63 protein-coding genes, 1 tRNA gene and 1 pseudogene are annotated in these 53,537 nt (G+C 69.9%); 47 read left to right on the top strand and 18 right to left on the bottom strand.

Translation table 11 applies throughout. The features are described 5' to 3' along the window. The first annotated feature begins 980 nt into the window (after positions 1-980). Entirely contained in the window at positions 981-1,721 is a 741-nt protein-coding gene (locus tag AC1U7O_RS07835) for a metal-dependent hydrolase (RefSeq protein WP_479894161.1), read from the top strand. 45 nt (positions 1,722-1,766) lie between these two features. On the opposite strand, the gene AC1U7O_RS07830 is transcribed toward AC1U7O_RS07835, so the two are convergent. The 6 genes from AC1U7O_RS07830 to AC1U7O_RS07805 form a co-directional block, all read right to left on the bottom strand. After that, positions 1,767-3,224: a di-heme oxidoredictase family protein gene (locus tag AC1U7O_RS07830; RefSeq protein WP_479894160.1), complete on the bottom strand. Its 1,458-nt coding sequence runs from the start codon at positions 3,222-3,224 to the stop codon at positions 1,767-1,769. Between the two features lie 184 nt (positions 3,225-3,408). After that, a complete protein-coding gene (locus AC1U7O_RS07825) occupies positions 3,409-3,903 on the bottom strand; it encodes a hypothetical protein (RefSeq protein ID WP_479894159.1) in 495 nt (164 codons plus the stop codon). 159 nt (positions 3,904-4,062) lie between these two features. Then, on the bottom strand, positions 4,063-4,749 hold the full coding sequence (locus AC1U7O_RS07820; protein ID WP_479894158.1) for a response regulator transcription factor: 687 nt from the start codon (positions 4,747-4,749) through the stop codon (positions 4,063-4,065). Then, the gene (locus AC1U7O_RS07815) at positions 4,736-6,298 is read right to left on the bottom strand and encodes a PAS domain-containing sensor histidine kinase (RefSeq protein WP_479894157.1); all 1,563 of its coding nucleotides are present in this window, start codon (positions 6,296-6,298) and stop codon (positions 4,736-4,738) included. Before AC1U7O_RS07815 ends, AC1U7O_RS07820 begins: the two co-directional genes overlap by 14 nt. Before the next feature lie 222 nt (positions 6,299-6,520). Beyond that, a complete protein-coding gene (locus tag AC1U7O_RS07810; RefSeq protein WP_479894156.1) occupies positions 6,521-7,087 on the bottom strand; it encodes a hypothetical protein in 567 nt (188 codons plus the stop codon). A 41-nt stretch (positions 7,088-7,128) separates the two neighbouring features. After that, entirely contained in the window at positions 7,129-7,578 is a 450-nt protein-coding gene (locus tag AC1U7O_RS07805) for a GatB/YqeY domain-containing protein (RefSeq protein ID WP_479894155.1), read from the bottom strand. A 194-nt stretch (positions 7,579-7,772) separates the two neighbouring features. Between AC1U7O_RS07805 and AC1U7O_RS07800 the strand changes: the two genes are divergently transcribed. After that, positions 7,773-8,420 (top strand): hypothetical protein, encoded by a 648-nt coding sequence (locus AC1U7O_RS07800; protein ID WP_479894154.1) that lies wholly within the window; start codon positions 7,773-7,775, stop codon positions 8,418-8,420. A 36-nt stretch (positions 8,421-8,456) separates the two neighbouring features. Then, positions 8,457-8,708: a hypothetical protein gene (locus AC1U7O_RS07795; RefSeq protein WP_479894153.1), complete on the top strand. Its 252-nt coding sequence runs from the start codon at positions 8,457-8,459 to the stop codon at positions 8,706-8,708. Here AC1U7O_RS07795 and AC1U7O_RS07790 read toward each other — a convergent pair. After that, on the bottom strand, positions 8,705-10,081 hold the full coding sequence (locus AC1U7O_RS07790) for an MFS transporter (RefSeq protein WP_479894152.1): 1,377 nt from the start codon (positions 10,079-10,081) through the stop codon (positions 8,705-8,707). The genes AC1U7O_RS07795 and AC1U7O_RS07790 overlap by 4 nt on opposite strands. Positions 10,082-10,225: 144 nt before the next feature. Here AC1U7O_RS07790 and AC1U7O_RS07785 point away from each other — a divergent pair, with 144 nt between their 5' ends. The 3 genes from AC1U7O_RS07785 to AC1U7O_RS07775 are packed head-to-tail and all read left to right on the top strand — an operon-like array spanning position 10,226 to position 11,485. After that, positions 10,226-10,879 carry a hypothetical protein gene (locus AC1U7O_RS07785; RefSeq protein WP_479894151.1) on the top strand — a complete coding sequence of 218 codons (654 nt, stop codon included), beginning with the start codon at positions 10,226-10,228 and terminating at the stop codon, positions 10,877-10,879. 45 nt (positions 10,880-10,924) lie between these two features. Continuing rightward, complete coding sequence (locus AC1U7O_RS07780) at positions 10,925-11,200, top strand: FmdB family zinc ribbon protein (RefSeq protein ID WP_479894150.1); 276 nt, start codon at positions 10,925-10,927, stop codon at positions 11,198-11,200. Between the two features lie 12 nt (positions 11,201-11,212). Further along, on the top strand, positions 11,213-11,485 hold the full coding sequence (locus AC1U7O_RS07775; protein ID WP_479894149.1) for a hypothetical protein: 273 nt from the start codon (positions 11,213-11,215) through the stop codon (positions 11,483-11,485). A 61-nt stretch (positions 11,486-11,546) separates the two neighbouring features. Here the strand turns inward: AC1U7O_RS07775 and htpX are convergent, their stop codons facing one another. Continuing rightward, a complete protein-coding gene (gene htpX, locus AC1U7O_RS07770; RefSeq protein WP_479894148.1) occupies positions 11,547-12,431 on the bottom strand; it encodes a protease HtpX in 885 nt (294 codons plus the stop codon). A gap of 224 nt (positions 12,432-12,655) precedes the next feature. Here htpX and AC1U7O_RS07765 point away from each other — a divergent pair, with 224 nt between their 5' ends. Further along, complete coding sequence (locus tag AC1U7O_RS07765; RefSeq protein ID WP_479894147.1) at positions 12,656-13,075, top strand: cupredoxin domain-containing protein; 420 nt, start codon at positions 12,656-12,658, stop codon at positions 13,073-13,075. Beyond that, the gene (locus tag AC1U7O_RS07760; protein ID WP_479894146.1) at positions 13,072-14,139 is read left to right on the top strand and encodes a phytoene/squalene synthase family protein; all 1,068 of its coding nucleotides are present in this window, start codon (positions 13,072-13,074) and stop codon (positions 14,137-14,139) included. The genes AC1U7O_RS07765 and AC1U7O_RS07760 overlap by 4 nt, the downstream gene beginning before the upstream one ends. Here the strand turns inward: AC1U7O_RS07760 and AC1U7O_RS07755 are convergent. From AC1U7O_RS07755 to AC1U7O_RS07740, 4 genes are all read right to left on the bottom strand, one after another. Beyond that, positions 14,136-14,366, bottom strand: coding sequence for an ATP-binding protein (locus AC1U7O_RS07755; protein WP_479894145.1), 231 nt, complete (start codon positions 14,364-14,366; stop codon positions 14,136-14,138). The two genes, AC1U7O_RS07760 and AC1U7O_RS07755, sit on opposite strands and share 4 nt — an antisense overlap. Positions 14,367-14,435: 69 nt before the next feature. Beyond that, positions 14,436-14,849, bottom strand: a complete 414-nt coding sequence (locus tag AC1U7O_RS07750) for a hypothetical protein (RefSeq protein WP_479894144.1) — start codon at positions 14,847-14,849, stop codon at positions 14,436-14,438. Positions 14,850-14,876: 27 nt separating this feature from the next. Next, complete coding sequence (locus tag AC1U7O_RS07745) at positions 14,877-15,233, bottom strand: (2Fe-2S) ferredoxin domain-containing protein (protein ID WP_479894143.1); 357 nt, start codon at positions 15,231-15,233, stop codon at positions 14,877-14,879. A gap of 5 nt (positions 15,234-15,238) precedes the next feature. Then, entirely contained in the window at positions 15,239-15,646 is a 408-nt protein-coding gene (locus tag AC1U7O_RS07740) for a hypothetical protein (RefSeq protein ID WP_479894142.1), read from the bottom strand. Positions 15,647-15,807: 161 nt separating this feature from the next. On the opposite strand from AC1U7O_RS07740, the gene ald reads away from it, so the two are divergent. The 9 genes from ald (at position 15,808) to AC1U7O_RS07695 (ending at position 20,859) form a co-directional block, all read left to right on the top strand. Further along, positions 15,808-16,911 carry an alanine dehydrogenase gene (ald, locus tag AC1U7O_RS07735; RefSeq protein WP_479894163.1) on the top strand — a complete coding sequence of 368 codons (1,104 nt, stop codon included), beginning with the start codon at positions 15,808-15,810 and terminating at the stop codon, positions 16,909-16,911. A gap of 16 nt (positions 16,912-16,927) precedes the next feature. After that, positions 16,928-17,004, top strand: a tRNA-Pro gene (locus AC1U7O_RS07730). Between the two features lie 144 nt (positions 17,005-17,148). Then, positions 17,149-17,451, top strand: a complete 303-nt coding sequence (locus AC1U7O_RS07725; protein ID WP_479894141.1) for an acylphosphatase — start codon at positions 17,149-17,151, stop codon at positions 17,449-17,451. A gap of 35 nt (positions 17,452-17,486) precedes the next feature. After that, positions 17,487-18,002, top strand: a complete 516-nt coding sequence (locus AC1U7O_RS07720; protein ID WP_479894162.1) for an adenine phosphoribosyltransferase — start codon at positions 17,487-17,489, stop codon at positions 18,000-18,002. Between the two features lie 115 nt (positions 18,003-18,117). Continuing rightward, positions 18,118-18,585 (top strand): TraR/DksA family transcriptional regulator, encoded by a 468-nt coding sequence (locus AC1U7O_RS07715; protein WP_479894140.1) that lies wholly within the window; start codon positions 18,118-18,120, stop codon positions 18,583-18,585. A gap of 66 nt (positions 18,586-18,651) precedes the next feature. Beyond that, positions 18,652-19,347 (top strand): 7-cyano-7-deazaguanine synthase QueC, encoded by a 696-nt coding sequence (queC, locus tag AC1U7O_RS07710; RefSeq protein ID WP_479894139.1) that lies wholly within the window; start codon positions 18,652-18,654, stop codon positions 19,345-19,347. A gap of 2 nt (positions 19,348-19,349) precedes the next feature. Beyond that, a complete protein-coding gene (locus tag AC1U7O_RS07705) occupies positions 19,350-19,529 on the top strand; it encodes a hypothetical protein (protein ID WP_479894138.1) in 180 nt (59 codons plus the stop codon). Positions 19,530-19,534: 5 nt separating this feature from the next. Further along, the gene (locus AC1U7O_RS07700) at positions 19,535-19,945 is read left to right on the top strand and encodes a c-type cytochrome (protein WP_479894137.1); all 411 of its coding nucleotides are present in this window, start codon (positions 19,535-19,537) and stop codon (positions 19,943-19,945) included. Between the two features lie 74 nt (positions 19,946-20,019). Continuing rightward, entirely contained in the window at positions 20,020-20,859 is an 840-nt protein-coding gene (locus AC1U7O_RS07695) for an SPFH domain-containing protein (RefSeq protein ID WP_479894136.1), read from the top strand. Here the strand turns inward: AC1U7O_RS07695 and AC1U7O_RS07690 are convergent. Together AC1U7O_RS07690 and AC1U7O_RS07685 are read right to left on the bottom strand one after the other, a co-directional pair. Then, entirely contained in the window at positions 20,822-21,370 is a 549-nt protein-coding gene (locus AC1U7O_RS07690; protein WP_479894135.1) for a hypothetical protein, read from the bottom strand. The two genes, AC1U7O_RS07695 and AC1U7O_RS07690, sit on opposite strands and share 38 nt — an antisense overlap. A gap of 77 nt (positions 21,371-21,447) precedes the next feature. Then, entirely contained in the window at positions 21,448-21,804 is a 357-nt protein-coding gene (locus AC1U7O_RS07685; protein WP_479894134.1) for a hypothetical protein, read from the bottom strand. Positions 21,805-21,881: 77 nt separating this feature from the next. Between AC1U7O_RS07685 and malQ the strand changes: the two genes are divergently transcribed. From malQ to AC1U7O_RS07670, 3 genes are read left to right on the top strand one after another with little or no spacing between them, the layout of a single operon-like run. Beyond that, complete coding sequence (gene malQ, locus AC1U7O_RS07680) at positions 21,882-24,143, top strand: 4-alpha-glucanotransferase (RefSeq protein ID WP_479894133.1); 2,262 nt, start codon at positions 21,882-21,884, stop codon at positions 24,141-24,143. Next, complete coding sequence (locus tag AC1U7O_RS07675) at positions 24,140-25,366, top strand: sensor histidine kinase (protein ID WP_479894132.1); 1,227 nt, start codon at positions 24,140-24,142, stop codon at positions 25,364-25,366. Before malQ ends, AC1U7O_RS07675 begins: the two co-directional genes overlap by 4 nt. Positions 25,367-25,370: 4 nt before the next feature. After that, entirely contained in the window at positions 25,371-26,780 is a 1,410-nt protein-coding gene (locus AC1U7O_RS07670) for a sigma-54-dependent transcriptional regulator (protein ID WP_479894131.1), read from the top strand. On the opposite strand, the gene AC1U7O_RS07665 is transcribed toward AC1U7O_RS07670, so the two are convergent. Continuing rightward, a complete protein-coding gene (locus tag AC1U7O_RS07665) occupies positions 26,755-27,213 on the bottom strand; it encodes an SRPBCC family protein (protein ID WP_479894130.1) in 459 nt (152 codons plus the stop codon). The genes AC1U7O_RS07670 and AC1U7O_RS07665 overlap by 26 nt on opposite strands. A 147-nt stretch (positions 27,214-27,360) precedes the next feature. Here AC1U7O_RS07665 and AC1U7O_RS07660 point away from each other — a divergent pair, with 147 nt between their 5' ends. The 4 genes from AC1U7O_RS07660 to AC1U7O_RS07645 all read left to right on the top strand — a co-directional run bounded on the left by AC1U7O_RS07660 (position 27,361) and on the right by AC1U7O_RS07645 (position 29,966). Beyond that, positions 27,361-28,113, top strand: coding sequence for an HhH-GPD family protein (locus tag AC1U7O_RS07660; RefSeq protein ID WP_479894129.1), 753 nt, complete (start codon positions 27,361-27,363; stop codon positions 28,111-28,113). A gap of 87 nt (positions 28,114-28,200) precedes the next feature. Further along, a complete protein-coding gene (mutT, locus tag AC1U7O_RS07655; protein ID WP_479894128.1) occupies positions 28,201-28,608 on the top strand; it encodes an 8-oxo-dGTP diphosphatase MutT in 408 nt (135 codons plus the stop codon). Continuing rightward, positions 28,592-29,131 carry an N-acetyltransferase family protein gene (locus tag AC1U7O_RS07650; protein ID WP_479894127.1) on the top strand — a complete coding sequence of 180 codons (540 nt, stop codon included), beginning with the start codon at positions 28,592-28,594 and terminating at the stop codon, positions 29,129-29,131. The genes mutT and AC1U7O_RS07650 overlap by 17 nt, the downstream gene beginning before the upstream one ends. 127 nt (positions 29,132-29,258) lie before the next feature. Continuing rightward, positions 29,259-29,966 carry a 3'-5' exonuclease gene (locus AC1U7O_RS07645; protein WP_479894126.1) on the top strand — a complete coding sequence of 236 codons (708 nt, stop codon included), beginning with the start codon at positions 29,259-29,261 and terminating at the stop codon, positions 29,964-29,966. Between the two features lie 24 nt (positions 29,967-29,990). Here AC1U7O_RS07645 and AC1U7O_RS07640 read toward each other — a convergent pair whose 3' ends face one another. After that, positions 29,991-30,812, bottom strand: a complete 822-nt coding sequence (locus AC1U7O_RS07640) for a hypothetical protein (protein WP_479894125.1) — start codon at positions 30,810-30,812, stop codon at positions 29,991-29,993. Positions 30,813-30,880: 68 nt separating this feature from the next. On the opposite strand from AC1U7O_RS07640, the gene AC1U7O_RS07635 reads away from it, so the two are divergent. From AC1U7O_RS07635 to AC1U7O_RS07625, 3 genes are all read left to right on the top strand, one after another. After that, positions 30,881-31,561, top strand: coding sequence for an urease accessory protein UreF (locus AC1U7O_RS07635; RefSeq protein ID WP_479894124.1), 681 nt, complete (start codon positions 30,881-30,883; stop codon positions 31,559-31,561). A 53-nt stretch (positions 31,562-31,614) separates the two neighbouring features. Beyond that, a complete protein-coding gene (locus tag AC1U7O_RS07630; protein WP_479894123.1) occupies positions 31,615-32,442 on the top strand; it encodes an urease accessory protein UreD in 828 nt (275 codons plus the stop codon). Between the two features lie 149 nt (positions 32,443-32,591). Further along, positions 32,592-32,894 (top strand): heavy-metal-associated domain-containing protein, encoded by a 303-nt coding sequence (locus AC1U7O_RS07625; protein ID WP_479894122.1) that lies wholly within the window; start codon positions 32,592-32,594, stop codon positions 32,892-32,894. 7 nt (positions 32,895-32,901) lie between these two features. On the opposite strand, the gene AC1U7O_RS07620 is transcribed toward AC1U7O_RS07625, so the two are convergent. Further along, positions 32,902-33,693 carry a Stp1/IreP family PP2C-type Ser/Thr phosphatase gene (locus AC1U7O_RS07620; RefSeq protein WP_479894121.1) on the bottom strand — a complete coding sequence of 264 codons (792 nt, stop codon included), beginning with the start codon at positions 33,691-33,693 and terminating at the stop codon, positions 32,902-32,904. Between the two features lie 4 nt (positions 33,694-33,697). Beyond that, positions 33,698-34,501: a ribonuclease H-like domain-containing protein gene (locus AC1U7O_RS07615; protein WP_479894120.1), complete on the bottom strand. Its 804-nt coding sequence runs from the start codon at positions 34,499-34,501 to the stop codon at positions 33,698-33,700. Positions 34,502-34,603: 102 nt separating this feature from the next. On the opposite strand from AC1U7O_RS07615, the gene AC1U7O_RS07610 reads away from it, so the two are divergent. From AC1U7O_RS07610 to AC1U7O_RS07515, 20 genes and pseudogenes are all read left to right on the top strand, one after another. Then, positions 34,604-34,987: a cyclophilin-like fold protein gene (locus tag AC1U7O_RS07610; RefSeq protein WP_479894119.1), complete on the top strand. Its 384-nt coding sequence runs from the start codon at positions 34,604-34,606 to the stop codon at positions 34,985-34,987. Continuing rightward, positions 34,987-35,679, top strand: a pseudogene (locus AC1U7O_RS07605) (DUF507 family protein). The gene AC1U7O_RS07610 and the pseudogene AC1U7O_RS07605 overlap by 1 nt, the downstream one beginning before the upstream one ends. A 21-nt stretch (positions 35,680-35,700) precedes the next feature. Beyond that, positions 35,701-36,153 (top strand): tetratricopeptide repeat protein, encoded by a 453-nt coding sequence (locus AC1U7O_RS07600; protein ID WP_479894118.1) that lies wholly within the window; start codon positions 35,701-35,703, stop codon positions 36,151-36,153. 54 nt (positions 36,154-36,207) lie between these two features. Then, complete coding sequence (locus tag AC1U7O_RS07595) at positions 36,208-37,353, top strand: Glu/Leu/Phe/Val dehydrogenase dimerization domain-containing protein (protein ID WP_479894117.1); 1,146 nt, start codon at positions 36,208-36,210, stop codon at positions 37,351-37,353. A 19-nt stretch (positions 37,354-37,372) separates the two neighbouring features. Next, a complete protein-coding gene (gene bcp, locus AC1U7O_RS07590; protein ID WP_479894116.1) occupies positions 37,373-37,840 on the top strand; it encodes a thioredoxin-dependent thiol peroxidase in 468 nt (155 codons plus the stop codon). 22 nt (positions 37,841-37,862) lie between these two features. Further along, the gene (locus AC1U7O_RS07585; RefSeq protein WP_479894115.1) at positions 37,863-38,102 is read left to right on the top strand and encodes a hypothetical protein; all 240 of its coding nucleotides are present in this window, start codon (positions 37,863-37,865) and stop codon (positions 38,100-38,102) included. Positions 38,103-38,131: 29 nt separating this feature from the next. After that, entirely contained in the window at positions 38,132-38,986 is an 855-nt protein-coding gene (locus AC1U7O_RS07580; RefSeq protein ID WP_479894114.1) for a hypothetical protein, read from the top strand. Between the two features lie 96 nt (positions 38,987-39,082). Beyond that, positions 39,083-40,447, top strand: coding sequence for a DNA repair protein RadA (gene radA / locus AC1U7O_RS07575; protein WP_479894113.1), 1,365 nt, complete (start codon positions 39,083-39,085; stop codon positions 40,445-40,447). A gap of 3 nt (positions 40,448-40,450) precedes the next feature. Continuing rightward, complete coding sequence (locus AC1U7O_RS07570; RefSeq protein ID WP_479894112.1) at positions 40,451-41,308, top strand: LolA-like protein; 858 nt, start codon at positions 40,451-40,453, stop codon at positions 41,306-41,308. After that, positions 41,305-42,027, top strand: a complete 723-nt coding sequence (gene tsaB / locus AC1U7O_RS07565; protein ID WP_479894111.1) for a tRNA (adenosine(37)-N6)-threonylcarbamoyltransferase complex dimerization subunit type 1 TsaB — start codon at positions 41,305-41,307, stop codon at positions 42,025-42,027. The genes AC1U7O_RS07570 and tsaB overlap by 4 nt, the downstream gene beginning before the upstream one ends. Further along, the gene (gene rimI / locus AC1U7O_RS07560; RefSeq protein ID WP_479894110.1) at positions 42,024-42,614 is read left to right on the top strand and encodes a ribosomal protein S18-alanine N-acetyltransferase; all 591 of its coding nucleotides are present in this window, start codon (positions 42,024-42,026) and stop codon (positions 42,612-42,614) included. Before tsaB ends, rimI begins: the two co-directional genes overlap by 4 nt. Positions 42,615-42,764: 150 nt before the next feature. Next, positions 42,765-43,007: a DUF465 domain-containing protein gene (locus AC1U7O_RS07555; RefSeq protein ID WP_479894109.1), complete on the top strand. Its 243-nt coding sequence runs from the start codon at positions 42,765-42,767 to the stop codon at positions 43,005-43,007. A gap of 37 nt (positions 43,008-43,044) precedes the next feature. Further along, entirely contained in the window at positions 43,045-43,818 is a 774-nt protein-coding gene (tatC, locus tag AC1U7O_RS07550) for a twin-arginine translocase subunit TatC (RefSeq protein ID WP_479894108.1), read from the top strand. Between the two features lie 32 nt (positions 43,819-43,850). After that, on the top strand, positions 43,851-44,924 hold the full coding sequence (locus tag AC1U7O_RS07545) for a ligand-binding sensor domain-containing protein (RefSeq protein WP_479894107.1): 1,074 nt from the start codon (positions 43,851-43,853) through the stop codon (positions 44,922-44,924). A gap of 33 nt (positions 44,925-44,957) precedes the next feature. After that, on the top strand, positions 44,958-45,494 hold the full coding sequence (locus tag AC1U7O_RS07540; protein ID WP_479894106.1) for an O-methyltransferase: 537 nt from the start codon (positions 44,958-44,960) through the stop codon (positions 45,492-45,494). Between the two features lie 63 nt (positions 45,495-45,557). After that, entirely contained in the window at positions 45,558-46,076 is a 519-nt protein-coding gene (locus tag AC1U7O_RS07535) for a peptidylprolyl isomerase (protein ID WP_479894105.1), read from the top strand. 66 nt (positions 46,077-46,142) lie between these two features. Then, the gene (locus tag AC1U7O_RS07530) at positions 46,143-46,859 is read left to right on the top strand and encodes a hypothetical protein (protein ID WP_479894104.1); all 717 of its coding nucleotides are present in this window, start codon (positions 46,143-46,145) and stop codon (positions 46,857-46,859) included. A 21-nt stretch (positions 46,860-46,880) separates the two neighbouring features. Beyond that, entirely contained in the window at positions 46,881-48,899 is a 2,019-nt protein-coding gene (locus AC1U7O_RS07525; RefSeq protein ID WP_479894103.1) for an ATP-binding protein, read from the top strand. 8 nt (positions 48,900-48,907) lie between these two features. Continuing rightward, positions 48,908-50,329 (top strand): sigma-54-dependent transcriptional regulator, encoded by a 1,422-nt coding sequence (locus AC1U7O_RS07520; protein WP_479894102.1) that lies wholly within the window; start codon positions 48,908-48,910, stop codon positions 50,327-50,329. A gap of 465 nt (positions 50,330-50,794) precedes the next feature. Beyond that, positions 50,795-53,537 (top strand): molybdopterin-dependent oxidoreductase (locus AC1U7O_RS07515; RefSeq protein ID WP_479894101.1); only part of this gene is annotated, 2,743 nt, incomplete at its 3' end.

The raw sequence follows: 53,537 nt of genomic DNA, 5'->3' as shown, positions 1-53,537 counted from the left end.
GGAGAGGGGTCAATTTCACATGATGACAGGGGTCAATTTGGCATGATTACTGACAAGGCGTGGCCCGGCCGAGGGCCACACCACGCCGCGACCGATCCTTCGACAAGCTTGGGACAGGCTCTTCAGGAGGGAGCGGTCGGAGCAAGCAGCATGACAGCCGCCGGGGGCGGCTGGCGGGCTGCTTGCTCAAGGAGCAGGGGGAGGCCGCACGGTGGCCGAGCCTGCGACTACAGGCGTTCAAAATAGGTTCGAACTTGGGCCAAGAGGGGCCACCAATCTTTCCTCGCGCAACTGCCGTGCCAAGGATCCGCTCAGCGGTTGCGCGTTTCCGGCGATCACGAGCCGGCCTCCCCAGCCTCTTCACGGTTTCACGCCTGCCCGGGCCGCCGGCCGCAGCCGTTTAGCAGGATGCTGAACGGGTCCGCCAGCGGCGTGCTCGCGTCGCTCGGAGGCTCACCCGACGGCAAAGAGTACGCCTCTCCGCTCGCCGCCGGCCTGTCGGCAGACCGGCGGCCTTGGCCGGGACAACGGCGCGTCTTGGCGTGCCCGTGGCGAGCGGCTGAGAAGGGCCTTGTCGAGCATCCTGCGAGGTGTCCTGGCATCGTCGGTCACACCGTCTCCTCGGGCATTCCATGCGGCCCCAAACGGGTTTTCCGCAACCTAGCCCGCATGATTCATGAACGCTTCTGCGTCCTGTTTCAAATACGCCTCGGGTCTTCTCGGCTCCACGCGCCCGTCTCGCGACGCGACTCCACGGTTTCGCGACGAACCGTCATGAATCATGCGGGCTAGTAGGCCTCCTCGACCGCCATCTGACGCCCCGGTCCTCTCGTTACTCCCCCGCGCGTCGCGTCTCTTGCGTCGTCCCGCCTGAAGTTCTTGACTCCTTCGTAGGTGAATAATACAGTAGGGCACTTCATCTAGGTGTGGTTGGGCGGAGAGGGCGCCCATGGATTCGACCCGTCTCGCTCATGGTCGGAATGGCCGTCCGTGTTTCCCTGGACCGTGGGCACGGGCAGGCTGCCGCCGTCCACAGCCGGGTACCCGCCGGCTATGTCTCCACCGGTGTCCCCGTGACCGTCGGCATCGGCTCGGCCCCCACGCTCGATGAGTGGCGCGTACACGCCCACCACTGCCGTCGCGACCGGCCGGACGTGAGCGAGGTCAACGACTACCTCGCCTTCCTGGAGAATCCTATGCATCCGACGACTCACCTGATCGTGTCCTGGGTCGTGGCGCATCGGCTGCCGGAGCGCCGCGACCGCCGGCTGGTGACCTGGGCGGGCGTCGCTCCTGACCTGGACGGCCTGAGCCTGCTGGGCAGGGTCGAGAGCTACGGCACCTGGCATCACGTGCTCGGCCACGGCATCGTCGCGGCGCTCCTCGTGGCGGGCGTGACGGCGGCCTGGGCTCGGCATCGGCTGCGTGTGGCGACCCTGGCCCTTCTGACCTTCCACCTCCACCTCCTCTGCGACTTCGTCGGGAGCGGCGTGAGCTGGGGCATCGTCTACTGGTACCCCTTCAGCGACCGCGAATACCTCTCGCCCGTCCGCTGGGACCTGAACTCCTGGCAGAACGTGGCGGTGACGGTGGCGGCGCTCCTGGCGGCCGGGCGGATCGCGCTGGTCCATGGGCGGACCTTCGTTGAAGCGTTGGCGCCGGCCCGCTGGGACGAACGGGTCGCAGAGACGTTGCGACGGCGTCTGGGCCGGCGGACGTGACGGGCGCTCCGCTCGCGAGCGCCGGCCGGCGGCGGCGCCGACCGGTCACGGCCTGATCTGCTGGATCGGCGAGCCGTCCGGGACGATCTGCAGAGTCTTCAGAAACTCCACGATCTCCGCCTGCTCTTCCGGGGACAGGGCCGCGAACCGGTCCCGCGCCGCGCGTCCTTCCGCGCCGTGAGCCAGGATCGCCTCGGTGATCGTGCTCAGGTCTCCGCGGTGGCCGTAGGGGGCCGAGTTCCCCACGTCCCAGAGCTTCCTCGTGATGAACTGGTCCAGCGGGATGCCGGCCTGCACCACCTTCTCGTTGCAGTAGTGCGGGAGGTCGGCGTCGCAGATCCTGTGGCGTTTGAGGTCGGTGTAGGCGCGCACGACCGCGCGGCCGTCGCTCAGCTTGTCCAGTCGCGGCTTCTCGCCGGTCTTGGTCAGGTCGAAGCAGAAGGAGCGGGAGGTGTCGGAGAAGGTGCCCTTCGTGTTGAGGCCGTAGGGCTCGCAGAAGTCTGGACTGTCGAGCGGGAGCGCGGGGACGTGGCAGCCGGCGCAGCCGATCCCCGCGAAGCGCTCCTCGCCCCGTGCGATCGCCCGCCGGACGTCCGGGTCGGCGGGGAAGACCCGTCCGGGCGTGTTCAGCGCCGCCTGGAAGATCGTGGCCGCGGTGATGTCGCCGAGCGACAACTCGTCCTCCACCCCGTCCCGGTCGAAGTCCCTGGTGCCCGTCTCCGCCAGCCCGAAGCGCTCCACGGCCTGCATGCCGTGGTGGTGGTTCATGGCGTTGACCGTGAATTCCCGGATGGAGCGCACGGCGCCCTTCTGGTGGAAGGGCTTGACGATCAGGTCGGCGTCCACGCCCTCGACGGCCGAGGTGTCCAGGGTGCCGTCGGGCCGCGCGGTGATGGCGCCGAAGCTCACGCCCTTGGTCGTCAGCGGCAGGGTTTCGTTGTGATGGGTGGCGGCGGCCCGGAGCTTCGCCGCCGCGGCGATGGCGAGGAGGTCCCGCGTCATCTCGCGTCCGAGCAGCTCGATCGGCCCGGCCCCCATCATCCCCAGCGTGTTGCGTTCGTTGCTGAAGTCCCGCGCCACCGAAAGGGTGACGGGATCGAGGACCTGCGCGAGGACGAACACGTTGGCGACGAAGTCCCCCGCGCCGCCGGAGCGGGGCTGGATGTGGCAGCCGGCGCAGGCGTTGGCGTCGGGGGCGGAGGTGCGCAGCATGGCCAGCTCGGGGTCCGTCACCGGGGCGCGGGAGGTGGGCGTGCCGTTGCCGGTGGCTTCCGGGCGTCCCTGACCGTCCAGCTTGTTGAAGGGAGCGTCGAAGAGCCGCTTGCCCGCCGCGAAGATCTGGGCGAAGGTGAGCCGGCCGGCCACGATGTCGTCGTGGCTCAGATGGCCGGACAGGACCGGGCGGTCCCCGATGGGCTGCGTCAGATGCGGCTCGTGGGCGAGGGCGGCGAACACGAGAAACAGGCAGGCGATCGCGGCGATCAGCGCGGTGGCGAGCTTCATGGTCGGGCTCCTCTGCGCGGGGGGCGCCGCGGGCGACGCCCCCCGCCCGTCGTTGTGCCATGCTCCTTCGAGAGGGCGGTCAGAACGGCGTGTTGCTGTTCACGACGATGTCCTCGGCGATTGCGACCTAGTCGTGGGGGCGGGGCGAGGCCGGTGCCGCCGGCGTGCTCGCCTCGCTAGCCGGCTAGGGGGTGATCGTGATCCGTCCGGTCTTGAGCGGCGCGGGGCCGAAGACGAGGCCGAGGATCTCCATCTGGTGGGTGGCCACGCCCGCGCCGCCGGCGGTGTGGGTGGTGACGTAGTCAGCGTCGGTGAAGACCGCCTTCAGGATCTTGCCGGAGGAATCTCTCCCCACCACTTGGACCCTGGCCTTGCCGGAAAACGTGGCGCTCCCGTCGGGGTTGATCGTCAGCGATCCCGGGGTCACGCTGCCGTGGACCTGCATCTGGGTCACCTGGGCCCAGGGGCCGAAGGGGAAGCCGCCGGAGCGTCCCGCCATGACGCACTCGAAGCTGCCGCCTTCATCCGTGGCCCCGAAGCCCAGTTGGGAGGTCAGCCCCAGGTGGCCGTCCACGATGCCGCCGCCGACCGCCGAGGCGGCCCAGGCGGAGGGAAGACCGGCGGTCAGGGCCAGACAGAGCATGAGCGCGGCGAGGGGCAACGGGCGTGAAATAGGCATGGCAAACCTCCTTGGTCGGGCATGAAGAATGGTGTGGCCGCGCGGCTAGAGATACGGGATATGGGGCAAGGCCGGTAGGGCCATCTGCCCCCTCGACGAAAGAATGATGTCCCCACCACATCGGTCGGATGACTTCGGTGGGGCCGGTATCGAGGGGCGTCAGTCGTTCCGGCGGCGCAGGGTCGGCCGGCGGGACACGATGCCGGTGTAATGGGAGGCGGCCTCGGAGCGGCGGGTGACGTGCAGTTTCTGGAAAATGGTGCTCAGGTAGTTCCGCACGGTCTTGGGGCTGAGGCTCACGGCCGCGCCGATCTCCTTGTTGGTCTGGCCCTTGGCGACGAGTGCGAGGATGCGCCACTCCTGCGGCGTGAGGGGCGGCTCCGACGCGGCCGGCTCCGGCAGCGCGCTCTGCTGCGCCCGCTCGCGGACGCGCTCGCGGACGGCGGAGGCGATGATGGACTGGCCGCGGGCCACCATCTCGATGGAGCCGATCAGCACGTCCTCGCTGATCTCCTTCAGCAGGTAGCCGTCGCCGCCGGCGATGGCCGTCTCCATCACGGCCTCGTCGTCGAGGAAGGAGGAGAGGAAGACGACCCTCGTGCCCGGACTGGCCAGGCGGATCTCCCGACAGGCCGTCACTCCGCTGCCGTCGGGGAGGCTGATGTCCATCAGCACCACGTCGGGCCGAAGCCGGACGGCCTCCGGCACCGCGGCCTGCACGGTGCCGGCTTCGCCGACGACCGTGATGCCGCCGCTCCGGTCGAGGAGCATGCGCAGGCCCCGGCGGACGATCTCGTGGTCATCCACCAGGAGCACGCGGATCGGCTCGTCCCTACCCGTGGCCACAGCCGCCTCCGGGCGGGAGGACCAGCGAGATGCGGGTTCCGCCCCCGGACGAAGAGCTGATCTCCAGCCGGGCGCCGAGCTTGGCCGCACGGGCCTGCATGTTGCGCAGGCCCTGGCCGCGCTCCTGACTGGCGGTCCGGTCGAATCCCACGCCGTCGTCCCGCACTTCCAGCCGGATGCCGTCGCCGTCCCGTTGCAGGGACACGAGGCCGCAAGAGGCGCGGGAGTGCCGCAGGCTGTTGCTCATGGCTTCCCGCACGATGTGCAGCAGGTGCTGTCCCTGCTCGGCGGTCACGCGGGCGGCGGCCCGCTCCTCGATCTCCGAGGTGAACCGGAGTCCCGGCGTCCCGTTCATGGTCTTGAGCAATCTGGCCAGGCCGGTGCGGAAGTCCGTCGCGGCGGTCCGCTTCGGCGTCAAGCCGGGCAGGTAGGACCGGACGTCGCGGATCACCCCGTTCAGGTCGGCCACGACGGCGTCGAGCATGGCCTGGGCCCGCTGAGGGGCTTCGACCACCAGGCGCCGGCTCTCCACCAGGGTGAGTCCGATGGCGTAGATGGATTGGATGATGCCGTCGTGCAGGTCGCGGGCCAGCCGCTCGCGCTCCTCGCCGATGCGGCGCAGCTCGCGCTCGCGCCGGCGCAGCGAGGCCTCGGCGAGCTTGCGTTGGGTGATGTCGCGGATGATGCCGGTGAAGAACAACCGTCCGCCCGCGGTCCAGGTCCCGAGGGACAGCTCGATCGGGAATTCCCGGCCGTCCTTCCGCAGGCCGGAGAGGTCGAGGATCCTGCCGATGACGCGGGAGGCGCCGGTCTCGTGCAGGCGCGCGAGCCCCTCCTCGTGCGGCCGCCGGTAGCGCTCCGGCATCAGGCGTGTGAGGGGCCGGCCGAGGATCTCGTCCTCCTTGTACCCGAACATCCGCTCCGCGCCGGGATTCCAGCAGATGATGTTGCCGTCGCCGTCCGCGAGGACGACGGCGTCGATGGCGGAGAGCAGGACGGAGCGGAAGCGCAGATCGGTTTCCCGCAGGGCGGTCTCCTCCCGCTTCCGTTCCGTGATGTCGCTGAACCGGAGAAGGAGCCGGGTCTGGCCGACGGCGTCCTCCAGCCGCCGGCTCCCGCACTCGGCCAGGAACAGGCTGCCGTCCAGCCGTCGCAGGTAGCGTTCCGTCCGCCTGGATGCCGGTCCGCCGCCCGCGTCGGCCTCCCTCGGCTCCTCCGCCTCGGGCGCGGCCAGGAGGTCGTGCATGGGACGGCCGAGCATCTCCCGGGGGGTGCCGCCGAGCAGCCGCGCGCCGGCGGGGTTGATGTAGAGGCAGCAGCGGTCTGCGTCCAAGAGGAGAAGCCCATGGTCCACGGCGTCCGGCACGAGACGGTCGGCGCGGGCCTCGGATACCGCTTCCTCAAGCCGTGCGGTGAGGCGTCGCCGCGCCCGCCGGCCGGCGAGCCAGACGAGAATCAGAAGGACCGTCAGGCCGGCCGACGCCGCCAGCGCGGGGATCGCGCCGGCCGGCGCGGCTGGTTCGAAGATCGGCTGCAAGCTGCCCGTCATGGATTCGTCCGCGGGCTGAGGGGCCTGGACGACCGAGCGTGGGCTGTCGGGGAGGACGGTGGCGCCCGGGCGTCGATGGTCGAATACACCAACTTAGAGAGACGTACGCAGATCTACAACGCCTCAAAGTTGGGGGCTGGCTTGGAGGGGGCCGGTCCCCACGCCGCGCGGCCGGGGCCGCGGCGCGTGCCGAGCCGAGAAGGAAGGCGGGGATGCGACCGGTCAGCGGGAGGGCTTGGCCGGCTGGGAGGGGTGCGCGGCCTCGTTCCACTCCTCCTCGGTCAGCAGGCCCTTCTTGATCAGGAGATCGATCAGGGTGTGCAGGGCGTCGGCGGCTCTCCGTCCCGGGTCCGGCGCGGCCGTGCCGCGGATGCGGAAGGAGGGCGTCCAGAGGGCGACATAATCGCTGTTGCGGAGGCGGATCGTCAGGGCGTCGCTCTCGCCGTAGGGGGGGAGGGCGGGACCGGGCACGCGGTAGTAGGGCTTGCCGTCCTTCGTCTCGCCGTCCCGGCCGATCGCCTCGACCCGATCGAGGGTGCTTTTGCCCCCGACGTCGGTCACGTGGTCCAGGACCAGTACCAGACTGCCGGCCTCGATGCCGGTGGCCATGTGGTTGCGGACGCGGACGTCGAAGGTGTACTCGTTGGCGAAATTGTCGTGCTCCTTGAGGGTCACGACCGCGGTGGCCCGGCCGGTGAGGTCGGGGAGCTCGTCCACCGGGGGACCGGCGAGGGCCGGGCTCATGCCCCAACCCACGGCGAGGGACAGGACCGCCGCGCCCCTCCGCATGCCGCTTCCTCCGGTGCGCGTGCGGTCCCGGGCGTCGCGCGTCATGGCTGCAGCCGCGCCCGGACCATGTCGCTTGCCAGGCGGCCGTCCACCGCCCGGCCCGCGAAGGCGGCCATGACCTGTTTCATCACCGCGCCCAGGTCCTTGAGCGAACTGGCGCCGGCGGCCTGCACGGCTCGCTCGACCGCCGCGCGGACCTCCTCCGCGGAGGGGACGCCGGGCAGATAGCCCTCGAGGATCGTGATCTCCCGCAATTCCCGCTCGGCGAGGTCGGTGCGGTTGGCGCGCCGGTACTGCTCGGCCGCTTCCCGCCGCTGCGTGAGGAGGGCGGTCATGACACGGCTCATCTCCGCGTCGTCGAGTTGTTTCTTGAGCTCCAACTCCTTGTTCAGGATCGCCGCCTTGATCATGCGGATCACGTCCATGCGGAGCTGGTCCCTGGCCTTCATGGCGGTCTTCAGGTCGTCGGACAGGCGGTCGTGGAGCGACATGGCGTCTCCTCTCGGCGGCAGGGAAGGTGGGGGAGCGTCCAGCTTAGACAGCGGCGAACGCGCGAGTCAAGGGCCGCGCCGGCGCGTCGGCACGGTGCCGGAGGGCCGAGGATCGCGATGGTTTTCGGTCCTGCACTGGGGTAGGATACGTCCACGGGCGACGACAACCGGCGGACGGCGTGGAGCGCAGAGGCATGGCTCGGCTGAAGGGAGTGATCGTGGCCGCCGCACTGGCCTGCGCGGTGGCCGGCTGCGGCGGGCGGGCCTCGGAGGACGGTCCTTCGGCCATGGTACGGAGCAGCGTCGCCTCCACCGCGCGCGTCCCCGCCCACCTGGCCAGGCTCGCGGTGCTCTATCCGCGCACGTCCGACCGGGACATGGCGGCGGCCTACCAGCGCTTGGCCGGCGCGACCTTTCAGTTGAAAGCCCAGCGTCGGTCGCTGCAGATCGTGGAGCGGGCCGACCTCCAGGCCATCCTCGACGAGCAGGGGTTGCAGGCCGGCGGGACGGTGTCCGACCAGACGGCGGTCCACGTCGGACGGATGTTGGGTGTGGACGGGGTGGTGCTCTATCGGATCGACGGGCCGAACTTACGGGATCGGGTCTTCGCCAAATATTCCGGGGACCTGCCGCCGTTCCTCCTCACCAGCAAGGTCATCCTGGTCGAGAGCGCGGAGGTGGTCTATCATAACGTGGTGGTGACGCCGGTCGCGGGGCTCGACGCGGGGCACGGTTCCGCCTTCGCCGAGTCCCGCATCCAGCCCCTGGTCAGGGCCGCCCTGGACCGGGGGATCGACCGCACCGCGGCCGACTTGGCGCGCGCCTTTCAGTCGTCATGGTGATCGGGCAGGAGTCACGAACCGAGAAGGAGGATGGTGATGCGCAGCGGCCGGGTGTGGAAGGGACGGAGCGTGGGGGGCGGGCTGGCGGCGGTCTTTGCCGCGACCTGGGGGATGTTCGGAATCGTCGGCTGCGCCTCGGAGCCCAAGGAGCCCCCGCCGCGCTCCGTCGACCAAATCAGGGGCGACTCGGACCGCTTCTTCGACCGTGCTCTGAAGCAAGAGGAGCGTGAGCGGAGCAAGGGACCGGCCGCCCCCGCCGACCCGCCCGTGTCCCAGGGCGGCCGCTAACGCCGCCGGTCTCCGACGTCGAGCGCGTCTCCGAGGGGCTTGATGAGGGGCATCTCGCGCAGGAGGCTCCGGTGGGAAATCGGCTCGACGGGCCGGTGTTCCCTCAGTGTTCGGAGCAGCGCCGCCGAGACGACGAGGCGGAGCAGGCCGGACGTGAAGAAGACCAGCGGCAGGTTGGATGCGAAGCGAAGCTCCGCGCCGGCCAGCGAGACGGCCGCGGGCAGCCGTGAGGCGAGCCAGCCTCCCGCGAGGGCTCCCAGGAGCCATCCCGCCGCGTTGGCGGAATTCCAGAGGGCGATGCCCTTCGCCCGGTCCTCCGGCGCCACCGCGTCGAAGACGTAGTTCTGCAGCCCCAGCAGCAATCCCGCCCAGACCACGCCGCCCATGAAGTTGACGGCGACCAGGAACGCATAGTCGGTGCCCAGGAGGTAGAGCATCGGCAGGAAGGGGACGAGGCCGGCCGTCGCCACGAGCAGCTTCTTGTTGCCGTACCGGTCGCTGATGCGCCCCCAGGGGGGCAGGGCGGCGAACTGGCCGACCGCGCCGGCGGCCACCCATCCCGAGTACTGCAGGTAGGAGAGGTGCAGGTCCCTGAGCAGGTAGATCACGAAGAAGGGCCCGGCGATCAGGACCGCGAAGTACATCAGGCCGGAAAAGAGCAGAAACCGGCGGAAGTCCGCACTGCCCGCCCGGCGGAGGAACTCGACGACGCGGATCTCCGACTCGCGGGACGCGGGGAGCGCCGCCTCGTCGAGGCGGGCGAACAGGCCGGCCGAGGCCGCGCGGGCGGCGGCCGCGATCAGGAAGATCGCGGCGAAACCGGCCCAGGGGACGTCCCGGGCCTTGGCCCAGTGGAGCGCCAGCCCCGCGCCGCCGATGGCGCAGAAGCTCACGACCGACATCACCCGCGCCTGTCTGGCGAAGTAGGCTCCGCGCCCATCCGCGCCGACCAGGTCGGTCAGCAGCCGGGAAAGCGCCGGCACGCCGGCCTGGCCGATCGTCGTGTACAGGAGGGCGCAGACGATCAGCAGCCAGGGGCCGACCGATGGAAAGGTCAGGGGCAGGAGGAGCAGGAGCAGCCAGGCCGCGGCCTGGCCGCGCGTGGCGGTCAGGATGAGCTGGTGGGGGCGCGGGCGTCGCGCCAGGATCTTGGCGGAGAGGACCTGAGCCCAGATGCCGGCGACCTGGGGGAGGGCCGAGAGCAGCCCGACCTGGAGGGGCGTGGCGTGGAGCAGGAGGGCGAAGGCGGAGAGGTAACTCTCCCCGGCGCCCTGCGAGACGGCCTGCAGCGCCCCGTCACGGATACCGTAGCGGCGGCCGCGCTCGTGCTGGTCTTCCGCGGTCGAGGCGCCGCCGTCCTGCGATGTCGACACTGGTTCCGCTCCGGTCCTTCCTTGACGCTGCGGTCGCATTATAGCATCGAAGCGGCCTGGTTGAATTGGGCCGGACCTTGGAGTAGGCTGTCGGCAGCGGCGGCACGGCCGAAGGGCCCTGTCGCGTCAGCCGGGAGGTGAGCGATGCGCCACCGCACCGAACATTGCGCCGGGCGCCCCGGGGACCTGGGCGTCGTGATCCTGTTGGCCGCAGCCCTCTGCCTGCCGGTCGTCGCTGGGCCGTCTCTCGCCAAGGAGTTGCTGGCGCCGAAAGAGCAGAGCGTCACCGAGTTCGAGCCGTTCAAGGCCCCCTCCTTCGACGAGCAGCGCCGGGGCGTGCCGCAGGCGATCTTCGTCTGGATCAAGGCGGCCAAGGGCTATGAGGTCGAATGGGACAGCTTCGGGCGGAAGGGCTGGTATACCCAGGACCCGCGGCTCAAGCCGGTCGAGCCGACGACGGTGTTCCCGCTGGACGTCCCCGCCGTCTACATCGTTTTCGAAGTGGCGCCCCTGGAGGATCCGGCGCAGTTCAGCGCCCAGTGGTTCCTGGAGGACCAGCAGGGCAACATCTCCGACAAGCCCGTGGGGCGGGACACGCTGGAGGTCCCGGGCCACGAGCGGTACGGCTTCCTGGAGCTCAAGAGGCCCGCGGACGGTTGGAAGCCCGGAGCCTACCAGGTGCACCTCTACATCACGCCCCTGGGCCAGCAGCCGTTCCATGCGGTGAACCGGGTGGGCACCATGCGGTTCCACATCACGGACCAGGCGGCGCCGGCCGGCACGGCCGTGCAGAAGTAGCTTCCCGCCCGCCGGGCCGCCTCCCGATCATCCGACGGAGGACCCATGCCGATCTATGAATATGTCGCGGACCAGTGCCGGCGGACGCCCCCCTGCTCCCGGCGGAGGGAATACCTGCAGGCCATGGCCGAGCCGGCCCTGACCGCCTGCCGGGACTGCGGTGCGCCGATCCGGCGGGTCATGTCCGCGTTCGCCGCCAGGTCCGGCGCGGTCGGCGTCTCCTCGCCGGACCCGACGCCGTTGAACATCACGGGCATCCCGGCCCCCTCGACCATGCCGGGGTCCGAGGGCGGCGGCTGCGGCCACGACCACGGACATTGAGGAGTCGCGGACATGCAGGAGACCGATCCCGAGAAGCTGAAGCTGCTCTATGAGCGTTTTCGCGATGTCTGCCTGGTGGAGAAGGAGGTCTGGTACGAGATCTTCATGCCGCGGGACGTCCAGAAGGGCGCGGTCCTCACGAACGTCCAGGACCGCTACGAGGTGATCATCGAGGACCAAGACCTCGTGGAGGTGTTGGAGGCGAACATCCCGCTCGGGGCCCGGGCGCTGGGGGCGGTGATCGAGGAGCGGAAGGACCGGATCAGGTTTGTCAAGAAGACCTGATTGATCGGGGATGCGCCCTCCGGCCGCCGCCGGCGGCCGGAGGGCGTTCGGATGGGATGGGTCAGAGCCGCTCAAGCGCGGCGATCCTCACCTCGATCGGCGGGTGCGTCGCGAAGAGGTGCAGGAAGCCGCTCGACTTGCCGGAAATCTTCATCGTCGCCAGGGCGTCCTGCGTGGAGTATTCCATCTGGGCCCGATTGACCCACCGATCAATGGCCCGCAGCGCACCGATCATCGCCTCCCGCCCGTAGACCTTGGCCGCAAAGGCGTCCGCCGCGAACTCCCGCCGGCGGGAGAACCAGGCGATCGGAATCATGGCCAGGAACGAGAGCAGCGTCTGGAGGAGGAAGTACACGGCGAAGGCCATGGCCTCGCTCCGCTCGGCGAGCTGCCGGTACACCCACCGGCTGATGAAATACACGAAGGTGTTCATCAGGCCGGCGAGGACGGTCGTGGTGAACATGTCTCCGTTGTAGACGTGGCCCATCTCATGCGCGAGCACCGCCCGCACCTCCTGCTCGTTCAGGTTGTTCAGGAGCCCGGTCGAGACGGCGACCATCGAGTTGTTCTTGGACGGGCCGGTCGCGAAGGCGTTGGGGTCCGGCGAGTCGTAGACCCAGACCTCCGGCATGGTGATGCGCAGGCGCTGGGCGATCTCCTGCACGGCTCCGTAGATCACCTGCTCGGCGTGCGTTCGGGGCTGGACGATCTGGTAGCAGTCCAGCCAAGAGCGGGCCAGTTGCTTGGAGAAGGCCAGGCTGATGAAGGCCCCGCCGAATCCGATGACCATCGCCCAGACTAAATCCTGTTGATTCACCGCCCCGCGCACGTCGATGCCGACGGCCGGGAGGACGACGTTCACCAGGACATGGAAGGTGAGGGAGAGGGTGACGAAGATCAGGACGTTGGCAACGAGCAATAGCACGATGCCCTTCAACCACTTCATGGAGGTCCTCCTTGGCAGCTCGGTCGTTCGGCTCGGGATCCGGTGCTCGCTCCCGCGGAGCCGGTGGCGTCATTATACAGACGGCCGGGCGCAAAATCACGGGATGGCTGGTCGTGGAATATGAGCGGGAAAAAGATAACGCGCCGGCCGCGCCGGTCAAGGCCGGGCGCGCCGCGCCGGGCGGCGGATTGACGGGTCGGGGCCCATCTGCTAGAAGGGCGTGCGTGGCGCGCACTCTTCTCAGACGCGGAGCGGGGGCGCTGGTGCTGGCGGCGCTCACGGCCTGGGCGGACGCCCGCGCCGCCGATCCCGCACCGCAGCCGGCCTCGGCCGGCCCCATCCAGCGCGTGACGGTCCTCCTCGACAACTATTCCTTCAATCCGGACCGCGTGGTCGTCCAGGTCGGCGTGCCGGTGGAGCTCACGCTGGCCAGCGTGACCACCTTCACGCCGCACAACTTCGTCCTCAAGGAGCCGTCGGCCGGCCTCGTGTTCGAGCAGGAGGTCGGCGCCGGCGCGACGGTGGTCCTGCGGTTCATCCCCGCCAAGGCCGGGACGTACCCCTTCTACTGCGACAAGCAACTGCTCTTCTTCAAGAGCCACAGGGAGCGGGGTATGGCAGGCCGGCTGGAAGTCCGCGAGTGAGCGGCGCGCCGACCGAAGAGCGCCTGCGGGCCCGGTTGCTCGGCGACCTCCTCCGCCGCGTTTCGCGATCCTTTTACCTGACGCTCGCCGTCGTGCCGGCCCCGGTGCGGGATCAGATCGGCCTGGCCTATCTCTTCGCCCGAGCCGCCGACACGATCGCCGACACGGACCTGATCGAGCCCTCCCGCCGGCTCGACCTGCTGCGCCGCTTCCGCGCGCAGTTCGATTGCCCGAGCGCGGACCGGGACGCGCTCCGCGCCATCCAGGCCGCGTTGATCCCCGGCCGGGCGGACTCCTCCGAGCGCGCGCTGCTGGAGCGGCTGGAGGACTGTTTCCACCTGGCCGAGCGGCTGACCCGCGCCGACCGCGACCGCATCGCCCGCGTGCTGCGCACCCTGACCCAGGGCATGGAGATGGACCTCACGCGGTTCGTTCCGGACCGGCCCGGCGGCCTCGCGGCGCTGGAGACCGAAGAGGACCTCGATCGCTACACCTATTACGTGGCGGGCTGCGTGGGAGAATTCTGGACGGAGATGACCTGCGCGCACCTGCCGGCGCTCGCGCAGTGGGACGTGCCCGTCATGGCGGCGGAGGGAGTGCGGTTTGGCAAGGGGTTGCAGCTCACGAACGTACTCAAGGACGTGGCCAAGGACCTCGCGCGGGGACGCTGCTACCTCCCCAAGAGCCTCTTGAAGGAGGCGGGGCTGGCGCCGGCCGACCTGCTCCGGAGGGAATCGCTGCCGGCGCTGAGGCCGGTGCTGAACCGGCTGATCGCCGCGGCCGTGGGGCACTTGGACCGGGGCTGGCTCTACACGATGGCGATCCCCCGTCGCGAAGTGCGGCTGCGCCTGGCCTGCATGTGGCCGATCCTCATCGGTGGGCGCACCCTCGAGCGGATCTCCGGCTCGCCGGACCTGCTCGACCCTCGCGCCGCAGTGAAGATTCCGAAGGGGCAGGTCTACCGCATCATGGCGATGACGACGCTCACCGGCGGCTGCGGGCTGGTGGGCACGGCCTACTGGGGGCGCATCCGGAAGGCGGTGGGGGCGGTGTCGGCCCTCTAGCCCGGCTTCTTCGGCTCGATCAGCTTGTTCCCCTTGCGGAAGACCGCGTAGATCGCCTGGGAGGGACAGGCGTCCAGGCAGAGCCGGCAGGTCTCCAGGCAGCGGGACGCATCGAACTTGAACGGCGGGGTGGAGAGCCAGGCTCCGGTGGGACAGACGGGGATGCAGACGCCGTTGTGCGTGCAGCGGTCGGGATGGCGGACCAGGTAGTCTCTGACGACCATCATCGGTGTGACCCCCTCAAACAGGGCGGATGAGAACATTTCCAACATGTTCATGGCGGGATGTTCCAGCGATCACTTCCAGCCGTCCACCAGGCGACGCAGGCGGTCCTTGAGCTCCGGGATCTGCTCCAGGTTGTTCTCGATCGCGCCCAGGATCTTCTCCAGCCGCGCGGCCCGCAGCGCCTCCTTGTCCCGACGCACCAACCGGTCGTACTCCGCGAAGGCCTCGGCGTGCCGCGACTCCAGGAGCGGACGCGCGACGTCGAGGCCCTCCGTCAGCTCCCAGGGTTCCGGCGCCAGTGGCGGCGCGACCGCGAAGGAGCCGTCGTCGAACACCAGGACCGCCGAACCGGCCTTGGTGCGCATCGGCGCGGCGGCCGCGAGGGTCTTGCCGGTCGCCTGGTCCCAGGCCGCCAGCAGGCCGGGAAAGCGCTTCATGAAGGCGACCTTCTCCAGGTTGGCCTTCCATTTCTCCTCGACCGCCATGGTGCGCCCCCTCTCCAGGCCGATGCGTCAGGTCCCGGACCGCGCTCCGCCGGCCTTGCGCGGCGGCTCGTGGCCCGGCATGAGGAGTCGCTCGACGATCTCCCCCCGGACGACGTGCCGCTCCATGATCTCGGTCACGTCCGCCTCGCTGCCGACCCAGTACCAGACGCCTTCGGGATAGATGACCACGCTCGGGCCGTACTCGCAGTGGTCGAGGCAGCCGGCCTTGTTCGCGCGGACCGTGCCCTTGAGTCCCAGCCGCTCGACTTCCTTCTTGAAGAAGGCCTGCAGGCGCTCCGAGCCCTGGTTCGCGCAGCAGCCGCGCGGGTCGTCCTTGGGACGCTGGTTAATGCAGACGAAGATATGGTGCGTGTAGGTGGACACGAAGGTCAGCGCGGGGATGCGGCGGACTCGGCGCGGGCCTGGACCCGACCGAGCAGAGCGGCGACCTCGGCGGGGTCGAGGAGACGGCACGCCTCCCGGCTTCCCTCCAGGATCGCTCGGATCTCGCGCAGTCGCAGTTGCGCGCGCTGGACTTGGTCGGCCGCTTCCAGCACCGAGGGTTGGGCCGAGGCCAGCTTGTCGAATTCCCCCAGGATGTCCCGGAAGTCGCGTTGCAGGTTCTTGTGCATCGAGCAGCTTTCGCAGTACCACTTGGGGCTCTGGTCCGCCGAGGGAGAGAGCCGGTCGTACGCGCGGCCGAAAAAATCCTTGCCGAGCGAGAGCTTCATCAGGGGCCCGCGGTCCGTGCCGCAGGCGTCGCACCGGATGACGGAGCCGGCCTGACCACTGTCCATCGCATCCTCCCTCCGCACGGAGGGCCGATCTTACACCAGGAGTTCGCCGACTGTCCACCGGGCCGCGTCGCGTCGGAGCCTCCAGGAGAGACGGCGCGGGGAAGGGTATAATGGCCCGTTCGCACGCGGGCCGCCGCCGGGGCGAGCGCAAGGGAGGCGCCATGGTCATCGGAGTACCGAAGGAGATCAAGGACCAGGAGTATCGCGTCAGCCTGACGCCGGAAGGCGTGCAGGTTCTGGTCGCGGCCGGCCACCGGGTGCTGGTCGAAACGGGAGCGGGCGAGGGGAGTGGGTTCGCCGACGACGATTATCGCCGGGCCGGCGCGCAGGCCGCCTGCTCGAAGGAACAGGTCTTCAAGGAGGCGGAGCTGATCGTCAAGGTCAAGGAGCCGGGCCTGGCCGAGGTGGGGCTGCTGCGCCCCGGCCAGACCCTCTTCACCTACCTGCACCTGGCCGTGTCCGCCGAGCTGACCCGCGCGCTGCTGGACTCCGGGGTCACCGCGATCGCCTACGAGACCGTGGAGGTGGGCGACGGCACGCTGCCGATGCTCTGGCCGATGAGCGAGATCGCCGGCCGCATGGCGGTGCAGGTCGGCGCGCGGTATCTCGAACGGTCCGAGGGCGGCGGGGGGCTGCTGCTGGGCGGCGTGCCCGGCGTGCCGCCCGCGAACGTGGTCATCCTCGGGGCCGGCACGGTGGGAAGCGCGGCGGCCAGGATCGCCGTCGGTATGGGCGCCCAGGTCACGGTCTTCAGCCTGGACCTCAAGCCGCTGCGGCACCTCGATTACCTCTACCACGGCCGCGTCAAGACGCTGGCGGCCAATCAGGCCTGGATCGATCGCGAGGTCGAGCAGGCCGACCTCGCGATCGGGGCGGTCTACGTCCACGGGGCTCGGGCGCCGCGGCTCGTGTCCCGCTCTGTGGTCTCGCGCATGACGCCCGGCTCCGTGATCGTGGATGTGTGCGTGGATCAGGGCGGCTGCTTCGAGACGACGCGGCCGACCACGCACTCGAACCCCGTGTACCGCGAGGAGAGCGTCATCCACTATTGCGTGGCGAATATGCCGGGGATCGTCCCGCGGACGGCCACTTTGGCCTTGACCAACGCGACGCTACCCTTTATAGTCCGCCTTGCTTCAGCGGGCGTGCAGCAGGCCATCCGATCCGATCCCGCCCTGGCGAAGGGGGTCAACATCGAGAAGGGCAAGGTTACCTGCCGCGGCGTCGCGGAGGCGCACGGCTTGCCGTGGTGCCCGCTGACATGACGGTGGCCCGAGGGGTCGGGGCGTAGCGCAGCCCGGTAGCGCACCGCGTTCGGGACGCGGGTGTCGGAGGTTCAAATCCTCTCGCCCCGACCATTCCACGCTAGCCCGGTCCGACGCGCTGCTCTATGCGGGGCGCGTCGGAGAAGCACTTCCAGCGTTTTGTCTCTCTCCATCCCAATATTCCCATGGCCACATCGTCTCCGGTCCCACTCATTGTGACCGTTCCGAGGTGATGCCGTGGGCGCCGACGCGACACCGTCAACGCCGCTCGCGAGGGTGCTGGTTGTGGTAGGGGGCAGGGTGCAGGGGGTCGGCTATCGCGCCTTCGCCCAGGCCGCGGCGCTGCGGCTCGGGCTGCACGGCGGGGTCCGGAACCTGGAGGACGGTCGCGTCGAGGTGGAGGCGGAGGGCCCGCGGCCGGTCCTGGAACAATTCCTCGATCAATTGAGAGCCGGCCCGCCGGCGGCGCGGGTGGACGGTCTGGAGCTTCGATGGGAGCCCGCCGCCGGTCGACTCGTCGGGTTCCGCATCCGCTATTGACCGGGCGCACGGCACAACGGGGGATCGCCATGGCCATGGATTACAAGTCGCTGATCCGCGAGGTGCCCGACTTTCCCAAGAAGGGCATCCTGTTCTACGACATCACGACCCTGCTGAAACGGGCGGACGCCTTCCGGACGATCGTCGGGGACCTGACCGAGCGGTACCAGGGCCGGCAGGTCACCAAGGTCGTCGGCATCGAATCCCGGGGCTTCATCCTCGGAGGGCCGCTCGCGTGCAATCTGGACGCGGGGTTCGTGCCGGTGCGCAAGCCCGGGAAGCTTCCTGCCGATATCTATGAGGTCAAGTACAACCTGGAGTACGGCTCCAATTCCCTGGCGATCCACCGGGACGCCATCGGGATGGGGGAGCGCGTGTTGATCGTGGACGATCTGCTCGCCACGGGAGGCACGGCCGCCGCGACGGTGGACCTCGTCCGCAAGCTGGGCGGCGAGATTGTCGGCGTGGCGTTCCTCGTGGAGCTCCTGGGGCTGAACGGGCGCGCCAGGCTGGACGGGTGCGACGTCCATGCCGTGGTGACCTATCCGTGAGGGAGGCGTCCACCGCGCCGATCGCGCCCCTTTGAGGGCTTGTCAATGGGGGGATGCCGTGTTATGAATACCGCTCCCTTTTCCTGAGCGGAGTCACCGAGCACGGGAGAACCGGATGCCGGACAAGGCCAAAGCCAAGAAAAAACCGACGACGGAATCCAGGAGCACCGCCGGGGCGGCCACCGCGAAACGGGAGGCGGACAACCGGAGAGAGGCGCTGCACCGGCTTCTGACGGAGAAGCGCCGCGAGTTGCTGAAGGAGATCGGCGGCGTGCTGGGCCAATCCTTGACGGACGACCAGCAGCGGCGGCTGGAGTCCGCCATGGACGTGGGCGACCAGGCCCTCGCGGACCTGGAGCGCGAGCTCGGCATCTCGCTGCTGGAGATGCGGAACCGGAAGCGCCAGATGATCGACGAGGCGCTGTCACGGCTGGCCGACGGCACCTACGGCATCTGCGCGGAGTGCGGCGTGGAGATCAGCGAGAAGCGGCTCGCGGCCGTTCCCTTCGCCAAGCTCTGCGTCGAGTGCCAGTCCCGCCAGGAGCTGCTCGAAAAAATCGAACGCGAGGAGGAGCGGGACTAGCCCGGCCGGTCCCGCCGTCGGCGTTCCGCGCGGGGCCAGTCCCGGAAGGTCGCGCGGGGAGTGGCGATGAAGGCCGTGGTGCTGGCCAGCGGAGGGCTCGACTCTTCCGTCGCCGCCGCGGTCGCCCGGCGTGACGGCGGCCTCGTCCACTGGCTGACCATCTCCTACGGGCAGCGCCACGCGGTCGAGGTCGCGCGCGCGAAGCGGTTGGCCGTCGCCATGGGAGCGGCCGGCCACCTCGTCCTCGATCTGGACCTGCGCCGGATCGGCGGCTCCGCCCTCACGGCGGACCTGCCGGTCCCCAAGGACCGCGCCCCGGCCGATCGCGCGGCGGGGATTCCCGTCACCTACGTCCCGGCCCGCAACACGATCTTCCTGGCCCTGGCGCTGGCCTACGCCGAGACGCTCGGGGCGGAGGCGATCTACATCGGGGCCAACGTCGTGGATTACTCCGGCTATCCCGACTGCCGTCCCGAGTTCCTGCGGGCGTTCGAGGAGGCGGCCAGGCTCGGGACCAGGGCGGGAGCCGCAGGCGCCCGGATCGAGGTCCGCGCGCCGCTGCTCCGCCTGGCCAAGGCGGAGATCATCGCCCTCGGCGCCTCGCTCGGCGTGCCCTTCGAGCTGACCCACAGTTGCTACGAGCCGACGGCCGACGGCGCCGCCTGCGGGCGGTGCGACAGTTGCCTGATCCGCCTGGAGGGGTTCCGCGGGGCCGGCCTGACGGACCCGGTGCGCTACGTCGCGACGGCGGCGGGAGGATGACCGTGTCGCCCGAAGAATTCTTCATGTACCTGACCATTGGCCTGATCGTCGTCATCCCCGTGTCCGTGCGCCTGTACCGGTACGCGACGGCCAGGCGGACGACGCGGATGCTGCGCGAGCAATTCGGCCGGGCGGAGGGGCGGGACCAGGACCCCGCGCCGGCCCCGGAGAAACGGAGGTGAGCCGCATGTCCAGCCAATCGTTGACGCGCGCCCTGCGCGCCGTGGTCTGCGCGACCGCCCTGAGCGCGGCCGCCGCGCCGGCCGGGCTGCTCTCGGCGGGGAGTCCGCCGGCCAAGCCGGAGAAGGGCGGGGTGCCGCCCGAGTACCGGACGGGGGAGGCGAGGTTCAACGCCCTCTGCGCCCGGTGTCACGGCCCGCAGGCCCGGGGCACGGGGCAGGGGCCGCCCCTCGTGGACAAGATCTACGAGCCCAGCCACCACGGCGACCCCGCCTTTTTCATGGCGGCGGCCAACGGCGTCCGGGCGCATCACTGGAAGTTCGGGGACATGCCCAAGATCGAGGGCGCGACCCGGGAGGACGTCGAGCAGATCGTCAAGTACGTGCGCTGGCTGCAGCGGCAGGCCGGGATCATGTGACGGCGGCGCCGCGGGGGCGGTTGACAGCCGGCGCCCGGACGCCTAAGCTACGAGACCTCGGGGGCCCTGACGCGATGGCGGACTCACACCGAGCGGCGATCCTGGCGGCGGTGACGGCGCTGGCGTCCTCCGGCTGCATCATGCCGGCGATCGACGCGGGGCACGAGGGGGTCCTGGTCCAGAAGCCGATCTTTTTCGGCCATGGCGGGGTGGACCCTGTCCCGACTCCCACGGGCCGCGTCGTCGTTGCCTTCACCACCGAGCTCGTGGACGTCGATGTCCGGCCCATCCAGTACGCGGAGCACTTCGACATCATCTCGGCCGAAAACGCCCCCGTGTCCTTCGACGCCTTCCTCATCGCCAACGTGATTGAGGGGCGCTCGCCGGAGCTGGTCGCCCGCTTCGGTCCCAACTGGTACCAGAACAACGTCAAGGAAGCCTTCCGGACCTATGTTCGGGAGGAGGTGCAGAAGTATCCGCTCTTCGAGCTCACGACCAACCCGGCCACGCGGGCCAAGCTCCAGACGGCGGTCGAGGAGGCGGTCCGGCGCAAGCTGATCGAGCAGCAGAAGATTCCCGTGCGGCTGAACCGGGTCGTGATCGGCAGCATCCTGCCCCCCAAGGGCGTCCTGGAGCAGACGGCGCAGACGATCATCCAGGAGCAGCGCCGCATCACGATGATCGAGTTCCAGAAGGCCGAGGAGGCGAGGGAGAAGGCGGAGCGTCAACGCGGGATCGCCGACCGCGCCTACCGCGAGCACCTGGGGCTCAGCGCGACCGAATTCGTGGACCTGCGGCGGATCGAGGTACAGAAGGAGATCGCGCAGCACGCCCCCTCGGCCCTGACGATCATCATGGGCCTGGAGCGGACGGGGATCAATCTCCCGATCCCGGCCGACCGGGGGGCGAAGTAGGTCCGAGCAGCCCGTCGCCCAGGGGCGTCATCTCCCGCAGCAGCCCCTGGATCTCCGCCACCAACTCCTTCAGCCGCTTGCGGGTTTCCTCCGACTGGCCGCCGAGCTTCGCGCGGACGCCCGCGTCCGCGTCGAGCACGGCCTGCTCCTGCTGGAGCCGGGTCTGGGCCACCTTGAGCTGCTTGCGGATCGCGTGCTGCTCCCGCTCGCGGTCGATCTTGATCTGCAGCAGTTCGTCGCGCGTCTGCTGAAAATCCTGCTCCGTCCGCGCGATCCGCTCCTCCAGGCCACGCAGCTCCGTCTTGGCCGCCTCGATCCTGGCCGTGAGCTGTTGGGCGAGGGCGGTCAGCTCCTGCGCCCGGCGCGCTTCGTTCTGGTAGAGCAGCTTGGCGTTCTCCGCGTCCTTCCTGGCGAGCTCGTAGGTGCTGGAGCTGACGCAGGCGGTGGCGGCGGGCAGCAGCACGCACCAGAGGGCCGCGAGGGCGAGCGGAGGATGGAGCCGGCGATCCATGGGCGCTCCAGGGTGAGGCGAAGGCCCATGCTAGCACCTCCCGCCGGAGGAATCCAGCCGGGCGCGCCGGGAGCGGATCATGGGCCGGAGAGCAGCAGCCCGGCCCCGGCGGCGAGTCCCCCGCCCAGGCAGAGCAGAAAGCCGATGCCGCCGAGCAGGTACCAGGGCCTGATGCGCCGGAGGTCGTCCCGGTCGAGGTGGCGGTGCAGGTCGCTCGGTGAGGCCCACCAGCGGACGGGCAGCGTCATGCGGGCTGCCAGGATCCGATACAGGAGGACGTGGTACCAGACGCCGGTCGGCAGGCCGAGCAGGAGCCCGGCGGCCAGGGTCCAAAACCCGCCCTCCGCCAGCAGGGCTGGAGTCAGGATCGCGGCGAGGAGGCCCAGGACGCCCACCAGGAGCAGCCCGAGCAGCACGAGGACGATCTCGGCCATCGGCGCATTGTACGCCATCGGCGCCGATGCCGGCCGCTTGCCTTGACTTCACCCGGGGGCCTACCTAGACTCAGCCCATGTCCGAGTCGAACGAACAGGAGTCGCTGGCGCGCCTCGCGGACCTGCGCGGCATCGCGCGGGACTACGTGGACATCTGGGGCCGCCGCCATCCGACCTCCGATGAGACGAGGCGCGCGATCCTCGCCGCGATGGGTTGCCGTGTGGCCACGGCCGATGAGATCACGGCCGAGCTGGCGGCCCTGGAGCGGGAGCCCTGGCTCCGGCCCTGCGAGCCGGTCCTGGTCCATCGTGAGAGGGCCGGCGAGAGACGCTGGTCCTTTCGCCTGCCGGTCGAGGAGGGCGAGGAGGAGAGGCTCCGCCTCCGCTGGGAGGTCTGGGATGAGGATGGACGGCTCCGTCATCGCGAGGAAGCGGGGCCGGGCCTGGCGCCGGTCGAGACCCATCGGCTCGACGGTCGCCGCCATGCCCGGTTCGAGCTCCCGCTGCCGGACGGCCTGCCGATCGGCTACTACGACCTCAAGGCCTACGGGCTCACCGACTCCCGCTTCGTGGAGGGGGAGACGCGCCTGATCCTGTGTCCCGATCGCTGCTATGGGCCGGAGGATGGAGCGGACGACCGGCCGCTGTGGGGCCTGGCCGTCCAGCTCTACAGCCTCAGGTCCGACCGCAACTGGGGGGTCGGCGACTTCCGCGACCTCGCCGACCTGGCCGAGTGGGCCGGGGTGGACCTGGGCGCGGCGCTGATCGGGCTGAATCCGCTCCACGCGCTCAGGAACGAGCGGCCCCACCACACCAGCCCGTACTCGCCAGATAGTCGCTTGTACCTCAATGCCTTGTATATTAATGTTGAAGATGTTGATGAGTTTTTTGAATCCTTAGCGGCGCAGCGATTGGTCCGCGAGCCGGGCTTTCTGGCCAGGCTGGAGCGGGCGCGCAAGGGCGACCTGATTGACTACGACGAAGTGTGCAGCGCGAAGCTGGCTGTGCTCGAAACCCTCTTCGCGTCCTTCGAGGAGCGGCACCTGGTCTCGAAGGGATGGGAGGCCGAGGCCAGGACCGAGCGCGGACGGGCGTTCCTCGATTACTGCCGGGCTGAAGGAACGCTCTTGGAAGCCTTCGCGGTCTTCCAGGCCCTCGCGGAGGAATTCCGTCGCCGCCGGCCTCCTCTCTGGAGCTGGCGGGACTGGCCTGAGCCCTATCGCCGCCCCGACACGCCCGAGGTGGAAACCTTCCGGAAGGAGCGGGCCTCCCGCGTCCGATTCCATCAGTACCTGCAGTGGGTCGCCAGCCGCCAGCTCCGCGCGGCGGCGGATCGGGCGAAGGCCGGGGGTATGGCGGTCGGGCTCTACCATGATCTCGCGCTGGCCGGCGATCGCGGCGGGAGCGAGGCCTGGACCTTCCAGGACGCGCTGGCCCTGGATGCGGACTGCGGGGCGCCGCCCGACGCGCTGGGGCCGGAGGGGCAGAACTGGGGCCTGCCGCCGGTTGATCCCCGCAAGCTGCGGGCGGACGGTTATCGGCTCTTCATCGAGCTCTTGCGGCACAACCTGGCCTGCGGCGGGGCGCTGAGGCTGGACCATGTCATGGCGCTGTTCCGGCTCTTTTGGGTGCCCCGGGGCGTTCCCGCCTCCGCCGGCACCTACGTGGCCTATCCCGCCGAGGACCTGCTCGGCATCCTGGCGCTGGAAAGCCGGCGGCATCGCGCCCTGATCATCGGCGAGGACCTGGGGACCGTGCCGGACTACGTGCGGGAGCGGCTGGCCGCGGCCAACGTGCTCTCCTACCGGGTCTTCTACTTCGAGCGGGAGCATGACAGGCGCTGGAAACCGCCGGCCGCCTACCCGGCCCGCGCCGCCGCGGTCGTCACGACCCACGATCTGCCCACGCTGGCCGGCTACTGGACGGGGCGCGACATCGAGGAGCGTGCCAGGCTCGGGATCTACGACGAGGCGCGGCGCGCCGCGGCCTGGGAGGAGCGGGGCCGCGACCGCCGGCTGATCGTCGAGGCCCTTCGGGCCGAGGGGCTGTTGCCGGACGGGCTCGGCGACGATCCCGCCGTCCCCCCCGAGCTGACGGCGGAACTGAGCGGGGCGGTCCACCGGTTTCTGGCGCGGACCCCCTGCCTGGTCATGCTCGTCACGCTGGAGGACCTGGTCGGCGAACGGGAGCCGGTCAACGTCCCCGGCACGGTCGAGGCCTGTCCGAACTGGTGCCGCAAATGCCGCCTGTCGCTGGAGGAGTTGAAGGGGCATCAGGGCGTCGCGGCGCTCGCGCGCCTGGTGCGCGCGATCAGGCCGGCGGCCGCGGAGCCCCGATGAGACGGGCGTGGCCGTTCAGACGCCGCGAGGCGGAGCCGGCGGCGCATCCCGCCGTTCCGGCCGGGCGCGCCCGCTGGACCCGGTGGGCGGTCGGCATCTCCGCCCTGCTGATCACGGTCATCGTGGTCCTCGAGGCGCTCAGTCCGGCGAACTTCATCATCGCCTACGGCCTCGTCCTGCCGATCCTCCTCATCGCCACCACCAGGTCCAAGGGGCTGATGGGGCTCACGCTGGCCCTCTGCATCGTTGCCACGGCGATCGGGCTCTTCCAACCGACGAAGCCGGGGCGGTTCAAGGCCGCGCTGATCAACCGGGTCTACGTGGTCGCGGTCCTCTGCAGCGTGGCCTACGTCGCCTTCACCTGGGAGCGGCGCAAGGCCCGCGAGGCGGAGGCGCGCGCGGCGCTCGCGGAGCAGACCGAGAACCTCCTGCGCGCCAACGCGCAACTGGCGGAGATCAAGGACGCGCTGAACCGCTCCGAGCGGCTGGCCGCGATGGGCCAACTGGTGGCCTCGGTGGCGCACGAGGTGGGGACGCCGCTGCACTCGATCGCCTGGCACGTCCAGGCCCTGAGCGAGGAGGAGGGGCTGCCGCCCGACATGCGCCGGCGGATCGACATCATCGACTCCCAGATCGGCCGCGTCGTGCGCATCATCGAGGACCTGCTCTCCTCGACGCGGCAGCGGCGGCCGGCCTTCTCGCCGCTGACGGCGGGCCGGCTCGTCGAGCAGGTCGTGGCGCTGATGGGGCCCTCCTTCGCCGGCAAGGGCGTGGCCGTGAAGACCGACCTGGGCGGCGACGGCCACGTCCTCTTGGGGGACGAGGCCCAGCTTCAGCAGGTCCTCGTCAACCTCCTGGCGAACTCCCTGGCCGCGACCCCGCCGGGCGGGGAGGTCGCCATCGCCGTCGGCCGCCGGCCGCCCACGCCGGGGGAGCAGGAGGAGCGGCGGCGCGGGGGGGAGCCGCCGATCGAGGCGATGGTCACCCTCACCGTCCGCGACACGGGCTGCGGGATGTCGGAAGAGCACCGCAAGCGCGCGGTCGAGCCCTTCTTCACGACCAAGGCGGTGGGCGACGGGACGGGCCTGGGCCTGTACCTCAGCCGGCAGATCGTCGCCGCGCACGGCGGGTCGCTCTCGATCGAGAGCGAGCTCGGCAAGGGGACGACCGTGGTGATCGCGCTGCCGGGCAGCCCCAAGGCCGAGCCCGCGATGAGGGCGTGAGGCGATGACGGAGACGGACTTCCTCATCCTCGTGGTGGACGACGACGCGGTCGCCCGGGACCTGCTCGCGGAGGCCCTGCGCAAGGAGGGCTACCGGGTGGAGCAGGCGGGCAGCGGCGAGGAGGCCATCGCGCGCGGGCGGAAGCAGCGGTTCGACCTGGTGCTCACGGACATCCGCATGGGCGCCGTGGACGGCTTCACGGTGCTGCGCGAGCTCAAACAGGTGAGCCCCGACACGCCCATCGTGCTCCTGACCGCCTTCGGGTCCATGGACGGGGCGATCGAGGCGATCAAGCTCGGCGCCTACGACTACCTGGCCAAGCCCTTCAAGCGCGAGGAGGTGAAGCTGGTCGTCCGGCGGGCCCTGGAGCACAGCCGGCTGGCGCGCGAGAACGCACGGTTCCGGGAGGAGTTGCGGGAGCGGCAAGAGCGGTCGCCGCTGGTCGGGAGCAGCCCCCCCATGCTGGAGGTGTACAAGCTCGTCGCGCGCGTCGCGGCGGGCAAGAGCACGGTGCTCCTGGAGGGCGAGAGCGGGACCGGCAAGGAGCTGATCGCCCGCGCCATCCACTCCAACAGCCCGAGGCGCGATCGGCCCTTCGTCGCCGTCAACTGCGCCGCGCTCCCGGACAGCCTACTGGAGTCGGAGCTGTTCGGCCACGAGCGGGGGGCCTTCACCGGCGCGGTCGGGGCGAAGCCGGGGCTCTTCGAGACGGCGCACCTCGGCACCCTGTTCCTGGACGAGATCGGCGACATCGGCCCGGCGCTCCAGGTCCGCCTGCTCCGGGTCATCCAGGAGCAGGAGGTCCGGCCGGTCGGCGGGACCGCGCCCGTGAAGGTGGACGTGCGGATCATCGCGGCCACGAACCGCGACCTCTCGACGCTGGTCAGGGAGGGACGGTTCCGGGAGGATCTGTTCTACCGGCTGAACGTCGTGCGGATCCATCTCCCGCCGCTCCGGGAGCGCCGGGAGGACATCCCGATGCTGGCCCACCATTTCCTGGAGCGGTTCTCGGCCGCGAGCCACCTGCCGGTCCGCGGCTTCGTGCCGGAGACGCTCGCGGTCCTGCAACGGTACGACTGGCCCGGGAACGTCCGGGAGCTGGAGAACGTCATCGAGCGCGCCGTCTCCCTCGCCCATGGCCCCGTCATCCTGCCCGAGGACTTGCCCGAGGCGGTGAGGGCGGCCGGAACCGCGCCGCCGCCGGCGCGCCCGCCCCTGGTGACGATCGACGAGCTGGTGAAGGACTACATGCTGCGGGTCGTGCGGGAGACGGGGGGCAACAAGGTCCGGGCCGCCAAGATCCTCGGCATCGACCGCCGGACCCTCTACCGCATGGCCGAGCGCTACGGCGTCGAGCTGGGCGACGGGAACGAGGAGGGGGGAGACGCTACAGCAGCCCCAGGGCGTTCTTGACGAGGCGGAGCTGGTTGGCGGCGCTTTGGGCGAGGGGGGGCTGAGCCGACTCCCAGGAGGCCCACTGGCGGTCCTTCGCTTCGTAGCCGACGCGGATCGTCAGGTGGGTGCCGCCCTCGGCCGGCGCGATCCTGCTCTCGACGACGCTGCGGCCGACGCCGAACCGTGAGACGAGGAGCCGGTTCCAGGGGCTGTGGAGCTCCCGCCGGTATTCGGTCTTCACGACGCCGCCCGGAAGATCGGCCTCGACGATCTCATAGCCGCCCTCCATCAGGACCTCCACGACCGCCTCCCTGACCTTGTCCGGAGGCGCGGCCAGTACGGCCTCCGCCGTATCCCACTCCCGCTCTCCCTGGAGCCCCGCGCAGCCGGCGAGGAGCCCCGCACAGGCCAGGATCGCCGCCCAGCCCAGCCGTTCGACCGATGTCTTCATGGCCGCCCTCCGTCGTCCGAACGGCAGGATGCGTCAGACGTTCGCGAAAGTCAACGGGACGCCCGACGAGGCCCTGGCGCGGCCGTTGATTCCCGGACGGGCCGAGAGTATGGTACGGCCTGTTTTGTCGGGGAGGGGGAAAGTCGCATGGCGGAGCGCAAGCAGGCCCATCCTCGTCGGCGATCCGGCGCCGCCGGGGTGAAGCGCCGCCGGCCCGCCGGCCGCGATGGCGTGCCGCCCCTGGACCCTGGCGCCAGGCGGCGCTTCCAGACGAGGCTGCTCAAGTGGTACCGCGAATATGGCCGGGACCTGCCCTGGCGGCGGACCTCCGATCCCTACCGCATCCTCGTGTCGGAGGTGATGCTCCAGCAGACGCAGGTGGATCGCGTCATCCCGAAGTACCACGAATTTCTGTCCCGCTATCCGTCCTTCGAGGCCCTGGCCGAAGCCGAGCCGGAGGAGGTCACGCGCGCCTGGTACCCGCTGGGCTACAACGTCAGGCCGCTCCGCCTCCACGGCATCGCCCGCGAGACGGTCGAGCGGTATGGCGGGAGCCTGCCGCGCGACCCGGACGAGCTGCTCGCCTTCAAGGGCATCGGCAGGTACACGGCGGGGGCGGTCCGGTCCTTCGCGTTCGGGGAGGATGCGGCGATCCTGGACACGAACGTCATGCGGGTGCTCCATCGGGTCTTCATCGGCGAGGGGGACCCCAAGGCTCAGCGGGCGAAGCTCTGGGGCCTGTCCGAGCGACTGATCCCGCGCGGCAAGGGCTACGACTTCAACCAGGCGCTCATGGATTTCGGCGCCGTGGTCTGCACCGCGCGAAAACCCTCCTGCCCGCTCTGTCCGATGAAGCGCGATTGCAAGAGCTACCCCTTCGATCGAAACCGTGGCGGGTGACGCGCGACCATGAGGAAAAGCCCGGAAACGACCAGCTCACGACGTAAAACTCAACGCTCTCCGTCCCGCCCCGGCGCGCCCATTCAGGTGGCCGTGGGGTTGATCGAGCGGGACGGACGGTACCTGATCGCGCGCCGCCGTCGCGAGGCGCACCTCGGCGGGCTCTGGGAATTTCCCGGAGGCAAGCGCGAGCCGGGCGAGTCGCCGGAGGACTGCCTGCGTCGGGAGCTGCGCGAGGAGCTGGGGATCGAGATCACGGAGCCGGTGCGGTTCCGCGTCGTCTCCCACCGCTACCCGGACAAGGCGGTCGAGCTGCATTGCTTCCTCTGCTCCGTCCTGGCGGGGCAAGCGCGGCCGCTGGGGTGCGACGCCATCCGCTGGACCTCGCCGGACGAGATGCGGGGCGACGAGTTTCCGCCAGCCGACCGGCCGCTGATCGAGGCGTTGCGGCGCCGGCACCGCGGGGAGGCCGACTCCGATGCGGTTTCCCGTTGACGCGCGGCTCAAGGACGGGACGCCGATCCGCCTTTCACAGGCCGGCGGGGCCGAGGTCGAGCCGCTCCGCCGGCTCTATGACGTGATCGTCGCCGAGGGCGATTCCTACCCGCACGAGCGGCCGCCGGACCGGGAGGAATTCCTCGACTACTGGATCAGGGGGAAGAGCACGGTCGTCGCCCGGCTCCGGGATCTGGCGACGGACGAGTTGCTCGGTGCCTTTTATCTCAAGCCCAACTGGCCGGGGCGCGCCAGGTGGGTCGCCAACGCGGGCTTCATCGTCGCGCCCGCCTGGCGGAACCGGGGACTCGGCTGGCTGCTGGGGGCGACCATGCTCCAGTACGCCAAGGATCTCGGCTTTCGGAGCGTGATCTTCAACCTGGTGTTCGCGGAGAACCGGCCGGCGCGGCACCTCTGGGCCAAGCTGGGGTTCGCGGACCTGGGGATCATCCCCGGCGCGGTGCGCAACGACGACGGCACGTACCAGGATGCCGTGATCATGTTCAGGACCTTGGCGGAGTAGGGGGCGCGATCGACAGCCAGTCTCATCGTCCCGGCGAACGCCGGGATCCACGACCAGGACCGGTCCCCGGCTTCCGCCGGGGTGACGGGGAACGGACCGGCGGGCTGATGGCTCGGGGCTTCTTCGGATGAAGGTCGTCCTCGACATCGAGACGGTGCAGGCGCCGAGGGAGGAGTGGGCCCGGCTGGTCGGCCGCGCCCTGGAGCCGGGGGCGGGGATCGAGGAGGAGGACCTCTTCGCCCGCGCCGCGGCGGACGAGCGGCAGCGGCTGCAGGACGAGCTCTACCAGAAGTCCTCCTTCGACGGCACCTTCAGCCGGATCGTCTGCATCGGGCTGATCCTGTTCAGCGACGCGATGGAGCCCCAGGGGGCGGTGAGCTGGTACGGGCCGGACGAGTGCGAGCTGCTCCGCCGGTTCTGGGCCAGGCTGGCCCAGGTCCGCCCGTCGCTCTACATCACGCACAACGGCCTGGGGTTCGACCTGCCCTTTATCAAGAAGCGCTCCATCATCCACCAGGTGAAGCCGGCCGTCGAGATCCCGCTCGCGAAGTTCCGCACCGAGCCGGTCTACGACACGATGGCGGTCTGGAGCAACTGGGAGTCGCGGGGCTGGATCAAGCTCGACGTGCTGGCGCGCGCGCTCAACGTGGAGACCAAGTCGGGGAGCGGGAGCCAGGTCGCGGACATGTGGGCGGAGGGGCGGCACCGGGAGATCGCCGACTACTGCCTGCAGGACACCTACGTGACCTACGCCTGCTACTGTCGGATGAACTTCCGGCCGCCGCTCGCCCGGGAGGTCGTGCTCCAACACAAGGAGCTGATCGAGGTGAAGTGACGCCGTCGCGCGCGGCGGCGGTCGTCAGCGGGCGCCGTCCTTGCCCGGCGCGGCCGGCCGCTTCCCGCCCTGGAGCTTCCTGAGCTGCTCGGCCTGGTCCGCGACCTGCTTCTTGAGCCGCTCGAGGTCGGATTTCAGGGCCTGGATCTCCAGGTCCTTCTCGACGATCAGGTCCTTCATCGCCCGCACCTCGTCCGCGCGGCCGTCCCCTGGCGGCCGGGCGGTCGGCGCCGCGAGGTCGGGCGGCGGGCCGACCTCCTCGATCGCGGCCGGCAGCCGGGCCAGCAGTTGGTAGTCGATCGCAAAGGCCTGGCCGCCCGGCGCGGAGGAGCCCGGCACCTGCTGGAAACTCTCGGGCCTACGCGCGACATCCGGCACGAAGCGCAGCCCCGACGGTCCGGAGGCCTGGCCTGATGGCGGCACGAGAATCAGGTGGAGCGAGCGGCCGTGGGCGAACAGGAGGCCGGTCGTGGGCGCGACACCGGCTCGGCCGGTCTCCCCGGCGGTGAAGCGCACCCGTTGGTCGGGCGCCGCCTTCGACAGAGCCTCCGCCAAGAGCGGTGCGAGGAACAGTACCTGGCCCTCGGAGAAGAGCCGCGCGGCCTGGCCGCCGGTCGTCGAGGAACCCGCCGCCTCCGGCGGCAGCCGGACCCCGCGCAGCACGCGGGCGAGGAGGTCGGGGCCGAGGACAAGGGGATGGGCCGCCTGGAAGGCCGGGTCGGCGACGCGTTCGAGGGCGACGGAGCCTTGGCGGCCCTCGTGGAGCGTGACCACCGGCCCCGCGGCGCCGCAGCCCGCGTCGAGCAGACAGGCGAGCAGGAGTCCCGCGCGCGCGAAACGATCCACCGTGCCTCCCGAGGCCGCGCCGCCTCGGCCGGCGCGGGCGCGCCAGTGTACCACAGGGTGAACGAGCGATGAACACCGGCCAACTGCTCGACGGCATCCGGTTCGTGGACAGCTTCTTTCCCTCCGGCGGCTACGCCTATTCCTCCGGCCTGGAGTCGGCCGTTCAGGCCGGCGCGGTCCGCGACGGCGAGGGACTCGCGCGCTATGGCGCGGCCTACTTGGATGGGGAACTGGGTCGCCGAGAGGCGGTGGCGGTCGCGCAGGCCGTGGCCGCGGCCGGCCTGCGTCTGGGCGCGGCCCTCCCGGCGGACCTGGAGCTGGATGCGCTGATGCTCTGTCGCGAAACCAGGCTCGCCGGCCGGCAGATGGGCCGGCAGGTCCTGCGCTTGGGCGGCGGCCGGCGGGAGACCGGCACCCTGCGCGACTACCTTGCGCTGGTCGAAGCGGGCGAGGCGCCGGGCCATTTCGCGGTCTCGATGGGATTGGCGCTCGGGTCGGCCGGCTGGTCCGCGGAGGAGGCCGCTGCGGCCTTCCTCTATCAGAGCGTCGTGGGGCTGGTGTCGGCCGCCCTCAAGCTCCTGCCGATCGGCCAGCGGGTGGGGCAGGGGCTCATCCAGGGATGGCTGTCGCCGATTGAGCGACAGGCCCGGGCGGCGGCCGGCGCCGCGGTTATGACCGCCTGGGCCCCGCTCCACGACATCCACGCCATGCGCCAGGCACGGCTCGGCACGCGCCTCTTCCGGTCATGACCATGGCGCGGTTTCCAGCAGGACGAGCCGGTGCTGCCCGCGACCTCGATGCCGTGGGACGGGTCGGCGACCTCGTCTTAGAGTACGAGCGCGCCGGGGGCGCGACGGTCCTCGCACGGTCGAGCTGCACGACCCCCTGGCACCTGCTCCCGCCGATGGACCTCGACGGCACCGGCTGCGCCTGCACCTTCCTGGTCAACCCCTCCGGCGGGCTGGTGGGCGGCGACCGGCTGTCCTTCAGGGCGACGCTCGCACCCGGCGCCCATGCCCTGCTCACCACCCCATCGGCGACGAGGATCTACGGGGGCGAGCCGACGACGGTACAGACCTTCGATCTGGCCGTGGGGCGGGGAGCCCGCCTGGAGTGGGTGCCGGAGGTCACGATTCCCTACGCGGGGGCCCGCTTCCGCCAGTCGCTCGACGTCCTGCTCGAATCGGGGGCGGTCGCGGTCGTCTGGGATGCGCTGGCCTCCGGAAGGATAGCCCGCGGCGAGCGCTGGGCCTTCGCCCGCGCGGACACGGAGGTGCGGATCACGACGGCGTCCGGCCGCTTCCTGCTCGATCGGGCGGAGATCGCGCCGACCGCCGAGCGGATCGCCGCCCTCGGGCTGGACGGATGGGACTATGTGGCGGCCCTCTACCTGGTCGGCGACGGGGTGGAGCCGTCGGTCTGGAAACGGCTGGAATCTGAAGTCGCCGGGTTGTTGGAGGAGCGGGACGGGTGCGTGCTCGGCGGGGTCTCCGAGCCGGCCGTGCCGGGCCTGGCCGTCAGGCTTGTCGCCCGGACCGGTCACGACCTCACGGAGGTCCTGGATGTCCTCTGGGCGGTCGCCCGCAAGGGACTATGGAACCTGCCGCCGCCCGCGCTCCGGCGCTACTGAGGCCGGGCCGCCGGGGCGTATCGCGACTCGGCCCGAGCGGGGGGCGCAAGCTGGTGGTGGCCGGTCGGCGCGTCCTGTGGTAGGGTGCCGGCGAAGGGGCGCCGGCAGGAGCCGGCGTCGGGGTGAGGCACGACACAAGGAGGAGGCCGATGTCCGAATTGCGAATCCCGTCAGTCGCGGCGGTCCTGGTCCTGGCCCTGTGGGTCGCGCCGGCCGCGGCCGCCGATCAGAAGGTCACGCTCATGCTCGGCGGCAAACATTGCGAGCATTACCTGGGCGACGTCGAGGCGGCGCTCAAGAAGGTGGCCGGCGTGAAGGCGGTGGATACGAAAAGCATGAAGGGCCACGTGATCGTGACGGTGGATGGCGGCAAGACGACCGGCAAGCAGCTCGCCGAGGCGGTCGGAGCCGTGAAGGGTGAGGGGTGGCACTGCACGGCCGATGTGATGTGAGGAGGGCCTACCCGGCCCGCGGGACGGCGCCGACGACCACGACCGTCGTGTTGTCGGCGCCGCCGCGGCGGTTCGCCGCCTCGACCAAGAGGCGACAGGCCTCCTCCTGAGAGGCCGCCGTTCCCAGCAGCGCGAGGATTTCCTCGTCCTCGATCATCTTGGTCAGGCCGTCCGTGCAGAGCAGGATGCGGTCGCCGGGCCGGAGGGCGAAGGACCGGACATCCGGCTCGACCTCGGGCTCGATGCCGACCGCGCGGCTGAGCATGTGGCGGTAGGGATGCCGGCGGGCCTCCTCCCTCGTGAGCAGGCCCTCGCGGATCCTCTCCTCGACGTAGCTGTGGTCCGTGGTGAGCGGTTGGAGGCTCCCGTCGCGGACCAGGTAGGCGCGACTGTCGCCCACGTGCACCAGCGTCGCGTCCGCCTCCGGGGCCTCGCCCACGTGCAGCGCCACGATCGTGGTCCCCATGGTTTCGAGCTCCGGCCTGATTCGGACTTCCCCTCGCACCCGCTCGTTCGCATACCGGATGGCCTGCAGGAGCAGCTTCTTGGCTTCCCCGCAGTGGGCGGCGTGCCGCCGGACGTAGTCCGCCGTCGCCTCCACCGCCAGGCGGCTCGCGACATCGCCGCCCGGGTGCCCGCCCATCCCGTCCGCGACGATCCAGAGCCCCAGCTCGTTCAGGACCAGCGCGGCGTCCTCGTTGGCTTCACGGACCAGTCCCCGATGGGTGAGGACCGCGCCCGTCCATCGGGATCGGGTGCGATCTTCTCCGCGGTCCGGTCGGGGGGCGGGCGTTGCCATGGCGTCAGGTGTCCACGACGGCCGTCGGGACGGCCGCACTCTCCTCGGCGGGAGCGGGCGGTCCGTACCGTTCCGCCAGCTTCCGGTAGAGAATCTCCGCGAGGGGCTCCAGGTTGCGCGTGTCGGCTTCGTTGTAGCGCAACAACAGGTCCAAGGCGCGGCCGTTCCCGCGTCGCCAGGCTTGCCAGAGCCGCACGGCCTCCCAGCCGTCCACGCCGTCCAGGTCGGCGTCGCGCGTGATGCCCAGCTCCGCCTCGATCGGCTTCAGGCCGCCGCGCAGGTCCAGCCGCCTCGCCGCGAAGCAGAGGTCCATGTGGGGCAGGTCCGCGCGCAGGCCGGGAAACTTCGCCCGGAGGTAGGGGATGTCGAAGACGCTCCCGAAGAAGGTCACGAGCAGGTCGTGGCGGGTCAGCTCCTCGTTCAGGCGCGCTTCCGTCAGGGAGTCGTGGCGCACGAGCGTCGTCATGCGCCCGTCGGAATAGAGGCCGACGACCGTGACCTCGCCCGCCTCGGGCGGACCGCCCGTGGTCTCGATGTCCAGGAAGAGGGTGCGCGGCCGGAAGGTCGGAAAGAGGCGCCAGTGGTCCCTGGTCTTGAGGCAGGCCCCGAAGTAGCGCGAATGCCCCCGTTCCAGGTGACGGGCCGCCGTCTCCACCTCCTCGTCGTACCACCGCTTGCGGGCCGGCGCGATGCCGGGGAGGGAGGGCTGCTCCAGGAAGGCCCGCCAGCTCACCACCCCGTGGCGCCACAGCCGGCGCTCCGTAGCTTCCCCGATCCCCTTCAGGAAGAGAAAGGTGGATTCGATCATCGCGGGAGGATGCATCGGATGGGGGATTCTAGCCTTGATTTCAGGGGGGAAACAAGATAAATTCCGACCCCGCGGGACGCGGGACGGAACGGGACGGGGGAGATGTCCGACGGGACGAAGCGGATCAGCATCTCGGTCGGCGGGGTGACCGTCCAGGCCGAGCTCAAGGCGAACAAGACGGCCGAGGCGGTCTATGCCGCCCTGCCGGTCGAGGCCGAGCTGAACGTCTGGGGCGAGGAGTTCTTCTTCAAGCTGCCGGGCGTCAAGGACTTCCGCGAAACCGCCACCACCAAGGTGGCCGTCGGCGACGTCGCCTTCTGGGGTACCGGCGGGGTCCTGGCCGTCTTCTTCGGGCGCACCCCCATGAGCCTCGGCCCCGATCCCGTGCCGGCCGACCGGGTGAACGTCATCGGCCGCGTCGTCGGCGACGCCACGGTCCTCCGCCAGGCGATGGGCGCGAGCCGGATCCGCGTGGACAAATCCTGATGAAGCTCTCCCGGGAGCGGGTGCATCACCTCGCGGAGACGCTGGTGGCGCGCCTCGAAGCGCAGGGACAGCTCGACGTCCAGGGCGCCAGGGCCGCGGTGGTCGGCGCCCTGGAGCGGGCGGTGACGGATGAGTTGCAGGTCGAGGATCGGCTGAACGCCGAGGTCCGCACCCTCTTGCGGAGCTACCAGGCCGAGATCGACGCCGGGCGCGTGGACTACCAGAAGATGTTCACGATGATCAAGGCCAAGCTCGCGCGCGAGCGCGGCCTGATCCTGTAGGAAGAGCGAGCGGCCAACCACCGGCCACCAGCATCTCCGTCACCCAGGCGGCTTTCAGCCGGGGCCGTCTGGATTCCGGCGAGCCCGCCCCGGACTTGATCCGGGGCCGCAATGGGGACGTGACGGCTCCCGATGTTGCTGAGCGACGACAAGGTCAGCCACCTCTCCCATGTCATCCTGGGGAGCTTGAAGGCGTCGCCGGCCGCGAGGCTCAAGGGCGACGAGGCCCACGTTCTCCGCGAGATCAAGCGGGTGCTGGCCCAAGAGCTGGCGCAGGAGGAGGACGTGGACCGGGCGGTCCGCGCCAGGCTGGCCTCCTACTCGCGCCCCATCGTCGAGGGCGGCCCGGAGTGGGACGTCCTGTACCGGAAGACCTACGAAGAGGAGCTGCGGAGGCGCCGGAAACCGTAGCCGTCCTGAATCGGGGGAACCATGAAGCGTCACGCGGTCGTCGTTGCCCTTGCCTGTGTCGTCGGATTGGTCGGCTGCGGCGGTGAGAAGCCGAAGCCGCGGGTGCCGCTGCCCTTGGGCCCGGGCGCGCCGATGTCCGCGGTCCAGTTGACCCAGACCGGCTCGCAGGAATACCAAGCCGGGCAACTCGCCCAGGCGAGGACCCACTTCGAGCAGGCCCTGGCCGCCGTGCCCGGCTCGGGCGAGGCCCACTACAACTTCGGGCTCGTGCTCTATGCCCTGGGCGAGAACGAGCAGGCCCGCGAGCATTTCATCGAGGCGGCCAACCTCGCGCCCGGCAACAAGGTGATCTGGGATTCCCCGGCCCTCCGGCCCTTCGGCTCGCCGGACCCCACGATTCAAAAGAAGCCGATCGACCAGGGGTACTCCAACCAGAAGCCCGGCTTCGGCGGCACCGGGCCCCGAACCCGCTAGGCGGAACCCTCCCGTGAGCCGCCCGGCGCAAAGCGGCGGAGGGACGGCTTGTCCATGCCAATCAGGTACCGGCCCGTGGACCGCGGCACGTCGTGCATCGCGTCGGTCGAGCAGGATCGCTACGAGCGCCTGGTCGTCGCCCAGGATCGCGCGTCGGGCCTGCGGGCGATCATCGCCGTCCACAGCACGAGGCTGGGGCCCGCGGTCGGCGGCGTCCGGATGTGGCCCTACGCGACGTTGGAGGAGGCGCTGGCGGACGCGCTCAGGCTCGCGAAGGCCATGACCTACAAGGCCGCCGCCGCCGGGTTGCCGCTCGGCGGGGGCAAGGCGGTGATCGTCGGCGACCCGCGTCGGCCCAAACGTCAAGCCCGGCTCGTCGCCTTCGCCCGGCTCGTCCACGGGCTGGGCGGCCTGTACCTCACCGCCGAGGACGTGGGCATGACGATGGAGGACATGACCGTGATCCGCGGCGTCACGCCCTTCGTGACCGGCACGACGGTGGCTCTGGGCGGGAGCGGGGATCCGTCGGAGATGACCGCCCACGGCGTGCTGCACGGGATCCGGGCCGTGGCGGAGGAGGCCGGTCTGGGCGACCTGCGCGCGAGCGGCCTCGCCGGCCTGACCGTGGCGGTGCAGGGCGTGGGCAAGGTGGGCGCTGCCCTGGCGGCCCTCCTGCGCCGGCGGGGCGCGCGGGTGATCGTGGCGGACCTCGACCGGCGTCGCGCCGGGAAGGTGGCGGCCGAGGTCGGCGCGGAGGTCGCGTCCCACGAGCGCATCCACCGCACGGCCTGCGACGTGTTCGCCCCCTGCGCGCTCGGCGGCGTCCTCAACCGGTCCACGATCGGACAGCTCCGCTGCCGGGCCGTCGCCGGCTCCGCGAACAATCAATTGCTGACGGTGGAGGATGGGGACCGCCTCCACCGGCGGGGCATCCTCTACGCGCCGGACTACGTGATCAACGCCGGCGGTCTCATCAACATCGCGGTGGGGTTGGAGCCGGCGGGCTACGACCGGGCCAGGGCGGCGCGGCGCGCCGCCCTGATCTATCGGAACCTGAAGGCGGTGTTCAGACTGGCGCGGGAGCGGGGCTGGACGCCGGCGCGCGCGGCCGATCGGCTTGCGGAGCGACGGTGGCGCGAGGGACGGGCCTGGCGCGGGCCGGAGCCGATCGGGGCCGGAAGCCGCCGGGCGATCGGCTGAGCGAATCGGAGGAGGGACCATGGGAGCGGACGTGGCGGTCGGAGACAAGGCGCCGGACTTTTCCCTGCCGGATCAGACCGGCGCGACGGTCGGCTTGAAGGGACTGCGCGGAAAGCAGGTCGTGCTCTATTTCTATCCCAAGGACGACACGCCGGGCTGCACCAAGGAGGCCTGCGGGTTCCGCGACGCGATCAAGCCCATCGAGAAGACGGGGGCCGTGGTCCTCGGGGTGAGCACGGACGGACCGGCCTCGCACCAGAAGTTCATCGCCAAGTACGGCCTGCCCTTCTCCCTGCTCTGCGACGAGGACGCGGCGGTGTCGAAGGCCTACGGCGTGTACAAGGAAAAGAGCCTGTACGGCAAGAAATACTGGGGAATCGAGCGCAGCACCTTCGTCATCGACGGGAAGGGGAGGATCAAGGCCGCCTTCCGCAAGGTCAAGGTGGACGGCCATGTGGACGAGGTGCTGGAGGCCCTGAAGGCATAAGAGCGGTCGGCCGGTCATATTCATGGACAACGGCGAAAAGACCCGGCACGGCCTGCGCGCCGCCTGCCTCTCCCTCGTGCCGGGGGCGGGCCACCTGTACCTGGGCGAGAAGAAGGGATGGCTCATCGTCGCCTTCTCGGTCGCGCTGTTCGTGATCTCCCGGACTCTCTGGGAGCCGGCCGAGCTCCTCTATCTCAGTATGATCGTCTTCTCCGCGTTCGACGCGTTCTCGATCGCCAAGCGTGGGCACGGGCTCATGTGAGCCGGCCCCCGGGCGCGAGGGCCCGCCTTGTGGCCGCGGCGCTCGCGATCCTGGCCGCCCTGGTCCTGTCCGCTTGGCCGGGATGGAGCGCCGACAAGGCGGCCGGTCGCCTCCTCCTCCGCGACGCCCTGACCGTGCCGGGGCAGCCGGCGCGCATCGAGGCCAGGCTGGTCCGGGAGGGGATGCTCGGCCAGGCCGGCCTCGGCGGAGAGCCGCTCGAGCTGCTGGTCGGCGGCCGGAGCGCGGCGACCGCCATGACGGGAGGCGACGGCCGCGCCTTCTTCGAGTTCACGCCGGTCATGCGCGGCACCCAGCCCATCACCGTGCGGCTGGCCTCCACCCGGCGCGTGGCCAGCGGCGAGGCGACCGCGTTCCTCGCGAGTTGGGAGCGCCGCCGGCCCATCCTCCTCGTCGAGATCGAGGCCCTGGTCGAGGCGCCCGCGGCGCCGGCGCTCCCCATCCCGCCCCTTCCGCTCCTGCCCGGCGATGAACAACCGAAGCCGCTCCCGAAGGCGGCGGACGAGCTGACGAAGCTGACCGCGTACTTCTACAACGTGCTCTACCTCTCCAGGACCAAGGGGCCCGGCGCGGCGGTCGAAGCATCCGTCCGGGACTGGCTGCGCGGGCAGAGGTTTCCCCCGGGGCTCACCAGGGCGCTGGAGCCTGGCCGCAAGGCTCTGGAGGCCCTGCTGGATGAGATGCGCAGGGAGGGGTGGGACAACCTGAAGACGGGGGTGGGGCGGACCAGGGAGTTCGCCGAAGTCCTGGCCGAGCGGCGGCTCAAGGTCGTGATCCTGCCCGCGTCGGGCGAGGAGGGGCGGTTGCCCAAGAAGGTCATGACCGCGGACAATTGGGAGGAGGTCAGGAAAAAAATCCAACGCTAGAGCACGGTCCCGTCCGGTTTGTGTTTTGCCTGTCGTTCCGATAAGATGCGCGCGATTCCACCGGGAACCGCGCGCGTGACCAAGAGGCCCGGGCCCATGCGGGCGAAGAGCAGTTTTCTCTGTCAGGCCTGCGGGCATCAATCTCCCCGCTGGCTGGGCCGCTGTCCGGACTGCGGCCGTTGGAACAGCATCAAGGAGGAGCGGGTACCGGCCTCCGGCCCATCCCGCCAGAACCGGCTCGGCACCGCCGCCCCGCGGCCTACCCCCATCGAGGCGATCGAGGTCGTCGGCGAGCACCGACGGATGACGGGCATCGGGGAGTTCGACCGGGTCCTGGGCGGAGGCCTCGTGCCCGGGTCCGTGATCCTCATCGGCGGCGATCCGGGGATCGGCAAGACCACCCTGCTGCTGCAGGCCCTGGCCCGCCTGGCGACCGACGGCACGCCGGTCCTCTACGTCTCCGGCGAGGAATCCCCCCGGCAGATCAGGATGAGGGGCGAGCGGCTCGGGCTGCGGAGCCCCCACCTCTACGTCTACGCGGAGACGGCGCTCGAAGAGATCCTGAAGGCCGTCCAGGAGGTCCGGCCGACGGCCGTCGTCGTGGACTCGATCCAGACCGTCTACACCGACCAGATCACCTCCGCCCCCGGCAGCATCAGCCAGGTGCAGGAGGTGGCGGGTCAACTCATGACGCTGGCCAAGCGCACCGGGGTGCCGGTCTTCATCATCGGCCACGTGACCAAGGAAGGGGCCATCGCCGGCCCCCGGCTGCTGGAGCACATCGTGGACACGGTGCTCTACTTCGAGGGGGACAAGGGCCATGCCTTCCGCATCCTGCGGGCGGTCAAGAACCGGTTCGGCTCGACGAACGAGATCGGCGTCTTCGAGATGAAGGACGGGGGGCTGGACGAGGTCGGCAACCCCTCGGAGCTGTTCCTCGCCGAGCGGCCGGGACGGAGCCCCGGCTCGATCGTGGTGTCCAGCCTGGAGGGGACGAGGCCGATCCTGGTGGAGCTGCAGGCGCTGGTGTCGCCGACGGGCTATTCCATGCCGCGGCGCATGGCGAACGGCGTGGAGCTGAACCGCGTGGCGCTGCTCTTGGCGGTCATGGAGAAGCGGCTGGGCCTGCACCTGTCGGGGCAGGACGTCTACGTGAACGTGGTCGGGGGCATCCAGATCGACGAGCCGGCCATCGACCTGGGCATCATCGCGGCGATCGCCTCGAGCCTGCGCGACCGGACCATCGACGCCGGCACCGTGGCCTTCGGCGAGATGGGCCTGGGCGGGGAGGTGCGGGCCATCAGCCAGGTGGACCTGCGCCTGCGCGAGGCGGCGAAGATGGGCTTCCGCCGCTGCGTGCTGCCCGAGCGGAACCGGGCCAAGGTAGACCCGCCGGCGGGGATCGCGCTGCGGGGCGTCCAGGACATCCGCGAGGCGGTCGAGGCGATCCTGGAGGAGTGAATCGTGGCGTGGGCGACGGGACGACGACGGATGGGGGGCCTTGTGGCCTTCGTGTTGCTCGCGGCGGGGCTCGCGGCGGGCTGTGCGGCGCCACGGGTCGCTCCGGTGGCGGCGCCGGAGATGACCGCCGACCGGCTGGCCGCGCTGCTGAAGGATCGGGACGCCGCCGTGCGGACGATGAAGGGCCTGTTCTCCGTCCAGGTGTCCGGGGGCGGCCTGCCCTTCGCCCAGCGGATGGAAGGGGCGATGTACTACCGGAAGCCCGGCTCGCTCCGGCTGCAGGGCTTCAACCGGCTCGGCGGCGAGCTGTTCGAGTTCGTCCTCGGCGGCGACCTGTACCGGCTGCGGCTGGCCGCGACCGGCCAGGTCTATTCGGGCCAGGTCCGGGACCTCGAGCGGATGGACCGGATCGGCCGCCCCTTCCAGTTGAGCGTGCTCGCGGTCAGCGAGGCGATCGCGGTGGAGCCGGTGCCGGACGGGCAGCGCCTCCTGCTGTCGGAGGAGGAGGACCGCTGGCGGCTGGATGTCTTCGCCCGCGACACGGCCGGCCACCCCCTGCGGCAGCTCTGGTTCGAGCGCAGGACCTTCAACGTCGTCCGGGAGGATCGGCTGAACGGCAACGGCGAGGTGGAGGCCTCGCTCCACTTCGAGGACTACCGTCCCGTCGGGACGCCGGGCCAGAACGGCGCGGACGGCCAGACCTCCGTGCCGCTGGTGCGCCCCCACAAGGTCACGATCAAGGACAACCAGGGCGGCGGGACGCTCTCGATGACCTTCAAGGAGATCATCCCCAATCCCTCGTTGCGGCCGGAGGACCTCGACGGCGGCGCGCGGCGGGGCGACGTCGGGGAGGCCGCGTGAAGCTCCTGGCGGTGGACACGGCGACGGGCCGGCAGAGCCTGGCCCTGATGGAGGGGGAACTCGTCCTCGCCCGCGCGGACGAGGAGGCGCGGGGAAGCCATGCCCGCTGGCTCGTGCCGGGGATCGACCGCCTCCTTGCCGAGGCCGGTCTCGCCCTGCGCGATCTGGACGGACTGGCCCTGTCCATCGGGCCCGGCTCCTTCACGGGGTTGCGGGTGGGGCTGGCCACGATGCTGGGCTTCCGGACCGTGACCGGGCTTCCCCTGGCGACCGTGCCCTCCCTGGAGGCGCTCGCCTGGAACGTCCGCGGGGCGACGATCCCGGTCTGTCCCCTGCTCAAGGCGAGGAGGGACCAGGTCTACTGGGCGCTGTTCCGGTGGGAGGGGCAGACGCTTCGCCGGCTCGCCGAGGATCGCGTGGGAACGCTCGAGGAGGTTGCGCGGATGATCGACGAACCCCTGCTGATGGTGGGGGAGGGATGGATCGAATTTCGGGAGCGGCTGCTCGACCTCCTGGGCGGGAAGGCGACCGAGGTGCGGGAGGCTCCGGCCGAGGCCACGGCCGCCTCGGCCGTCAGCGTCGGGGCGGCCGCGCTGGTGCGTTTCGCGCGGGGCGAGACGGCCGGGCCGGTCGTCACTCCCCGCTACGTGCAGCGGGCCGAGGCCGAGCTGGCCAAGGAGCGGCGAGCAGTCGGGGCCGCCAAGGGGGCGACGCCGTGACCGGCCCGAACGAATCGCCGGATGCCTTAGCCGGGACCTTGGTCATTGAACCGGCCACGCGGGACGACCTCGACTGTCTGGTGCGGCTGGAGCAGGCCTCGTTCACCGCGCCCTGGACCAGGAAGATGTTCGAGGCGGAGTTGGAGGGCAATCCCTTCAGCCGGCTGCTCGTGGCGCGGCCGCACCCCGGGCGCGGCGACGCGTCCGACGCCGTCGGCTACGCCTGCTTCTGGGTCGTCTTTGAGGAGTTGCGCATCATGAACCTGGCGGTCGCCCCGGCGGCACGACGGCACGGGATCGCGCGGGCGCTGATCCGCCGGGCCTTGGCGCAGGGGCTGGCCGGGGGCGCGACGCGGGCGGTGCTGGAGGTCCGCGCCTCGAACGTCGCCGCCGTGCGGCTCTACGAGGCCGAGGGGTTCACGGCCTACGCCGTCCGGGCCGCCTATTACCGCGACCCGATCGAGGATGCCCTGCTCATGAGCCTGGAACCGCTCGACCGCTCGCGCGTGGGGAGCGGCCCGCGCGGGGGCCCGGCGGGCAAATTGGCGCTTGCCGTCGGTGACCCGGAGGGTGGTAAGATCGCCTAGTCGGAGGCTCGTCTTGGGGAGGAAGAGGCCGGGCCGGCCGGCGCCGTCGGCCGTGCGACCGGACAACACATCAGACGGGGCGCTCTGCGGCCCGGTCCCGGGCGGCGCCGGGACCCGCTCGACGAGCGCCCCCTCAACGGGAGGGGGCCGATGATGACGGACAACCGGATCATGGAGGCGCTCCGAGCGTCCAACCAGGAGTTTCGGCAGTTGGAGGAATCCCACCATCGCCTCGATGCGGAGCTGGCCGAGCTCCACAAGCGGCACGTCCTGACGCCGCAGGAGGAGTTGGTGAAGAAGCAGATCCAGAAGGAGAAGTTGGCCCTGAAGGACAAGATGGCCGAGCTGATCCGCCAGTATCGGGCAGGCCAGGAGCGGACCGCCGCAAGCTGACGGGGGCGAGTCGCCCGCTCCGCCGGAGACCGGACCCATGGCCGCAGCCCCGTCCCCACTCGCTTCCCATCTCGCCAACGTCAAGCGGCGCCTGTTGGTGATCGCCCTGACCGTCTGCGCGGGGTTCGTCCTGTGCTTCGCCTACTCGGCCAAACTGATCGCCTGGTTCCGTCGGCCGTTCCCCAACGAGCTGATTTTTTACGGGCCGGCGGAGGCCCTCTTCGCGTCGGTCAAGGTCTCCTTCATGGTCGGCGTCGTCATCAGCCTTCCCGTCATCCTGCATCAGTTCTGGGGGTTCGTGCGTCCGGCCCTCTTGCCGCGGGAGCAGCGCTGGGCGATCCCGCTGTTCTTCCTGGCCACCGCCTTCTTCGCCCTGGGGCTGGTGTTCTGCAACTTGGTCATCCTGCCCCTGGTCATCCAGTTCTTCGTGACCTTCGGCCTCGACCGCGAGGTGACCCCGCAGCTCGCCGTGGGCACCTACGTGGACTTCAACGTCAAGTTCCTCCTGATCTTCGGCTTCGCCTTCGAGCTGCCGCTCGTGTTGACGCTGCTGTCGCGGGCCGGAATCGTCTCGGCCGACCTGCTGGCCCGGTACCGGAAGCACGCGGTGATGGTCGCGCTCATCGTGTCGGCCGTCGTCACGCCGGACGCGACGCTCTTCACGATGCTGCTCATGGCGGTGCCGCTGATGGTCCTGTACGAGATCGGCATCCTGGGCGCCCGTCTCTTCGGCCGCAGAGAGGCGTCGGCGGCGGACCCGTCGCCGGCCGCCGACCTGCCGGTCGGCACGGCGGGGCAGCGACTCAGGTGAAAGGAGGCCGCGCGGACCGCGCGGCGACGACCATGACGCGAACCTCGGCGGCCTCCCTCGCTGTGCGGACGAGCCTCGTCGTCTTCGCGGTCCCGCTCTGCGTCATGACGGTCGGCGCCCAGTCCGTGCCCGTCCCGGGACCGGGCCGCCAACATCCGCCGGCGTCGGGCGGCGGACCGGTCCGGTCGGCGCCCAGCATCCAGGCCTTGGCGGTCGGCAAGGACTCGGCCGTCTACGCGGGGTCCTTCGGGCTCGGCATTTACCGCAGCCGCGACCGCGGGGTCACCTGGGAGACCGCCAGCGAGGGGCTGACCGATCCCTTCGTGCTGTGCCTGGCCGCGGCGCCGGACGGCGCGGTCTATGCCGGCACCTTCCGCGGCGGAGTCTTCCGCACCAGGGACGGGGGCCGGACCTGGACGGCCGTCAACGAGGGACTGAAGCGGCTGGAGGTGAAGGCGCTGCTGATCGAGGGCTCCTCGATCCTCGCCGGGACGGGCGACGGGGTCTACCGGCTCGCCGAGGGCGAGGGCCGGTGGGTCGTCGTGACCAGAGGGCTCGACGAAGTCCTGGTGCACAGCCTCGCGATGGCCGGGGACCGGACCCTCTACGCCGGCACGTCGGGGCGGGGGGTCTTCCGTCTCAAGCCCAGCGGCACGGAGTGGATCAGGCTGCGCGACGGCCTGGTGGACCACGAGGGCCTCGTGGAGAATTTCATCCGGGTGCTGGCCGTGGACGCCGACCAGGCCGTCTACGCGGGGACCTTCGACGGCGGGGTGTTCCGCAGCGCGGACGGCGGCAAGACCTGGCGGTCGATCAGCCGCGCGCTGCCCAACGACTCGATCCGCGGCATCGTGGCGAGCGGGAAGACGCTGCTCGTGGCGACGGGCCGCGGCATCTTCAAGACCGAGGACCAGGGCCGGAAGTGGACGCCGCTCAATCGCGGCCTGACCGAGCTGTCCGTGCAGGCGCTGATCGTGGCGGCGGACGGCGCCTTCTACGCCGGCACGAGCGCCGGCGTCTTCCGCAGCGACGACGAGGGTCTGAGCTGGACGGGCGCTAGCGCCGGGATCGAAGGCGTGCCCCGGTCGCCGTTCCGGTTCAGGTGAGCGGCCGGAGGACGCCGGTGCCGGCCGAGGACGATGAAGGACCCCACGTTCCTCAAGACGACGGCGCGGCAGGTCGGGGCCCGGCAGGTGCTGGAGATCGGCACCTTCGACGGCGCCAGCGCGCTGGCGCTGGCGGAAGTCCTGCCGGAGGACGGGAAGGTGCTGACCTGCGAGATCAACCCCGGCCTGGCCTCGCTCGCGCGGAAGCGCCTGGGGCGGAGCCCCCACGGCCGCAAGGTGGAGGTGCTCGTGGGACCGGCCCTGGAGACGTTGTCCACGCTGAGCGGGCCGTTCGACCTGATCTTCGTGGACGCGGACACCCCCAACTACGTGCACTACTACCGCCGCGCCCTGGAGCTGCTGGCCCCGACCGGCCTGCTGTTGATGGATAACACGCAGGGGATGGCGGTCGGGGGCATCGGCCCGTCGGCGGACCCGGCGGTGGCCGCGATTCGGGAGCTGGCGCGCCTGGTGCGGTCCGATCAGCGGGTCAGCGCGCGGCTGGTCGGGGTCCGCGACGGCGTGCTCACGGTGGCCTGGGCGGCCCCGCCCGCCGGGACCGTGCCATGATCTGGGGGCCGCGGCCGCGCAACGAATCCGGACGAATGAACAGAGGAGGCTGAGGACACCACGATGGGCGAGCAGATCAACGAGGCGACGACGCAGGCGCGGGCGACGATCCGCGTGAGTCTGAAGGGGCAGCCGTTGGGCGAGATCGTGCTGCGGTTCTTCCCCGAAGCGCCGGGCCACGTGGCCAACTTCCTGAAACTGGCGCGGGAGAAATTCTACGACGGCACGACGTTCCACCGGGTGATCCCCGGGTTCATGATCCAGGGCGGCGACCCCAACAGCAAGAACCCCGACCGGGGCTCCCACGGCATGGGCGGGCCCGGCTACCGGATCAAGGCGGAGTTCAACAGCCGGCCGCACAGGCGAGGCACCCTGTCCATGGCGCGGGCGAACGACCCCGACAGCGCCGGCAGCCAGTTCTTCATCTGCGTCGCCGACTCCCACTTCCTCGACTGGCAGTACACGGTCTTCGGCGAGGTCGTCAGCGGCATGGACGTGGCCGATCAGATCGTCGCCGCCAAGCGCGACGGCCGGGACAATCCCCTCGACCGGTACGAGATGACGGTGACGGTCTCCGACTGACGGGCGAGGGGCGACGAGTGACCGCATGGCGGGCGCGCTGAGCGTTGCGTTTTGAGTGTGGAGTTCATGGCAAAGTGCACGGCAACGCATAACTCACGACTCACGCCGCACCACTCGCGGCCGCGTCACGCGTCGCTGGTCCTGCTGCTGCTGCTCGCGGCCTGCGCCATCCCCCAGGTGCCTTCCGAGACCGTGTACGAGGACCCCGTCAACTTCGTCCGGCTGGAGACCGATCCGACCGTGGTCCCCGAGGGGCCGGCGCCGGCCCACAGCCACCCGGCGCAGGTGGCGCCGGAGGTCATGGCGGGCATCCTCCGCGGGTTCAGCGCGCGCGAGCACCGGACGTCCCTCCAGCGCCTCATCTCCGGCGAGGCCGCTCCGGAGCGGGTCTTCCGCGAGGAGGAGGTCGCGCTCCTGGCGCCCCGGATCTCGGAAGCGCTGGCGCAGGCGGCGCCGAACCAGGTGGTCACCTACTATCTCAGCGAGCCGCACTCCTCCATCAAGCGGGAGATCACCACGGGAGGGCTGTACGTCCAAGGGTCGGAACTGCATTTTGTCCTCGGCAACTTCCGCACCCTTTACGGCATCCCGGCCTACGGGATGGTCTACGATCGCCGGTACCCCATGATGCCGATCACGGCCAAGTGGTTCGACCTGAGCTTCGAGCCCGCCCGGGCGGTGGTGCCCTCGACCGTCGGGTTCTGGGACCAGGTCCTGGGACGGGGGCGGGACGAGGTGATCGTCGATTTGCGGAAGCTGCGCTCGGCCGGCCCGGTCGCGTAGGCTCGTCGTCGGGGGAGCTCCATGCAGGCGCATCGCACGTCCGTCACGCTCAAGGTCGGCGCGGTGTTCGTGCTGCTGTCGCTCGCCTTCGTGACCCTGATGGCCGTCAACGCCTACCTAGCCCGCCAGCTCATCGGCGCGAGCGCGGCGATCAACCAGGCCGGCATCCAGCGGATGCGCGTGTACAAGCTGGCCCACCTGCTCCGTCAGGCCCCGCCAGAGGGGTGGGCGGGGGCCTCCCGCGCGGCGATCATGGCCGAGGCGGACGAGCTCGACGCCGTGCTGCGCGGATTGCAGGACGGCGACGCCGAGCGCGGCCTCCTGGGCGAGTCCGACGAGGAGATTCGGCGGCGCATCCAGCGGGTCAGGGAGGAGTGGCGCGGCTCCCTCCGGACGTCGGTCGAGCGGGCCCTCGGCGCCGCCGTCGAGTCGGAGCGGGCCGCCGCCCTGGCCGACTACGAGCGCCGGGCATCCGCGCTCGTCGCCGACCTGTCCGATGTCGTCGGGGAGATCGAGCGGCGCGCGGCGGGCCGGATCGATCTCCTCTACGCGCTCCAGTTCGTGTTCCTGCTGGTGGCGGCGGGCCTGGTGGTCGCCGGCTTCCTGGCGCTCCAGCGGGTCGTCCGGGCTCCGCTGGAGAAGCTCGCGCGCGGCGTCGAGGAGATCTCGGTCGGCGCCCTGCCGTCGGCGATCGCCATCGAGACGAACGACGAACTCGGGCAGCTGGCGCGCACCTTCGAGATGATGGCCGGCCGCATCCGTCGCCACATCGAGCAACTCGAGGCCCTGCACGCGACGGGGCAGGAGATCACGATGATCGGCTCGGGCGGGCTCGACCGCGCGCTCCGGAGGATCGTGGACCGGGCGGCGGACCTGGCGCGGGTGGACCTGGCTCTGCTCATGGTGCGGCATCCGGTCCTGGATTGCTGGGTGGTGGAGGCCGCCTCCGGAGAGTGGTATGACCGAGTCCGCAAGGAGATCCTGCTCCTGGAAGAGACACCGTACTCGAATCAGGCCTTCGAGACGAAACAGCCGGTCGCCGTCGCGGACCTGTCCCTGCACGTCGAGGGACCCCTGTGCTTCCGGGACCGCTACGGCGCCAAGAGCTACATGGCCGTCCCGCTTCTGGGCCCGCACGAGGCGATCGGGGTGCTCGTCCTGCTCCACAACAAGGCCGTGCGGACGTTCAGCGAGTGGGACATCCGCCTGACCCAGCAGTTCGCGGCCTACGCCGGGAGCGCGATCGAAAACGTACGGCTCTTCGAGGCCGTCGAATCGGAGTCGCGCGAGCTGAAGGAGCGGCTGCGGGCGGTGGAGCGGAACGTGGCCAACCTCACCCACGAGGTGAAGGCGCCGGCGGGGCGCGTCGCCGAGTTCGCGGGCTGGGTGAAGAAGGACTACGGAGACCGGTTGGATGAGCGGGCCCTGCGGTACCTGGACTGGATCAGGAAGGAAGGGCAGGATCTGTTCCAGCTCGCGGAGCGGACGCTCGACCTCGCCCGGATCAGCCAGGAGCCGTGCCCGGTCGAGAGCGTGGACGCCGGCGAGGTCGTGCGCGAGGTGCTGGACCTGGTGGGCGGGCAGCATTCTCTGGATCGCTTCCAGGTGGTCGTCGCGGATGACCTGCCGCGGCTGGCCTGCCACCGCATCCACCTCAAGCAGGTGCTGGAGAACCTGGTCACGAACGCGATCAAGTACATGGGCGACCAGCCCTCGCCTCGGATCGAGATCGGCGTCGAGCGGGACCGGGAGGGGGTCGTCCTGTTCGTGAAGGACAACGGCATCGGCATGGACCCGGCGATGATCGACCGGATCTTCCTGCCGTTCCAGCGGCTCGGGACCGTCGAGGTGCCCGGCTCGGGGATCGGCCTGTCCATCGTGAAGACCGTCGTCGAGCAGTACAGTGGGACCGTCACCGTGACCTCGGCGCCCGGCGCCGGCAGCACGTTTTACGTCCGGCTGCCGCGTCTGGAGATCCGGCAGGATGAAGTCGGCTTCGAGACCGGCGTGACGGCGCCGGCCGGCGGGCAGGGGGCCTGAACGACTCCATGGACATCAAGACCGACAAGACGCGGGACTTCACCATCCTCGTCGTCGAGGACAACGCCGGCGACGTGGAGATGTTCCTGCGTGCCGTGGAGCACGAGCTGCCGCGGAGCGAGGATGAGAACGTGGAGCTGGTGTTCGCGGCCAGGGCAGAGGGCGCGCTCAAGATCATCGAGGAGCGCCGCATCGACCTGGTGATCACCGACGTGCGTCTGCCGGGCATGAGCGGCATCGAGTTGCTGCAGCGCCTGCAGCAGGCCAACCGCCGCATTCCCGTCGTCGTGATGAGCTGGGTCAACGCGGTGGAGACGGCCGTGGACGCGATGCGCCACGGGGCGTTCGACTACATCCTGAAGCCCTTCCAGGGGCTGGACCTGGCCGTGCGCATCCACCGCGCCATGCGCATGGGGGAGATCGTGCGGGCGAGGGGTGAGGGGGATCGCTCGGAGCCGAGCACGCCCTTCAAGGACCTCATCGGCGCCAGCCCCGCCATGCAGCAGGTCAAGGCCATGATCGAGGCGGTGGCGCGGGTGCCCTCGACGGCTCTGATCATCGGAGAGACGGGCACGGGCAAGGAGCTCATCGCGCGGGCGATCCACGAGCGGAGCCCGGAATCCCACGGGCCCTTTCAGGTCGTGGACTGCACGACCTTCTCCGAGGGCACGGTGGAAAGCGAGCTGTTCGGCCATGTGCGCGGCGCCTTCACCGGAGCCGTGGCCGACAAGCAGGGCCTCATCGAGCTGGGGAGCGGCGGCACCCTGTTCTTGGACGAAATCGGGGACCTGCCCCTTCCCCTCCAGGCCAAGCTGCTCCGGGTGCTGGAGGAGGGGGAGGTGCGGGCCGTGGGCAGCACCCAGCAGAAGAAGATCAGCGTCCGGTTCGTCGCCGCCACCAACCAGGACCTGGCGGAGAAGGTCAAGCGCAACGAGTTCCGCAAGGATCTGTTCTTCCGCCTCAACGTCATGACCATCCACGTCCCGCCGCTGCGGGAGCGCACGGAGGATATCCCGCCGTTGACGCGGCACTTCATCGCGAGGTACGCCAAGGAGTTCGGCAAGGCGGTGGACGATGTCCACCCCTCGGCCCTCACGGACCTGCTGGCCTATCCCTGGCCCGGGAACGTCAGGGAGCTGCGGAACGTCATCGAGCGGGCGGTCATGCTCGCCAAGGGTGACCGGATCGGGCGGCAAGACGTGCTGGGGCTGCTCCAGCCGACCGAGTCCGGCGCCTCCTTCGGGGAGGACTACCTGCGCCTGCCCTACGGCAGGGCCAAGGAAAAGGTCCTCGAGGAGTTTACCCGGCGCTACATCAGCGCCAAACTGGCTATCCACCATGGCAATGTCACGCATGCCGCCAACGATAGCGGCGTGCCTCGCTCCTATTTTCATGAAATCATGAAACGATATTTGAAAGAGGGAGAATGAGTTTGTCAGTTCAAGCTGACAGGTCCATCGGCCAATATAGGAGAATGATCAGTTCTTTCAGGTGGTTGCAATGCTCTTTCGGCATTGTCCACCAAAGCTGACATAAAAAGACCCATGTAAATCAAATACTTGAGATATTCATCCCGGTCGGTTGTCAGGCTTCACTGACTCGCGCGATCTCCTGCAGAGTTTGCCTTCCGTCTAATCCGCCACGTCAGTCGCAACACATTGAATCAAAATAGTTTTTTTGTTTAGCACGCCACGGTTCTTTTGCCTCCCCATGGCATAGGCCTTGTAGTACCTCGGCACTGGTTCTCCAGGCGAGGTCTATCCCATGGGAGGGTTCTGTGGTGCGTGTCACCCTTTCAGCCAGACGGGAGAACCGGAAGGAGGTGGTGACCAGGTCAGGGTGGCTTGGAGTAGGTCGAATCAACAGTTGGTCTTCCCTTTTGAGGAGGTGTGACGATGCATCTTTCTCGTAGACAGTTCATGAAGGCCACGGTGGGGACCGTGGCGGCCGTCGCGCTGGCGGACAGGGCGCTGGCCTTGACCGCGCTGCAGCCGGTCATCGAGGTGGGCAACCCCCTCGGCGAGTACCCCGACCGGTCCTGGGAGCGGGTCTACCACGACCAGTACCGGTACGACTCCTCCTTCACGTTCTGCTGCTCCCCCAACGACACGCACGGCTGCCGCGTCCGCGCCTTCGTGCGCAACGGCGTCGTGATGCGCGTCGAGCAGAACTACGACCACCAGACCTACGAGGACCTCTACGGCAACCGCGGGACCTTCGCCCACAACCCGCGCATGTGCCTGAAGGGCTACACCTTCCATCGACGGGTGTACGGTCCCTACCGGCTGAAGGGCCCCCTGATGCGCCGGGGCTGGAAGCAGTGGATGGACGACGGCGCGCCGGAGCTGACCCCGGAGACGAAGCGCAAGTACAAGTTCGACGCCCGGATGCTGGACGACATGATGCGGGTGTCGTGGGACACGGCCTTCACCTACGTCGCCAAGGCCTGGATCGTCATCGCGACGCGGTACAGCGGGGAGGCGGGGGCGCGGCGGCTGCGGGAGCAGGGCTATCCGCCGGAGATGATCGAGATGATGAAGGGCGCGGGGGTGCGCTGCTTCAAGCATCGCGCGGGCATGCCGGTGCTGGGCATCATCGGCAAGATGATGAACACCCGGTTCAACGGCGGGGTGCTGCCGCTGGTGGACACCTACATCCGGAAGGTGAAGCCGGATCAGGCGCAGGGCGGCCGCTACTATAGCAACTACACCTGGCACGGCGACCAGGACCCCAGCCAGCCCTGGTGGAACGGCACGCAGAACTGCGACATCGACCTCTCCGACATGCGGTTCTGCAAGCTGAACACCTCCTGGGGCAAGAACTTCGTCGAGAACAAGATGCCGGAGGCCCACTGGAAGCTGGAGAGCATCGAGCGGGGCGCCCGGATCGTGGTGATCACGCCGGAGTACAACCCGACGGCGACGCGCGCGGACTACTGGATCCCGGTCCGGCCGGAAACCGACGCGGCGTTGTTCCTCGGCGCGAGCAAGATCATCGTGGATGAGAACATGCATGACGTGGACTTCCTGAAGGGGTACACGGACATGCCGCTGCTCATCCGCACGGACACGCTGCAGTACCTGGACCCGCGGGACGTGGTCGCGGACTTCAAGTTCCCGGACTACAGCAAGCGGTACTCCGGGCGGGTGCAGTCCTTGAAGCCCGAGCAGGTCGAGCGCCTGGGCGGGTTCATGGTCTGGGACCTGAACAAGCAGCAGGCGGTGCCGCTGGACCGCGAGCAGGTCGGCTGGCACTACCAGAACAGCGGCATCGACGCGGCGCTGACGGGCACCTATCGCGTGAAGCTGCTCAACGGCCGCGAAGTGGACGTGATGCCGATCTTCCAGATGTACCTCGTGCACTTCCAGGACTACGACCTGGACACGGTGCATCAGATCAACCGGGCGCCCAAGGACCTGATCGTCCGCTGGGCGCGGGACTGCGGCACGGTCAAGCCGGCGCAGATCCACAACGGCGAGGGCGTCTGCCACTACTTCCACTGCACCGAGATGGGCCGCGGCGCGGCCTTGGTGATGACCCTCGGCGGCAACATCGGCAAGTTCGGGACGGGCTGCCACACCTGGTCCGGCAACTACAAGGCCGGCATCTGGAACGCGACCCCCTGGTCGGGCGGCGGCCTCGGCGTGCATACGGGCGAGGATCCGTTCAACCTCACCCTGGACGCCAACGCCCACGGCAAGGAGATCAAGGTCAAGTCGTACTACTACGGCGAGGACGTGGGCTACTGGAACCATGGCGACACGGCCTTGATCGTCAACACGCCGAAGTACGGCCGCAAGGTGTTCACGGGCAAGACCCACATGCCCAGCCCGAGCAAGTTCCGCTGGGTGACCAACGTGAACGTGCTCAACAACGCCAAGCACCACTACGACATGGTCAAGAACGTCGATCCCAATATCGAGTGCATCATCACGCAGGATATCGAGATGACCTCCGACGTGAACCATGCCGACGTGGCCTTCGCCTGCAACTCCTGGATGGAGTTCACCTATCCGGAGATGACGGCCACGGTGTCGAACCCGTGGGTGCAGATCTGGAAGGGCGGCATCCGGCCGCTGTACGACACCCGGAACGACGCGGACACCTTCGCGGGCGTCGCGGCCAAGCTGACCGAGATGACCGGCGATCCGCGGATCAAGAACGTGTTCCACTTCGTGTACCAGAACCGCGTGGACGTGTACGTGCAGCGGACGCTGGACGCCAGCGCGACGATGTACGGCTACAGCGCGGACACGATGCTGAAGAGCGAGAAGGGCTGGATGGTCATGACGCGGACCTATCCGCGGCAGCCGCTGTGGGAAGAGATCAACGAATCCAAGCCGCAGTGGACGCGCTCGGGTCGCCTGGAGAATTACCGGGTGGAGCCGGAGGCCATCGAGTACGGGGAGAACTTCATCGTGCACCGGGAAGGGCCGGAGTGCACGCCGTACCTGCCGAACGCGATCATGTCGAGCAACCCGTACCTGCGGCCGGACGACTACGGCATTCCGATCACGGCGCAGCACCACGACGACAAGCACGTGCGGAACATCAAGCTGCCGTGGCAGGAGATCCGGCGGCAGGCGAACCCGCTGTGGGAGAAGGGGTACCAGTTCTACTGTGTGACCCCGAAGACCC

The sequence above is a fragment of the Candidatus Nitrospira neuquenensis genome, assembly GCF_979578155.1.
The sequence above is the reverse complement of the archived record's forward strand: the minus strand, read 5'-3'. Positions and strand labels throughout refer to the sequence as shown.

Coding starts and splice junctions, on each gene's coding strand:
- AC1U7O_RS07835 (WP_479894161.1), top strand. CDS start 981: ATGGCCGTCCGTGTTTCCCTGGACCGTGGGCACGGGCAGGCTGCCGCC.
- AC1U7O_RS07830 (WP_479894160.1), bottom strand. CDS start 3,224: ATGAAGCTCGCCACCGCGCTGATCGCCGCGATCGCCTGCCTGTTTCTC.
- AC1U7O_RS07825 (WP_479894159.1), bottom strand. CDS start 3,903: ATGCCTATTTCACGCCCGTTGCCCCTCGCCGCGCTCATGCTCTGTCTG.
- AC1U7O_RS07815 (WP_479894157.1), bottom strand. CDS start 6,298: ATGACGGGCAGCTTGCAGCCGATCTTCGAACCAGCCGCGCCGGCCGGC.
- AC1U7O_RS07810 (WP_479894156.1), bottom strand. CDS start 7,087: ATGCGGAGGGGCGCGGCGGTCCTGTCCCTCGCCGTGGGTTGGGGCATG.
- AC1U7O_RS07805 (WP_479894155.1), bottom strand. CDS start 7,578: ATGTCGCTCCACGACCGCCTGTCCGACGACCTGAAGACCGCCATGAAG.
- AC1U7O_RS07800 (WP_479894154.1), top strand. CDS start 7,773: ATGGCTCGGCTGAAGGGAGTGATCGTGGCCGCCGCACTGGCCTGCGCG.
- AC1U7O_RS07795 (WP_479894153.1), top strand. CDS start 8,457: ATGCGCAGCGGCCGGGTGTGGAAGGGACGGAGCGTGGGGGGCGGGCTG.
- AC1U7O_RS07785 (WP_479894151.1), top strand. CDS start 10,226: ATGCGCCACCGCACCGAACATTGCGCCGGGCGCCCCGGGGACCTGGGC.
- AC1U7O_RS07780 (WP_479894150.1), top strand. CDS start 10,925: ATGCCGATCTATGAATATGTCGCGGACCAGTGCCGGCGGACGCCCCCC.
- AC1U7O_RS07775 (WP_479894149.1), top strand. CDS start 11,213: ATGCAGGAGACCGATCCCGAGAAGCTGAAGCTGCTCTATGAGCGTTTT.
- htpX (WP_479894148.1), bottom strand. CDS start 12,431: ATGAAGTGGTTGAAGGGCATCGTGCTATTGCTCGTTGCCAACGTCCTG.
- AC1U7O_RS07755 (WP_479894145.1), bottom strand. CDS start 14,366: ATGATGGTCGTCAGAGACTACCTGGTCCGCCATCCCGACCGCTGCACG.
- AC1U7O_RS07750 (WP_479894144.1), bottom strand. CDS start 14,849: ATGGCGGTCGAGGAGAAATGGAAGGCCAACCTGGAGAAGGTCGCCTTC.
- AC1U7O_RS07740 (WP_479894142.1), bottom strand. CDS start 15,646: ATGGACAGTGGTCAGGCCGGCTCCGTCATCCGGTGCGACGCCTGCGGC.
- ald (WP_479894163.1), top strand. CDS start 15,808: ATGGTCATCGGAGTACCGAAGGAGATCAAGGACCAGGAGTATCGCGTC.
- AC1U7O_RS07720 (WP_479894162.1), top strand. CDS start 17,487: ATGGATTACAAGTCGCTGATCCGCGAGGTGCCCGACTTTCCCAAGAAG.
- AC1U7O_RS07715 (WP_479894140.1), top strand. CDS start 18,118: ATGCCGGACAAGGCCAAAGCCAAGAAAAAACCGACGACGGAATCCAGG.
- queC (WP_479894139.1), top strand. CDS start 18,652: ATGAAGGCCGTGGTGCTGGCCAGCGGAGGGCTCGACTCTTCCGTCGCC.
- AC1U7O_RS07700 (WP_479894137.1), top strand. CDS start 19,535: ATGTCCAGCCAATCGTTGACGCGCGCCCTGCGCGCCGTGGTCTGCGCG.
- AC1U7O_RS07695 (WP_479894136.1), top strand. CDS start 20,020: ATGGCGGACTCACACCGAGCGGCGATCCTGGCGGCGGTGACGGCGCTG.
- AC1U7O_RS07690 (WP_479894135.1), bottom strand. CDS start 21,370: ATGGATCGCCGGCTCCATCCTCCGCTCGCCCTCGCGGCCCTCTGGTGC.
- AC1U7O_RS07685 (WP_479894134.1), bottom strand. CDS start 21,804: ATGGCCGAGATCGTCCTCGTGCTGCTCGGGCTGCTCCTGGTGGGCGTC.
- malQ (WP_479894133.1), top strand. CDS start 21,882: ATGTCCGAGTCGAACGAACAGGAGTCGCTGGCGCGCCTCGCGGACCTG.
- AC1U7O_RS07675 (WP_479894132.1), top strand. CDS start 24,140: ATGAGACGGGCGTGGCCGTTCAGACGCCGCGAGGCGGAGCCGGCGGCG.
- AC1U7O_RS07670 (WP_479894131.1), top strand. CDS start 25,371: ATGACGGAGACGGACTTCCTCATCCTCGTGGTGGACGACGACGCGGTC.
- AC1U7O_RS07665 (WP_479894130.1), bottom strand. CDS start 27,213: ATGAAGACATCGGTCGAACGGCTGGGCTGGGCGGCGATCCTGGCCTGT.
- AC1U7O_RS07660 (WP_479894129.1), top strand. CDS start 27,361: ATGGCGGAGCGCAAGCAGGCCCATCCTCGTCGGCGATCCGGCGCCGCC.
- AC1U7O_RS07650 (WP_479894127.1), top strand. CDS start 28,592: ATGCGGTTTCCCGTTGACGCGCGGCTCAAGGACGGGACGCCGATCCGC.
- AC1U7O_RS07645 (WP_479894126.1), top strand. CDS start 29,259: ATGAAGGTCGTCCTCGACATCGAGACGGTGCAGGCGCCGAGGGAGGAG.
- AC1U7O_RS07635 (WP_479894124.1), top strand. CDS start 30,881: ATGAACACCGGCCAACTGCTCGACGGCATCCGGTTCGTGGACAGCTTC.
- AC1U7O_RS07625 (WP_479894122.1), top strand. CDS start 32,592: ATGTCCGAATTGCGAATCCCGTCAGTCGCGGCGGTCCTGGTCCTGGCC.
- AC1U7O_RS07620 (WP_479894121.1), bottom strand. CDS start 33,693: ATGGCAACGCCCGCCCCCCGACCGGACCGCGGAGAAGATCGCACCCGA.
- AC1U7O_RS07615 (WP_479894120.1), bottom strand. CDS start 34,501: ATGATCGAATCCACCTTTCTCTTCCTGAAGGGGATCGGGGAAGCTACG.
- AC1U7O_RS07610 (WP_479894119.1), top strand. CDS start 34,604: ATGTCCGACGGGACGAAGCGGATCAGCATCTCGGTCGGCGGGGTGACC.
- AC1U7O_RS07600 (WP_479894118.1), top strand. CDS start 35,701: ATGAAGCGTCACGCGGTCGTCGTTGCCCTTGCCTGTGTCGTCGGATTG.
- AC1U7O_RS07595 (WP_479894117.1), top strand. CDS start 36,208: ATGCCAATCAGGTACCGGCCCGTGGACCGCGGCACGTCGTGCATCGCG.
- bcp (WP_479894116.1), top strand. CDS start 37,373: ATGGGAGCGGACGTGGCGGTCGGAGACAAGGCGCCGGACTTTTCCCTG.
- AC1U7O_RS07585 (WP_479894115.1), top strand. CDS start 37,863: ATGGACAACGGCGAAAAGACCCGGCACGGCCTGCGCGCCGCCTGCCTC.
- radA (WP_479894113.1), top strand. CDS start 39,083: ATGCGGGCGAAGAGCAGTTTTCTCTGTCAGGCCTGCGGGCATCAATCT.
- AC1U7O_RS07555 (WP_479894109.1), top strand. CDS start 42,765: ATGATGACGGACAACCGGATCATGGAGGCGCTCCGAGCGTCCAACCAG.
- tatC (WP_479894108.1), top strand. CDS start 43,045: ATGGCCGCAGCCCCGTCCCCACTCGCTTCCCATCTCGCCAACGTCAAG.
- AC1U7O_RS07545 (WP_479894107.1), top strand. CDS start 43,851: ATGACGCGAACCTCGGCGGCCTCCCTCGCTGTGCGGACGAGCCTCGTC.
- AC1U7O_RS07540 (WP_479894106.1), top strand. CDS start 44,958: ATGAAGGACCCCACGTTCCTCAAGACGACGGCGCGGCAGGTCGGGGCC.
- AC1U7O_RS07535 (WP_479894105.1), top strand. CDS start 45,558: ATGGGCGAGCAGATCAACGAGGCGACGACGCAGGCGCGGGCGACGATC.
- AC1U7O_RS07530 (WP_479894104.1), top strand. CDS start 46,143: ATGGCAAAGTGCACGGCAACGCATAACTCACGACTCACGCCGCACCAC.
- AC1U7O_RS07525 (WP_479894103.1), top strand. CDS start 46,881: ATGCAGGCGCATCGCACGTCCGTCACGCTCAAGGTCGGCGCGGTGTTC.
- AC1U7O_RS07520 (WP_479894102.1), top strand. CDS start 48,908: ATGGACATCAAGACCGACAAGACGCGGGACTTCACCATCCTCGTCGTC.